The sequence below is a fragment of the Pseudomonas koreensis genome (genome assembly GCF_025447595.1).
GTDB lineage: Bacteria > Pseudomonadota > Gammaproteobacteria > Pseudomonadales > Pseudomonadaceae > Aquipseudomonas > Aquipseudomonas koreensis_H.
The window spans coordinates 56,123-113,793 of the sequence record NZ_JAOEJU010000018.1 but is presented as its reverse complement, the minus strand read 5'-3'; the positions used below and the strand labels follow the sequence as shown (position 1 = coordinate 113,793).

Below are 57,671 nucleotides of genomic sequence, written 5' to 3'. Positions count from 1 at the left end.
GCGGTTGAGCTGCAGGGTTTCTAGCCCGGGCATCTCGGCAATTCGCGGCGGCAGCAGTTTCAGTCCGCACTGACGGGCGCTGAGGTGGCGAAGGTTGGGGAAGTGCTTCAAAAGCCCCCCGGTCGCGGGCGAAAAGCGTGCCTGGTCCAGATCGAGGGTCGTAACCTGATCGAACCAGGGCTTGAGATCCGGCAGGGTTCTCCACCATTTCTCAAGCTCCGGTCCCATCAGCTCGGCGGAAAGGTCCAGTGTGTAACCTGCTTCGTAGCGGGTGCTACGTTCGTTGAACGCCACGGCTTCGCGCTTGAAGCAGGCAAGGATGCGATCTGCGATGGTTCGCGCAGCTGAAGGAATGATGCCGGGGCCCTCGGGGTCGAAGGCAGCCTGGGACTGTTTCCAGTCGTCAAGCAACTCACTCAACCTCCTCAAGTCCATCTCAAGACTCCTGACCGTTTCGAGCGGATCGCGCCCGATTGGCAACGAGCTGACAAAGGCTTCCACCTCCCGGTCATTCAGTTCCGGATAAAGCTCCTTGACCCGCTGCTCCAAAGACCTGGGCATTCTTGAAAACACCGGGCCACGCAACAGGTTTTCAACTGACGTTTGCACGACAGGCCGGATCGAAGGCTCCAGCAACTGCGTTCGACGTTCCCTGGGCGACTCGCTCATCGCCATCAACCATTGTTGGAAAGCGCGGCCCTGGCTCGGCCTGTATCCGGTTTGTTGTCTTGCCTGTTCGGGAATTGCTCGCAGGATCGACTCATACAGGTCGGCGGGGCCGAACAGCGGGCGCCGGGTGCCATCGAAGATTTCGTAGCGGGCATGCCCGTCATGCAGAAAGATCCGGATCTCGTGTGCGTGTGCTGATCCGACGCTGCAACGCAACGCCCCGTCAAACGAGCCGTCGCGAATCTCGATGCGCATATCACGGTAAGCGTCGCTGTGCAGGCGCAGCACGTTCAAGGCCAGACGTTCGGTCTCAGGAGTCAGCCGTTCATTGTCGATAAGTCCTTCCCAGGCGCGCGTCGTACGGGTTTCGAACGCGCATTCGCGCACGACGGACTTGAGGTCGAGAGACAGGCGCCGGCCGTCGTCGAGGGCCGCCACATCACGCTGACGAGCGTGTTCCAGCAGATTTTTGGCGATGACGGTCGGCAATTCCGGGTATTGGCGCTGAAGCTCGAGAACGCGGGGATCACCGCTGATCGTGCGGTATCCATAGGTGTATTGCGAAATATCCAGATGGCGTGCGTCAACCCGGTCGGCCAGCAGATTGCGCAGGGCTTGTACTTGCTGTGTCTTCGGCAGTCTTGCGCCGAGCAGGCGCTCCAGTTGCGCATCATTCAGGAAACCGGTCACGTGCTCCGGCAGTTTGCCGGCCATGACGTGCGCCAGACTGATGGTCAGCGTTCGTAAGGGCGGGGCATCGGCGTTGCCGTAAGTGTGAGACGGGCCATGCCCGCTGGCACTGTGATTGACCTTCAACGCACAGTCCCTCGGCCAGCCCGGTAGCTCGGTCACCATTTGTTCGAACCAGTAGGACGACGGATCCAGGGGCCTTCCGGCGCGAATATCGGCGCTGGTGGTTACGGTGTCCCGCGAAGCCCGAAAACGTTCAAGGGTGTCCTCCAGCAACAACGGGGGAGGCGCGTTATCGACATACATCTGGCGCAGTGCGTGATCCTCCGTGCCGCTGATCCGGCGGATATTCTCCAGTTGCCGGTCACTGAAGCCTTCCGCCGAAGGGCCGAGGCGGCGCATCAGTTTCGGGGCCGCCCAATCGCCCGGTTTTTCACCTTCATGAACCCAGGCTCCCCGACCGTTGTGGCGCAGTTTCGGTGCGTAGGCCTGAGGGCGCTCAGGGTGCTGAATGCGGTGCTGGCCGTCGTGGGAGTCCTGCCTGACTTCATAGGTCTTGCCATCGAGCAACAGCACATTTCTGCCCGCATGCTGAAAAAGGCCCTTGGCGTCACGGCGTGAGCCGGGCGGTGGCGGTGGCGGTGGTCCGGCGAGTTCGTAAGGAGCGAGATCGGGGTGCCACAAGCGGGTGTTGCCGTCAGATGAAATGACCGGTTTCATGCCGTCGATCAGGGACGACAACTTGAGGCGAAATTCGGCGCCGATGGCCACTCCCGCCGAGAAGGCCGCCAACTGGGCGATGTCTGTCACGATTGCGGTCAGATGCTCACCCATCTCGGCCCAGTTTTCCTGGGTCATGTCCAGAATCCCTTCGAAGACGTCGGTCGCTATCTGGTAAGCGGTGTAGGCCAGCATCAGTTCTCCCAGAAAAGGCACGAATGGCGTGATGACCAACAGCGCTGCGTTGAAGATATCCGAGAGGATTTTTTCGAAGTTGTCCCACCACGCCCGTCGCGAGTTCTGGTCGGCCATTTCTGTCGAGACGGCGATGTCCCGTGCGTCGTTGAAAATCTTGTCGATCTTGCGCTGGTACTGATGCTTCCACAGATTCTGCATGACCGGTCGCACGCGAAACGCCAGAGCGGGTTTCTCCACCGGAACGGGACGCCAGGTCGGCCCAGGATCCAGAGGGGGCCTTTGCTCCGACCATTTGATTTTGCTCAGGCGCTGTTCGAGCGTTGCGAAAAAATGCCCGCGCTGCTGCTGATCGATGAACTGACTGAAGAACTGCCAATAGTTGCCCCGGCCTTTGGAGAGTGGCTCGTTGGCACGTAGCTGGCGAGTCAGCTCCCTGACGAACTCCAGAGACGAGGCGTACTCCTTCAGCGGGTGCTCGGGGTCATGGGGAACGTAAGCGATCATCCGGTCCTCGCCAGCGCTTTGCTGCCGGACCGTGGTGAACAGGACAATCCCGGTCAGCGCGGCATCCATGATCGAGAGCTCACAGCACTGCATGACCTTGCCATCCAGCGTCAGCCCGGTTTGCCCTTCGACCATGCCCATGATCACGTCATGTGCATTGGTTCCGATGTCGCCGGTCAACAAGGCCAGATGTGCAGCAAATATCAACGTGGCTTTCTGGCTTTGCGTAGTCTGATGCTCTATGGCAGCTCTGGAGGCGGGATCGCGTGGCAGCAAATGGTGTCGCAGATAGCGGGTATAACGTTTCCCTATATCCAGTTCCCGACACAAGTTCTTGAACTGTTCGATGGATAGCGTTTGCTTGATACCCAGAACGTCGAAGTGTCCATTTTTATCGGGTTTACTGATGAAGTCGGAATCGGCAGTAAATGTCTCGTTACTTGCAAAGTTGTGCAGCGCTGCATCCAGAAGGGATACGGTTCGACTGGCAACGCCGGGCAGGACGTTGATGATGTACCAAGGTGTCTCCTTCGGGAAATACAATCTCAAGTAAGTTTGCTTGACATTGACAACAAGTCCGAACTTCTCCTTCAGTCCGTTTTCCAGCAAGTGCACGGCAAACGCTTCCAGACTTCTGACTTCGCCAAGGGCCTGATCAGTCTGGTGTTGGGCCTGCCAGACGGCGAGGTTGGCGGTTTTTGCTGGCGTCTGGTCAGGTTTCTCGTGCCATGGCTGTTTCTTCAGAGTGGCTGCGCTCAATGCCAGAGCCCGGTGCAGCGATGTATGTTTGAATGTGTCGTGGATATTGTTTTTGATGAAATCGTAGTGTCGGCCTTTTGGCTGGGCAAGCGTTGTTTTGAGGTAATGGCTGTTAGTTTGAAAGTTGGACATCTGAATTCCATTTCGTTTGTCAGAAGATAACTAGCGTATTCCTCTGCTGCTTAAATGAAACTCAAATTATCCTGTCGGAAGACCGGCTCATACCGTGATTCATGTTCTTGAATTTGAATATGAAAACCAAATAAATATGACCCGTTGGCAAAACCGGGCAAGGGACACGCCGCTTTTCAGCGGCGCGCAACCTCCACAGGCTGGCATTGGGTGTGGCTACCCGGTTGCAGGTAGTTGTTGAGGATCGGCGCCATGCCCTTGAGCACCTGCACCGGCAAGGCCGAGGTGAATTTGAAGTTTTCCGCCGAGCGGCCGGGGACATAAGCGGTGAGCGTGCCGAAGTGACTGTCGCCGATGTAGAACACGAACGTTGCCGTGCGGTTGATCGATTTGGAGCTCAAAATCCGTCCCCCTGATCCGATGGCTTCGATCCGGTTGTCGCCCGTACCGGTCTTGCCGCCCATGGTCAGCGGTTGGCCGTCGGCCATTTTGAAACTGCCGGACACACGTTTTGCCGTTCCCGAGTCCACCACCTGCGAAAGCGCCTCGCGCATGGCGGTAGCGACTTCGGATGGCATCACTCGTTTGCCGACGTGGGGATCGTTGACCAGTTGCGTTTCATACGGCGTGCCCGCAGCAAAGTGCAGGCTGTCGATACGCAGGGTCGGCATGCGCACACCGTCGTTGAGAATCGTGCCGATCAATTCGGCCAGCGCTGCGGGGCGGTCGCCCGAGCTGCCGATGGCAGTGGCCAGCGACGGCACCAGGTGATCGAACGGATAGCCGACTTTCTGCCAGCGCTGATGAATCTCGAGGAACGCCTCGATCTCCAGCATCGTGCGGATCCGACTGTCGCGAGCGCCCTTGTGTTTGCTCTTGAACAGCCAGCTGTAGACTTCCTGGCGCTCGAACTGGCTGGCCTTGACGATGTCCTTGAAGGTCGCGTCCGGGTGGTTGAGCAGATAGCCGATCATCCACAGATCCAGTGGATGCACCTTGGCGATGAAGCCCTGATCCGGCAGGTCGTAGGTGCCCGGGCCATAGGCGAGGTACAGCCGCTCGAGGCGCTCGTCGGTCAGTTTTTCGGTGAGCTTGGCGCCTTTGAGGTGCGAGCGCACGAACGTGTTGAAGTCTTTCTGGTCGGCATTGGGCAGCAGATAGCGATGTACTGCTGCCATGCGGATCGGCGTCGGGCGCATGCTGTCCAGAAACGTGTCGAGCCGGGCCTGAGTGTCTTTGTTCCTGTACTTCTTCCAGAACTTGAGCAGGAACGAGGTGCCTTCGCGGTCGGCAAAGGACGCCAGATATTCCTGACGCCGAGGATCGCGATCATCCTTGAGCAGTTCGGCACTGTTGTTCGGGCCGGAGTAGGTGGTATAGCGCACCAGGTCGCGCATCAGCCGAATGAACGGCAGGTTGATCGATTCACGCAGCGCATCGCGCAGGGTCGGCATGCGGCCGTTGTCTTCCTTGCGGAAATTGTGGAACACATGCAGGCCGCCACCGGTGAAAAACGCTTCCCCTGGGCTGGCCGAATATTTGCGGTCGAGGGCGGCGCCGAGCATTTTCGACAGGTCGTGATCCTTGTTCTGGATCAGGTAATCGATCACCCACTGGCTCAGGCGATCCTGATCCGGCACGTCGACTTTTTTCAGTTCCGGTACGGTCATGGCGCCGTACTTGTCATGCAGCTCCGCGATGATTTGCAGGTAAGTGGTCAGCACTCGCATCTTGGCGGTGGAGCCCAGTTCCAGTTTGCTGCCTTCGTTGATGTCGAACGGCTGATCGGTGCTGTCGGTCTGCACCCGCACGCGCGAACCGTCCGGGGTCAGCTCGAACAGGGTGAAGCTGTAGCGCACCTGAGTGGTGCTGGTGGGCGTCAGCAGGCGCTCACCCATCAGACCGACTTCGGTCGCATAGGCCGGGTCCGCCAGTCGTTTCAGGTAGGCGGTGGCCTGGGTTTGCAGTTCGCCTTGCAAGGTGCTGGTAGCGGACAGGTCGAGACGGTCAAGGTCGTACAGCGGACGGTTGAGCATCGACGCCAGCCGGCTGCGGGCGACGCTGATGCCCTTGTTGGTTTCGATCGGCTGTATCGTCGGCTGGGTCTGCCAGTCGCGATAGCTGATGGTGCTGGCCAGCGCCGCATCGGCCAGGGCGGCGTCGATCACGCCGTTCTGTTTCAGCAGGCGCAGGTGGCTGTTGGTCAGTTCGACCAGTTCTTCGCGACCCTTCGTCAGGTAATGCGAAGGGCGGCGCTGGGCGATCATCAGCGAAAGCATTTCGCGCAGGGCCAGGCCTTTGTCCGCCATGGTCTTCGGATCGGTTTCGGTACTCGCGAGTTTACGGTTGGCCTCATTGAAATCGGCGCCATACCAGACCCGCAGGCCCTCAGCCATGCCGTGCACTTCGCCATGCCCCGGCACCGCCGACAGCGGCACACTGTTGAGGTAGTCGCGAATGATGTTCTGCCGCGCCGGCAAGGTTTCCGGGCCGCCCTGATAGGCACGTACGCTGGCGGAAATCATCTGGCGGATCTTCTCTGCACCGGACACCGTCAGGCCGTCGGGCGAGTGGCGGTATTTCTCAAGTTGCGTGGCCAGGGTACTGCCACCGGCCGACTGCCCCGGCAAGTGCAGCAGCTTGGCGACTTGCGACCAGGCGGCCATGCCGAAGCGTGGCCAGTCCACCGCCGGATTTGCAAGCGGTTGCTTGGGGTCGAGCAGAAAACGGTTCTCGATGAACAGCAGGCTGTTGACCACCACCGGCGGAATCGACTCGAAACTCGAATACAGCTGCTGCGGATAGTTGTATTGATACAGGGGCGCGGCACGGCAATCGGTGATCGACAGCCCGGCCTGGATCTTTTCGGAGTAGGGCACGAACAGGCCCTTGTCGGTGTAGTTGAGCAGGGCCGGGGAGAAGCGCGTCTGCTCAGTGATCACATAGTTGCGCTTGATCAGCCGCGGCAGGAACTCGTCCAGCGAGCTGTAGCCCAGACGCAGATCGAATGGCCCGTTGCCCGGATAGCGAATCGCTTCGCTGGGCCCCGGTTGCAGTTCGTATTTGAGTTTGGCCGCGTACTGGCTGACCTCGCGGGACTGAAAACGCGAGGTGCGCATTTCCTTCATCGCAGCCAGGCCTACGACAATCGCGATGATCACAAACAGGAGCCAGAAAGCCTTCCACCCATGCCGGTTACGACGGGGTTTTTCAGGTACAGGCGCTTCATCCACACGTTCAGTCGGAACCACTTTTTCACTCGAATCGGTTTGCCACAAAGCGCCCATAGTCGATTGATCCATTCACGCAGATTGATCGGACTTGACTGAAGCTTAGTCGGTGGTTGGCGCGGGTGAAAAAATTGTGAAGGAGGGACCCTGAACAAATCTGCAAATCCGGCTGCAACCCGCAGGCAACTGATTGAAAGCCTGAAAGAGCCGGAACAGAGCGGTCTTGAGGCCGCTGCGACTTTGGTCGCGGCATGACGTTGCACCATTGCTGTGCAATACTCGGCGCCCATTTGCGCGGTGAATAATCCTCGAAATGCAGGATGGTTTGTCTCGTAAACCTTGTATTTGACGAGGTTTACGTCTGAATCAGATGCCTTATAGAGTGAAAAAACCTGTCGCAAGCTTTTTATACTGCACGCCCCGCTGATCCCGCAGGTTGCTTCTGCGGGACGGTCCTGCCCACGAAGCAGGCCGGTTTTTACCCTGGCGCAGGCTTATCGGCCGACGCTTGGACACTCGGTGGTCACATCCAATAACAAGACGAGGAAGTCCCCCATGCCAGTCGGCAATCACCCGCCCCATGGCGAAGCCGCTCAAGGCGGCCCGCTCAAACGCGAACTCGGTGAACGGCATATTCGCCTGATGGCGCTCGGCGCCTGCATCGGTGTCGGCCTGTTTCTCGGCTCGGCCAAGGCCATCGAAATGGCCGGCCCGGCGATCATGCTGTCTTACATCATCGGCGGTCTGGCGATCCTGGTGATCATGCGCGCCCTCGGAGAAATGGCCGTACACAACCCGGTCGCGGGCTCCTTCAGTCGTTATGCACAGGATTACCTCGGCCCGCTGGCGGGCTTTCTCACCGGCTGGAACTACTGGTTCCTGTGGCTGGTGACCTGCGTCGCCGAAATCACGGCGGTGGCGGTGTACATGGGCATCTGGTTCCCCGATGTCCCGCGCTGGATCTGGGCGCTGGCGGCGTTGATCAGCATGGGCTCGATCAATTTGATCGCGGTGAAGGCCTTTGGTGAGTTCGAATTCTGGTTCGCCCTGATCAAGATCGTCACCATCATCGCCATGGTGCTTGGCGGCATCGGCATCATTGCCTTCGGCTTCGGTAACGACGGCGTGGCGCTGGGGATTTCCAACCTGTGGGCCCATGGCGGCTTCATGCCCAACGGTGTGACGGGCGTGTTGATGTCCCTGCAAATGGTGATGTTCGCCTACCTCGGTGTGGAAATGATCGGCCTGACCGCCGGTGAAGCGAAGAACCCGCAGAAGACCATCCCGAATGCGATCGGCTCGGTGTTCTGGCGGATCCTGCTGTTCTACGTCGGCGCGCTGTTCGTGATCCTGTCGATCTACCCGTGGAATGAAATCGGCACTCAGGGCAGTCCGTTCGTGATGACCTTCGAACGTCTGGGCATCAAGACTGCCGCCGGCATCATCAACTTCGTGGTGATCACTGCGGCGCTGTCGTCGTGCAACGGCGGCATCTTCAGCACCGGGCGCATGCTCTACAGCCTGGCGCAGAACGGCCAGGCACCGGCCGGTTTCGCTCGCACTTCGAGCAACGGCGTACCGCGTCGCGCATTGCTGCTGTCGATCTTCGCGCTGCTGCTGGGCGTGCTGCTCAACTATCTGGTGCCGGAAAAAGTCTTTGTCTGGGTGACGTCCATCGCCACCTTCGGCGCGATCTGGACCTGGGTGATGATCTTGCTGGCCCAGCTGAAATTCCGCAAAGGCCTGAGTGCCAGCGAACGGGCCGGCCTGAAATACAAGATGTGGCTGTTCCCGATCAGCTCCTATCTGGCGCTGGCGTTCCTGGTGCTGGTGGTCGGCTTGATGGCGTACTTCCCGGACACTCGCGTGGCGCTGTATGTGGGGCCGGCGTTCCTGGTGCTGCTGACCGTGTTGTTCTACGTGTTCAAGCTGCAACCGAGCGATGCGTCCCAGGGCGCGGTGCGTTCGGCTTCGTAATTCGTTGTTGCTGAAACTCGAAAGCCCCGGTCGAAAGTCCGGGGCTTTTTCATGGGTGAGAGGTTGATGCCGCTGGTCTGAAAGGGCCGCAAAAATCGACTTCTGATTCAGAGTCATGTTCGAAGGTTTATCTACGTTGTTTCCAGCGCAGCCGTGAACAGAGGCGCAGGTATGAGGATCCGCGATTTTCTCGTACGAGAACTCGGCCGCCGTCAGGTCGTGCTGTTCTTCCTGCTCGCCACGCTGCTGTACATCCTGCCGCTGATCCTCGCCGACTTCCCCTACATCGACGACAACTGGCGCACTCTCGCTGCCGGCAATGCCTGGGCCGGGCAGGGGCGGTTGTTCATGGACTGGCTGTATCAGGCGCTGACGTTCACCGGCGCTGCGCCGAATATTTTTCCATTGCCGCTGTTACTCGCCACGGTGGCCATGTCCTTCGCGTTGACCCGGCTGACCTTCCACTATTTTCCCGAACCGACGCTGGCCTGTTGTCTGGTGGTGTTGCCGCTCTGGTACAACCCGTTTCTGCTGCAGAACCTGTCCTATCAATACGACGGGGCCGGCATGGCGCTGAGTCTGGTCGCGGTGATTTACGCAATCACTTTTTGCGGCGCTTCACGCATTCAGCGATGGCTGGTGCCGTCGGCGTTGCTGGCGCTGGCGATCGGGCTGTATCAGATCAGTCTCAATGTGTTTCTCGGGTTGTGCTGCCTGGAGTTGCTGCGCAATGTTCACCGGCGAGTTCCGTGGGATGAACTCTGGCGCCGGTCGGGCTGGCGGCTGGCGCAACTGCTGCTGGCGGTGCTGATTTACAGCATTACGGCCTATCCGTTCACTGACCACGGACGCACGCAATTGCTGAATGCAAGCGCTGATCCGTTACTGCAGATCGGCACCAATATCGGTCGGGTGATGGAGAAGGTTGCGCTGCTGTTTCACGGCGGCTACACGATGGTTTTTATTGTGTTGGTGCTGTGCGCCGTGTTCGGCGCCGTGCAATTGGGACGGCGGATTCGTGAGCGCAACATGTCACGCGCCAGGGGTTTGCTCCTGAGCCTCAGCTGCCTGCTGGCATTGCCGCTGATTGTGCTGCTGGTGCCGGGCATGACGCTGCTGTTTCGCGATTTCAACGAAGGCGCGCGCACCCTGATGGGGTTCGGCGTGCTGCTGATGTTGCTGTTCTATCTGGCCTGGCTGGGGTTGATGCCGCTGCATCAACGGTTGCCTCTGGTGTTGGCGATTCCACTGCTGGCCGCGCTGTCGCTGTCCTTTGCTTATGGCCGGGTGCTGACGATGGAGAAAACCTTCGCCAGCAGTGCGCTCTACAGTCTGAGCCACGACATTTCATCTCATCGCGAACTGCGCGAAGCCAAACGGATTTATATCTCGGTGACGTACTCCGACCGCTGGCTGGCGGGGGCGGTGGGTACGTTCAAGCAGTTGCCGGTGCTGCACTATCTGCTGAACGTCGACTATTTCATGCTCGCCGAAAACCTGCCCTCGGCCGGCATCACCAACGTGGTCGCCGAGCGCGAACGGCGCAACGCGACCCATGTCGGTCTGATGGGCTATCCACCCTTGGTGGACAGCCTCTATTACCGCCTCTACCTGGTCGGTGATTACGGATTCATCGTCATGAAAGAGCCGCCCCACGGCCGGCTGTTGCAATGGTAACCGTTGGTCGCAAACCGTCGCCGACCTGTAATTTCTGACAGTAGACCCCGCCCGCGCCTTGCCCTAGCGTGAAAGCCCCGCCCGTTGCCGCGACAGCAAGGATTGACGATGAGGATCTTGTGGAAAGGATTTCCCGCCCAAACGGCAATCGGCCTGGCCGCAACGCTGGTCCACTGGCAGGTTTTTTTCGTACTGACCAGTGCGGTTCAGTTCGACCAGGCGGCCAGTAACTTCGCCGCGTTTTGCATCGCCGCCTCCTTCGCGTTTTACATGAACGCGCTGTACACGTTCGAGACCGGAACGTCAGTGGCGGCGTACCTGATGTTTATCGGCGTGATGGGAGCGCTGAGTTATGGCGTCGGGCTATTCGCCGATGCTCGGAGTCTGCCGGGGCTGGTGACGGTGTCGGTGTTTTCACTGCTGGATCTGTTGCTGGGGTACTGCTTTTTCCGGTTTGTGTTGTTTCGCCGTTCCCGGACCTGAAAGCGCCAGCCGTTCCCGGCTGGCGCTGCAATATCGACTAGGCCGCCGCGATTTCCTGCGGCTCGAAACTGTCCGCCCGCGCCATCTGCCACATCCGCGAATAGAACTCGCCGTTCACCTCTCCGGTGAGTAATTCCCCCGGTTTCAGGAACACATGCAGCTGCGAGAACAGTTTGATCTCGGTGGCCGACATGCGCCGTACCAAGTGCTTGGCCGACAGTTGCGACGGGTGATCGAGGCCGGCGGCGGCAAGCATTTCCGCCAGGGCCTTGAGCGTATTGCGGTGGAAGTTGTAGACCCGCTGGGCCTTGTCCGGCACCACCAGTGCGCGCTGGCGCAGGGTGTCCTGGGTGGCGACGCCGGTCGGGCATTTGTTGGTGTGGCAGCTTTGCGACTGGATACAGCCAATGGCGAACATGAAGCCGCGCGCCGAGTTGGCCCAGTCGGCACCGATAGCCAGCACGCTGGCGATGTCGAAGGCACTGACGATCTTGCCGCTGGCGCCGAGCTTGATCTTGTCGCGCAGATTCAGACCGACCAGGGTGTTGTGCACAAACAGCAAGCCTTCGCGCATCGGCACGCCGATGTGGTCGGTGAACTCCACCGGCGCGGCGCCAGTCCCGCCTTCCTTGCCGTCGACCACGATGAAGTCCGGCAGGATGCCGGTTTCCAGCATGGCCTTGGCGATGCCCATGAACTCCCACGGATGGCCGAGGCAGAACTTGAAACCCACCGGTTTGCCGCCGGACAGTTCACGCAGTTGCTGGATGAAATGCATCATCTCGATCGGCGTGGAGAACGCGCTGTGGCGCGACGGCGAGATGCAGTCTTCGCCCATCAGGATGCCGCGGGTGTCGGCGATTTCCTGGGTGACCTTGTGCTTGGGCAGGATCCCGCCGTGGCCGGGTTTGGCGCCCTGGCTCATCTTGATTTCGATCATTCGCACTTGCGGGGTCTGCGCCTGGGCGGCGAAGCGTTCCGGGTCGAAGCGGCCGTCGCTGGTGCGACAGCCGAAATAGCCGCTGCCCAGTTCCCAGGTCAGGTCGCCGCCGTGTTCGCGGTGATAAGGGCTGATACTGCCTTCGCCGGTGTCGTGGGCGAAGTTGCCGAGTTTGGCGCCCTGATTCAGCGCGCGGATCGCGTTGGCGCTGAGCGAGCCAAAACTCATGGCCGAGATGTTGAATACGGACGCCGAGTACGGCTGGGTGCACTGCGGGCCACCGACGGTGACGCGGAAACTGCTCGGATCGCTCAGCGGCGCCGGGCGCATCGAGTGACCGATGAATTCGAAGCCGGATTGGTAGACGTCGATCAGGGTGCCGAACGGCTTGTCGGCGGTTTCATTCTTGGCCCGCGAGTACACCAGCGAACGCTGGGCGCGGGAAAACGGCAGGGCATCGCTGTCGGATTCCAGCAGGTACTGGCGGATTTCCGGGCGGATGCCCTCGACCAGATAACGGATGTTGCCCAGGATCGGGTAATTGCGGCGCACCGCGTGCGGGCTCTGCATCAGGTCGAACAGACCGATCAGGCTCAATACGCCGGTGACGGCGGTGATCGGCCACAGCCAGTCGTGTTCGAGAAAGGGCAGGCTGGCGAGGGTGAAAATCACGCAGACGGCAAAGAAGGCGTAGCGGCTCAGGAGTGACAGGCTCATACGGTTTCCTTGGTTCGGACTTGGATTGTTCAGCGCCGCAGATCCCTGTGGGAGCGAGCTTGCTCGCGATAGCGGTGGGCCAGTCAACGCATAAGTCGGTTATGGCGGCCCTTTCGCGAGCAAGCTCGCTCCCACAGAAAAGCTCACAGCGCTGTATCAGGCGTTCTGCGCCTGCAGAAAGATCGAAAACAGCTCCGACTGGGATTTGATCCCCAGCTTGCTGTACATGTGTTTCTTATGGACTTTCACGGTTTCAACAGAGATTTCCAGCTTACGGGCGATTTCTTTACTGGAGCAACCGCTGAGCATCAGGCGCCCGACGTCCAGTTCCCGGGCGGTCAGTTGCGCGCCCTTGAGTTGCTGCACCGACGCTTCGAGCTGCACCCGCCAGTCTGGTTGCGCAGGCGCCGGGGCCAGGGCCACGGTTTCGTTGATTTCATAGGGCAAACGCTGGCGCAAGAGGCCGAGCACCCACGGCTGGATCAGCGACAGCAGGGCAATCTGCTCGCCGGTGAAGCGTTGCTGGCTGCCCAGCGACAGGCACAGCGTGCGGTCGCCTTCGAGCTGGCAATTGAACTGGATTTCGTCGGCCACCACATTCAGACGAAAGTATCGCTGGTAATACTCGGTCAGTTCGAAGTGCTCCGGCGCGACCTCCGACAGGCGATACAACCCGGTGCGCGATTGCTCGCGGCAGGCGATGTAGAACGGGTCGAGCAGGTACAGACCACGCAGGTAATCCTGAAACAGCTGGTCGGGGCTGCCATCCGCGCCGGGGCATTCGGCGAACACCTGCGGGTGGCGGTCGGCGCTGAACAGCAGCGCCACCCAGCTATCGAACGGCACGTACTGATCGAGCAGACGCACCAGTTGCGCCCAGAAATTCGGCTTGTCGAGGGCGTCGATCAACTGCCCGACGGCGCGGTGCCAGGTGATGTCGTCAAACGAAAGAGTCATGCCTCTACCCCTATCGGGTTACCCCGGCCGCGTAATTCCCTGGCCGGTCGAATGCGAAGCATACTGGCCCACAGACAGCCGCCGGGCAATCTTTCGGCGCCCGGCGCTCATAACAAGGACTACCCATGAAAGTCGAACTCGCCCAACTGGCGGGCCGTGACAAAGACACGGCGTACAACCTCGAACGCGCCCTCGCGGCGATTGCGGCCTGCGCCGCCGACACGCAACTGATCGTGTTCCCCGAGACCCACCTGATGGGCTTCCCGACCGCCGACACCGTGGCGCAGATCGCCGAACCGCTGGACGGCCCGACCGTCAGCGCCGTGCAGGCTGCCGCCCGTGAACGCAACCTCGCCGTGGTGATCGGCATGGCCGAGAACGACAGCGGCCGCTTCTACAACACCACGCTGCTGATTACCCCCGAAGGCATCGCCCTGAAATATCGCAAGACCCACCTCTGGGCCTCGGATCGCGGTGTGTTCGAGGCGGGTGACCGTTACGCCACCTGCTTGTGGAACGGTGTGCGAGTGGGTCTTTTGATCTGCTACGACATTGAGTTCCCGGAATCGGCCCGCGCCCTGGCGCAACTGGGCGCCGAATTGTTGATCGTGACCAACGGCAACATGGACCCGTACGGCCCGACCCACCGCACCGCGATCATGGCCAGGGCCCAGGAAAACCAGGCGTTTGCGCTGATGGTCAACCGTGTGGACGCGGGGGATGACGGGTTGATGTTTGCCGGCGGCAGTGCGCTGGTCGATCCGCTGGGCACGGTGCTGTTCGAGGCCGGGCGTGAAGAAGGGCGGTTCAGTGTCGAGCTGGATTTCGGTCAGCTGGAGCTGGCGCGCAAGGATTATCGGTATCTGGATGATCAGCGGTTGAGATTGCCGGGGGAGGTGGTTGAACACGCCTGCGGAGTACGTGAGCTGCTGATCCCCTCGCGCTGACCCTGATCCTGTGGCGCCACGGCTGGCGCCATCGCGAGCAAGCTCGCTCCCACAGGGGAACGCGGTCACTGTGGGAGCGAGCTTGCTCGCGATGGGGCCCGTCCAGACAACACATCTGTTTGACCCAAGAAAAACAAAGCAACACCCGAAACATTCGCCGAACTCGGCCTCTGCCATAAATCCAATAAAATCCGGAGTAAGTCGCCCATGGCTCGTTTGCAACGCACCCTTTCGCTAGGGTCGGTGGTGCTGTTCGGCATCGCCTACATGACGCCGATCATTGTCCTCGGCACGTTCGGCATCCTCGCCCAGTCCACCGCCGGCATGGTGCCCGCCGCGTATCTGGCGGCGCTGGTGGCAATGTTTTTCACCGCCATGAGTTATGGGCGCATGGCCGCCGCGTTCCCGGTGGCCGGCTCTGCCTACAGCTACGTGCGCAAGGCCATCAGCCCGAAACTCGGTTTCATCGCCGGTTGGGCGGTGCTGCTCGATTATCTGTTTCTGCCGATGGCGATCTGGCTGATCGGCGCCGCGTACCTCGCTTCGGCCTTCCCGTCGATCCCGCAGTGGATCTGGGTGCTGGCGTTCATCGGCATCACCAGCGCGATCAACATCATCGGCCTGAAACTGGCCAACGGCATCAACGCCTTGCTGATGCTGGTGCAGTTCCTGGTGCTGGTCGCGTTCGTCGCCCTGTGCGTGCATTACGTTGGCGGCGATGCCAGCACGCCGCTGTGGTCGATCAAGCCGTTCTTCAACGGCGACATGCAGATGCCGCTGATCATGAGCGGTGCGGCCATTGCCTGCTACTCGTTCCTCGGTTTCGATGCGGTCAGTACGCTCACCGAAGAAACCCGCGATCCACGTCGCACCATCCCTCGGGCAATCATGTTGATCACCCTGTTCGGCGGGCTGATTTTTGTCGGCGTGTCGTACTTCGTGCAGATCGCCCATCCGTCGTTCCAGTTCGACAGCGTCGACTCGGCGGCCTACGAAATTGCACGCAACATCGGCGGTGATCTGTTCGTGTCGATCTTCCTGATCGGCCTGATCGTCGGTCAGTTCGCCTCGGGCCTGTCGGCGCAGGCCAGTGGTTCGCGGCTGTTGTTCGCGATGGGCCGTGACGGCGTCTTGCCCAAGTCGTTCTTCGGCACCTTGCACGAGCGCTTCGGTACGCCGGTCAACAGCATCCTGTTGTGTGCGGTAGTGGCTTTGCTGGCGCTGAAACTCGACGTGACCACCTCGACCTCGTTCATCAACTTCGGCGCGTTTCTGGCGTTCAGCCTGGTCAATCTGTCGGTGATTTTTCACTACTGGATCGGCGGCGAGAAAAAAGGCCTGCGCGAGTTGCTCCTGTTCCTGATCTTCCCGTTCATCGGCCTGGCGGCGGACTTGTGGCTGATGGTCAGCCTCGATCATCTGGCGGTGTATCTGGGCCTGAGCTGGCTGGCGATTGGCGTGGTGTACCTGGCGGTGCTCACCGGTGGGTTCCGTCGGCAGCCGCCGGAGATGGATTTCCAGGAAGCGACCTGAGGTTCCGGCAGAGTCTTTGCTCATGAACGGCGGGCGTGTGATGCTTGCCGTTTTTTGAGTCAAAGGCTTTCCGTTCATGTCGACCACAAATAACTCCATCATTCGCATTGCCGCCGCATTGCTGCTCAACCCCGACGGCCAGACCCTGCTGGTGCGCAAGCGCGGCACCACGGCGTTCATGCAACCGGGCGGCAAGATCGAGGCCCATGAACTGCCGGTGCATGCGCTGGCCCGTGAGCTGGAAGAAGAACTGGGACTGGCGATCGATCCGGCGCAGGCGAGCTTTCTCGGCCAGTTCTCGGCACCCGCCGCCAACGAGCCGGGATTCGTCGTGCAGGCCGAGATCTTTCAGTTGACCATCGACGCTCAAGTCTTGCCGGCTGCCGAGATCGAAGAGGTGATCTGGATCGACCCGGCCACCGACGGCGATGTGGTTCTCGCCCCATTGACACGTGACCTGATCCTGCCGTTTTATCGAGCCTCGCTGACCGCGATCGCCTGATCATTCGTGCAAAGGACTTCGTCATGATCCCGCTTCAAGACCTGCTGATTTTTGCCGCCGCTGCACTGCTGATGGTACTGACGCCGGGGCCGAACATGATCTACCTGATCTCGCGGTCGATCTGTCAGGGACGCCGCGCCGGGGTGACCTCGCTGCTTGGCGTGGTCGCGGGGTTCTTCGTGCATCTGTTCGCGGCGGCCGCCGGTTTGACCGCGGTGTTTCTTGCGGTGCCGATGGCCTATGAAGTGTTGAAGTGGGCCGGCGCGCTGTACCTGTTGTGGCTGGCCTGGCAGGCGGTGAAACCCGGCGCCCGTTCGCCGTTCGAGGCGCAGCAATTGCCGGCGGACTCCTCGCGCAAACTGGTCACCATGGGTTTTCTCACCAGCGCGCTGAACCCGAAAATCGCGGTGTTCTACCTCTCGGTATTTCCGCAATTCATTTCGCCAGAGCACGGCTCGGTGTTCACTCAAAGCATCATCCTCGGCCTGACTCAGATCAGCGTCAGTTTCTGCGTCAACCTGCTGATCGCGCTGTTTGCGGCGGGCATCGCATCGTGGTTCGTCAACAACCCGACCTGGCTGGCAGCGCAGCGTTATTTCATGGGCTTCGTGCTGGGCGGCCTGGCCGTGCGGCTGATGCTTGAACAACGCAAGGCCGCCTGACATGTGGATCGAACGGCTGGATGCCAGCCATGCGCTGGCTTATCGCGAATTGATGCTGGAAGCCTATGACCGGCATCCACAGGCGTTCACTTCCAGTGTGCGCGAGCGCGCAGTGATGCCGCTGAGCTGGTGGGAATCACGTCTGACCAGCAAGCTCGACGCAGTGTTCGGCGCGTTCGAAGACGGCCGGCTGGCGGGCATCGTCGGCCTGGCGTTCGAGCCTCGGGAAAAGGCCAGGCACAAGGCAACGGTATTCGGCATGTATGTGTCGGCTGAGTTTCGTCAGCGCGGGCTGGGCCTGAAATTGATGGAGGCGGTGCTGGGCGAAGCGCAACAACACCCGGCGCTGAAAGTCATTCAATTGACCGTCACCGCCGGCAATGACGCGGCGTTCCAGTTGTATCAACGCTGCGGCTTCATCCAGTTTGGTCTTGAACCGATGGCGGTACGGGTCGGCGAGGACTATTTCGACAAGATCCACATGTGGTGTGAACCCCAACCTCACACATAACCTGTGGGAGCGAGCTTGCTCGCGATGACTGACTGTCAGTCACCAGGAGGGTGACTGCTAGATTGCTATCGCGAGCAAGCTCGCTCCCACAGTTGATTCATATCACTCGTGCGATCAACGAACCGCGCTGACCCCGTCCAGCGTCGAAAACGAGGTGTCCTTGGCCGTCAGCAGGAAATCGCGCATGTAGGGTGCGTCCAGCATGTCGGCGCGGATCGCCGCGTACAGCGTTGCGAACAGACCTTTCTCGCCAAGCCGCTTGGCCTTCACATAACCGCGCGAGCTGTATTCATGCAGCGCCCAGTGCGGCATGCCGCACACGCCACGGCCGCTGGCCACCAGCTGCATCATCATCACTGTCAGTTCCGAGGTACGCACCTGCGCCGGTTCGATGTCGGCCGGTTCGAGGAAGCGGGTGAAGATATCGAGGCGGTCGCGTTCCACCGGATAAGTGATCAGGGTTTCGGTCAGCAGGTCTTCGGGCACGATGTACGGTTTGCTTGCCAATGCGTGCTGGTTGGCAACCGCCAACATCGCCTCGTAGGTGAACAGCGGTACATAAGTGATGCCGGCGATTTCCAGCGGGTCGGAGGTCACCACCAGATCCAGATCGCCCCGGGCCAGGGCCGGCAGCGGGGCGAAGGAGAAACCCGAAGCGAGGTCGAGTTCGACTTCCGGCCACGCATCGCGGAACTGGTCGATGGTCGGCATCAGCCACTGGAAGCAACTGTGGCATTCGATGGCCATGTGCAGACGCCCGGCGGTACCTCCGGCCAGACGTCCGATATCACGCTCGGCGGCGCGCAGCAGCGGCAGGGTCGCGTCGGCCAGTTGCAGCAGGCGCAGGCCGGCGCTGGTGAAGCGCACCGGTTTGGTCTTGCGCACGAACAATGGCATGCCCATGCGCTCTTCCAGTTCCTTGAACTGGTGGGACAGCGCCGACTGGGTCAGGTGCAGGCGGTCGGCTGCATCCACCAGGCTGTCGGCTTCGCGCAGGGCATGCAGGGTTTTCAGGTGACGGATCTCAAGCACCGCAGGCTCCATGAGGAAAATTTGTGATCAACACGAAAAGGTTGAGTTTGTCTCATGTTGCCATGACTGTCGACAATGGCGCCATCTTTTACGCAATGGAGAACACTCGACATGGCCGTGGCCCACACCCTTGGTTTCCCGCGCATCGGCGCCGACCGCGAACTGAAAAAAGCCCTCGAAGCCTGTTGGAAAGGTGATCTCGATCAGGCCGCTTTGAATCAGGTCGGTCGCGAGCTGCGCGCCAGACACTGGCAACTGCAGAAGGACGCCGGCATCGACTTGCTGCCGGTCGGCGACTTCGCCTGGTACGACCAGGTGCTGACCCACTCGCTGACCTTCGGTGTGATCCCCGAGCGCTTCGACGGTGTGCGTGACGAGCGCGGCCTGCCGACCCTCGACACGCTGTTTGCCATGGCCCGTGGCGCCACGTCGTCCTGCTGCGGTGGTGAGCACGGCAAAACTCAGTACGCACAAGAGCTGACTAAGTGGTTCGACACCAACTACCACTACCTGGTCCCGGAATTCAGCGCAGACCAGCAATTCAAGCTGAGCTGGGAACAGCTGTTCGATGAAGTCGAAGAAGCCAAAGCCCTCGGTCACAACGTCAAACCGGTGATCATCGGCCCGCTGACTTATCTGTGGCTGGGCAAGGCGAAAGGCAACGACTTCGACAAACTCGATCTGCTTGAGCGCCTGCTGCCGGTGTACAACGAAATCCTCGGTCGCCTCGCCGCACAGGGCGTGGAGTGGGTGCAGATCGACGAGCCGATCCTCACGCTCGACCTGCCGCAAGCCTGGAAAAACGCCTTCGAGCGCGCCTATCACATCCTTCAGTACTCGCCGCTGAAAAAACTGGTGGCTACTTATTTCAGCGGCCTGCAAGACAACCTCGGCCTGGCCGTCGGCCTGCCGGTGCAAGGCCTGCACATCGACGCCGTGCGTGCGCCGGATCAACTCGGTCAGGTGCTGGATCGTCTGCCGACCTACAAGATTCTTTCGGTCGGTCTGGTCAACGGGCGCAACGTCTGGCGCTGCGAACTGGAGCAGGCGCTGGCACAACTGCAACCGGCGCAGGAGCGCTTTGGCGATAACCTGTGGGTCAGCAGTTCCTGCTCGTTGCTGCACAGTCCGGTGGATGTCGAGCGTGAAGACAAGCTCGATCCGGAACTGAAAAGCTGGCTGGCATTTGCCGTGCAGAAGTGCAGCGAAATCTCGGTTTTGCGTGATGCGCTGAACGATCCGCAAACGCCGAAAGTGCAAAGCGCACTGGCTGAAAGCCGCGCGATTCAAGAGAGCCGCGCCCGCTCGCCGCGTATTCACAAAGCCGCCGTGCAGGCGCGGATCGAGGCGATCAACGCCAACGACAGCCAACGCCATTCTCCGTTCGCCAAGCGCATCGCCGCGCAACAGGCGCGTCTGAAATTGCCGACGTTCCCGACCACCACCATTGGTTCGTTCCCGCAGACCGGTTCGATTCGCCTGGCCCGTCAGGCGTTCAAGCAGGGCAAGCTGTCGGCCAACGATTATCACGATGCCATGCGCAGCGAAATCCGCCACGCGGTACAGGTGCAGGAACGTCTGGGCCTTGATGTATTGGTGCACGGTGAAGCTGAACGCAACGACATGGTCGAGTACTTCGCCGAGCAGCTCGACGGCTACCTGTTCACCCGCTTCGGCTGGGTTCAGAGCTACGGTTCCCGCTGTGTGAAACCGGCGGTGATTTATGGCGATCTGTCCCGTCCGGAGGCCATGACCTTGGACTGGATCACCTACGCCCAGAGTCTGACCGACAAGGTCATGAAAGGCATGCTGACCGGCCCTGTGACCATGCTGATGTGGTCGTTCCCCCGTGAAGACGTGTCGCGCAAAGTCCAGGCGCAACAACTGGCGCTGGCCCTGCGTGACGAAGTGGTCGATCTGGAAAACGCCGGAATCAAAATCGTGCAGATCGACGAAGCGGCGTTCCGCGAAGGCCTGCCGCTGCGCCGTGCGCAATGGCAGGAATACCTCGATTGGGCCGTGGAAGCGTTCCGCCTGACAGCGTCGGGCGTGAAGGACGAAACCCAGATTCACACCCACATGTGCTACAGCGAATTCAACGACGTGATCAAGGCGATCGCCGATATGGACGCCGACGTGATCACCATCGAAACCTCACGTTCGGACATGGAACTGCTGGAGGCTTTCGAAGCGTTCGACTACCCGAACGATATCGGTCCGGGCGTCTACGACATCCACTCGCCGCGCGTGCCGGACACCGCCGAGATGGTCAAGTTGATGAGCAAAGCCGTGAAGCGCATTCCGGCGCAGCGGCTGTGGGTCAACCCCGATTGCGGCCTAAAGACCCGCGCATGGCCGGAGACCGAAGCGGCGCTGGTCAACATGGTTGCGGCTGCAAGGCAATTGCGCAGTCAGTTGGCTTGAGCGTTGCCGTCGCGATTTGACGCAACAGCAGGGGGAGCGGTCTGGACCGCTCCCCCTTTTCGTTTTTACAGATTTTCGAAATGAGTCAGTACCGACGAGCGTTTGCCGATGTCGGCATGAGGCAGTGAGGGATCGTTTGCGTGGGTCAAGGATCGATGTTCGGGCAGTTTCAAATGGGCCTTTTCGAAATCGTGAAAACCGGGCGTTGCCCTCGTGTAGTGGAAGTGGGCATACCACAGCAATCGTGGCGGTGCCTGGGTCAGGTCGTGGATCTCGTATTCCTGCAGATAGTCGATGCGGCCGTCCTTGCGCTTTCCGAGGTTTTTCAGCGGCTGGACCTTGCGCAGATTCACGGCGTTTTGTCCGATCAGGTCATCGAGCATGCCATCGGTAGGGTTCTTGCTGATCAGTGACTGACGGGTGCGCATCTGTCGCCCGAGGATCCTGAGTTCGACGGCTTTGCCACGCAGCAGGGCGAGAATCGGGTTCTGTGCATCGATCTGCTCTATCCCCTGTGCCCGGCGAATCATTTCGTCTGCTTCGCTGACCATCATGTGCTCCAGATCGACAGGGAGCATGCCTTGTCTGGCATGGATGTCCACCTTGACCTGGTAAGCCGGCAGACGCTCCAGTCGTGTACTCGCATCTGCCACCAGGGATCGCAGATCCGTTTTCACGGGTGACGAAGGTCGGGCCCGGGAGTTCACCAGACGGTACTTGCCGTTGCCGGCCTGCTCCCAGATTTCTTCGGCGCCGCCCTTGCCGGTCAAATGATAGCGGCGTGTCTGAGTCGTCGATTCCCAATGTTCAACGCCAATCAACAACTGATTGTCTTCGGTGGTGAAGATCTTTTTGTTGGTTTGGCCGGTTGGCGAAGGGACATTCGGCAACTCAAGGGTTCTGCGTGCCCGCTCGGCCATTTTCTCGATACCCTCCATCAGGGAGGGCACATCATCCATGTGAAAGTGTTGGGAGTAGCTGGCTGTCCACGCGGTCATCGCTCGACGAAACTGTGCGTAAGTGTCGAGGCAGTCCTGCAATATCTGATTGCGTTGCGGGCGGGTAGCGCTCGTCTCGGGAAGGCAGAATTGCGTGTACAACGCGCGATCCATTCTGTCCCGCAGTTGTCGGGCCTGGTTGTGCAGAAAGTGCAGAGAGACTTCGTCGAGATGGTCGACACGCTGGACGATTTCCAGCTGGCTGCCGATTTTCAGATAGAGCAATTTCGGCTCGCTGAGACGTTTGTTCATAGCCTCGACCTCAACCCGGATATTGGCCTTGTCCTTGGGAAGGCTGATGCGTTCGTACCAATGGTTGAGGTCGCGCATCAACCCTTCGATCGCTTCGATTTGCTGCATCATTTCCACCCGTAATCCGCGGACCTGCCTATGGGCGGACACACGCTCGACCAGCCGGTCTGCAGGCAGTTCGTCCAGACGCTCGATAAGCGCATCTATACGGTCCAGCAAAGGACTTACCCGGGATGTGGCGTGGTGGACGCGCAGTTGAAGGCGGTCAGTGACTTTCCAGGCGTCCAGGCTCATGCATTCATTCAACTTTCGTCGTTTGTTGCCATGGGTCAGGGGGAGCAGTTCGACCAGTATCCGGTAACGCCTGCTGGCCATTTCGATGTCACCGATGCAGGCCGCTTCGGCGGCTGGTCTCAAGGCCGGTTGCTGGTCCACGGGAGCGTTGCTGTAGCGGTTGATGACGGCGCAACTTTCGGTGAAGCGGGCGTCTATTTGTCGAGCCAGATCATCGGCGGCGTCAGTCAACTGATGCTGACGGCGAAAGACCCGGTCCCCCCACCAGCGTGGCAACCGTTGACGAATTGACATGGGCCAGACGGGGTCCAGCACGTCGGCCAGATGTCCGAATACATTGCCGCCACCTGCGCCGCCGCCGTCGAATGTGGTTCCGTAAACCCCAAAGTGCGTATCCCAGTTGCCTGTTTCATCCAGGGCAACCGGCTGTTTGTAGGTTTTCTGTGAGTTGCCGCTCAGGCGCCATCCCCGTGAGTCCTTGCTCAGTTCAACCTGATAGATGCGTCCCTGACGAACGATGAAGTCGCCGTCCGCATGCCGGTAAACGTTGCGAAAAAGACCGGCGCTGGCGGGTTGCAGGCCGCTCAGGAAGATCGGTTGGGCGCACTCGTAGCCATCGAAGCGTTTTCCGATCTGGTTCAATCTTCTGGCGTCGGATGATTGCAATGCGCCGGAGCCCGTCATCGTCCGGCGCAACTGACGGCTATTCGTCAGGGACCGGACACGACCGGCTGCGCCGGCCCCGGCTCCCGCTCCGGCGGCGGGCAAGATGTCCATCAGCGCTTCGATCAGCGCCAACAGCAATGACTCGATTTCGGCCAGACCGTCGCCCACGTGCCCTCGCATAAAAGCGGTCACGGCCTGATTGGCGCTGGTCCAGGCGTCATACAGACCAATGGCGGTGCCGACAAAAGGTACAAGACCCAAGGCCATTTTGATGTAGTTCATCGTACGCGGTCCGCTGAGGGCGTAGCGCTCCAGATACAACGCATCGTTGGAGCGCGAGTTGCCGCGATGGGCTTCGATCAGTCGGCCCATATCGGCATCGAGCAAGTGAGCAGCCAGTGAAGTGGTTGCCGGCCAGCGCTCGCCGATGCCGATCATGGCGTCGAAGTGCCTGAGCACAGCCTGACTGATCCGGTATCGGTGGCTGCGCATGTTGCCCAGCAAAGCACGACCGGCCAGGTAGCTGACCCATTTGTCCTGGGCGCACAGGTTGAACAGCGCCTTGCGTGCCGCCTCCAGACTGTCATGGCGGCGCAGACACCGGTTGTCGGGGCTGTCGGGAAGGTACAGCAGGGTCGTGCCGCTGGCCTGTTCGTGGATCAAGCACACTCCGGACAGAGTCACCGGGCCTTCGTTTGGCGTGTCCTTGCCGCCTGCGCTGAGGAAGACCGGCAGCAGCGCGACACGTTTGTGCCCCGAGTGCCAGGCGTGTGGCGTGTCGGCATCAATGGCGATGTTGAAAATGTGCAGGTCTTGCGCGTTGATCTGTTTCTGCAGCCGGGCACATTCGCCTTGCAATCTGAGCATCACCCGCCAGGGTTCGAGCAGGCATTCGCGACGATGCTGGTTGACGTAAGGCAGGTCATCGTTCGAGCCCATGAACACTTGGCGAATAAGGGTTTCGTAGGCTTCGGGCAGGTCAAGATCCGGCAGGGTCTTGCTCAGATAACTTTTGGTGATGCCGGCGGTCAGGGCCTGGCGTTCTTTCTCGTCGGTGGCCGTCACCTCCAGTTTCATGAAACCCAGACGCAGCAACAGCGGCTCGAGGCTCATGGATGGGGTGTTGTCGATGTTGAGCTGGACAAGGTCTTCGAGAGACATCGTGCTGCGTGCTGCGCTCGGTACCAGTTGGAGCTTCTGTGGTGTGCCGGGCGCGCCGGGAGCGTTGACTGTGTGCTTTTGCATCGCCACCGAGTCAGGCAAATCGACTCTTACGGTGAAATTCCCGATGACCGAAAAATCCCTGCGTAGCCGTGCATACAAGTGCTTGCGGGTGAACTCGTCACGAGGCGGCAAGGCAATTTCCATCAGCCGGTGACTACGTTGCATGGCCTTGATGTAAAACCCGATCAACGATCCGAGCCCGTTACGATCGTTGTCGGACAGGCTGCTCAGCCAGTCCGGCAAGCCGGAAGCCAGGCGGGCGTTTGTATTTTGCTGCCTGAGTTCGGCGATCGCCCGATGCCGGGCGGCGCTGACGGGGACTTGCAGGGTCGAGCGATACTGTTGGTTCAGCGTTTCCAGGTGCTCGGCACGCTGCGCTGATTGCGCCTCCCCAGCGTACTGCCGGCGTATCGTGCCGGCTCGCTCTTCGAATTCGCGGGTTACCTGATTCAAGGCATATTGCAGAGGGTCGCCGCTGATTTTCTTCAGTTGCAAGGTCAGTAACGGATCCTGCTCCTGAATCTTGAACAGTTCACGTTCCAGCTCACGCCGGTTGTCGAACCGTCGCAGTCCGCCACCTGTGCCGGGCCAGTACAGCAACAGAGTGTCTGGCGCGTTCGGCTCAGAAAGAACCCGAGGATGGGTGATGACCAGCGGCCCGTTGAGTGTTTGTCGGTCGCGGGTGATCAGTGAGTCTTTTCGCTGATGCATCGACAGTTCTATTTCGGCCGCGCACAGCGTGGTGTCATGGGGGGCCGAGTAATCCAGTGCCGTCTTCAGGTCCTGGAACTGCTCCTCGCTCAGTTGCTTGAGTTCTTTTTGAAGTTCGGCTTCGGCGAGCAGGCCTGTTTTATGCGCACGATGAAGTTCGGTGAACGCACGGTTGAAGGTGACGGTATCCAGCGCCCGTTCACGGTATACCAGTGCTTGGGCGGCCATATCCGCGGCGTGCTCTGCATCCTCCATACGCTGGAAATGCTCATCGAGCATTTTCTGCCCTTCATCTCCGGTTTCATTCAACCTGCCATGCAGAGCGTTGCGCTGCCCCTCCATTGCCGACTGACGCACCGGCCAGGGTATGTCTGCGAACAGGGCACCGAACAGAGATGGCTCGTCATCCTCGTCTATTGCTGTCGATTCTGACGAGGCGGGTGGTGGAGCCGCCACTCCACACCTACTGTGCTGTCTATCCACAAGATCAGCCGGATCCAGTGCCTGCTCACCCCACCCGGCAAGCCCCGACCGATCGAACGAAGCGAGGCGCAAGGCGTCGATCCGGGCGTGTTGCATCCGGTTCAGCACTTCGGTCATGCCAGTCGAAAAAGGCAGGGCCCCGGCACTGTATTCGAAGGGTATCGCGCAGGTCGTCAATGCCTGTGGAACCAGCGCCTGGTCGCACAACCATGCCTCCATTTCACTGCGGTTGACGAAGGCCTGCAACGGCACTGGTTGATCGGGCAAATACAGCAATTGCCGTCCGGACTGTCGGTCGCCATCACTCATCACCCAGGTACCGGGAAAACCGGTCCGGCAGCTGTCGTCCGGCATCCGTTCCAGGCGCTCGCAATGTATCGGTTGGTCATCCGGACGCGGATCAGCAGATGAACTGTCCATGAGTCGCCACAATGGCCGTAGCTGGTCGGCGGTCAGCGTGCGCTGTGCCAGTGCTGCCTGAGCCGTCGCCTCCAGGTGCGAGTGGTACAACTGGCCGGCGTGTTCGCGGCGCGAAACCGGCGTGCCGGGCGAGCGGGCATCCCAATACGAGCTCCAGCGCCGGGTCAGTTCCTTTTCCGGATCAAGGGCCTTGATCCGGGCAAGCAGTTGCAGCGGTGTAAGACCGGCCAATGAGTGTCGACTGCCCAGGCCGGATACACGACAGGGGCGGTCGAGCGCTGTGTCCAGTCGGGATTGTCGATAGATGAACGCACAGACTGGCGCGAAGCCGACAAATTGCTCGGCGTGCTGATCCGAGGCAATAAACATCAGGCCTGACCCCGGCTCGCCCAGATCGAGTTCGCGCTCCAGCAAATCGGTCAGCGAAGCACGGGTGGACGGCACGCCGGCGAACAGTTCGCGCAAACCATCGCTTGCGCTTTGCCAACGCTCAAGAGCGCTGTGCAGCAGGGCACTGTCAACGTTCGCCGGCAAGGGCAGCGAAGCAGGCCAGACTTGCGGCGCAGGCACTGCATGATCGGTAAATATACTTTGGGGCATGGTCAAGAGGCTCCAGATGGGGAGCGGCAGATCCACTCCCTGTAACGAGCCATTGAAAGAAAGCGCCCCGTAGCTGTGGTGTTACAGGGTTATCGCCGACGGCAATGACCGCTCGGCACTCTTCATCAAACTGTCATCGAACTGTGGCAGCGCGCTTGAACAAACTTCATCAGACTCGCGCTCTACTGGGGTTCTGCGTTTCGGTGTTTTTCATGTTCAAGGGATTTTTTGCAATCGCGGCGTTGTTGGCCGCGGTTTTTTTCGGCCAGGCAACTCTGGCGGCATCGCGTTGCGATGTGAACGTGCCGACCGAACGGGTCGATCTGCAACAGGTGAGCCTCGCTTACCAGAGCATCGGCCGGGCGTCGGATCCGGCGTTGTTGCTGGTGATGGGGCTGGGTGGGCAGTTGATCCACTGGCCGGATGAAGTGGTGGTTGCGCTGTGTCAGCAGGGCTTTCGGGTGATCCGTTATGACAACCGCGATGTCGGCCTGTCGACCTGGCGTCAGGCGCCGGTGGAAGCCAACCTGACCTTTGAAGTGCTGCGCTACAAACTTGGCCTGCCGGTGGCGGCGCCTTACAGCTTGACCGACATGGCCGACGATGCGCTGGGCCTGATGGACGCATTGCACGTCGAGCGATTCCACGTACTTGGCGCGAGCATGGGCGGGATGATCGCCCAGCACATGGCGGCGATGGCGCCGCAGCGGGTCGAAAGTCTGACGCTGATCATGACCAGCTCCGGTGCCGAAGGGCTGCCGGCGCCGAGCGCGGCGCTGGTGCAATTGTTGTCACGGCGTGGCGCCCCCAATCGCCAGATCGCGTTGGAGCAACAGGCTGATCTGCTGGCGGCGCTGGGCAGTCCGACGGTCACTGATGATCGTCAGATGTTGCTGCATCAGGCGGCGCTGTCCTACGACCGTGCGTTCAATCCGGAAGGCGTGAAGCGCCAGATCATGGCAATCCTCGCCGAGCCAAGCCGGGTGGCGTTGCTCAATCAACTGCGTGTCCCGACGCTGGTGGTGCATGGCACGGCGGATCCGTTGCTGCCGGTAATGCACGGCGTGCACCTCGCGGCGCACATTCGTGGCAGTCAGCTGCGGTTGATTCCGGGGCTGGCGCACCGTTTTCAGGAAGCGTTCAAGGAGCCGTTGCTGGCGGCGGTGTTGCCGTATTTGCGCGAGCATCGCGAAGACACTTCGCACTGGGCGCAGATCGAACCGGTGGCGGAACACAACCTGCTTTGATTCAGGCGTGTAGCCGCACCCACACCGACACCAGCACCGTCGCTGCCATCAGCCACGCAACCGCCGCGACTGCCAGCGAAGCCTCCAGGCGCATGCGGTCGACCATCACGTAAAGCGTCGCCAGATAGACGAAGTACGGAATGATCGACCACATGCCGAAGACGATGGTGGTTTTCAGGTCGTCGATCGAGCGGCCCTTGCCGACGATGTAGTGGGCGATCAGGGCGAAGGTCGGGAACAGCGGCACAAGCCCTGCGATGTAGTAGTTTTTGGTCTTGGCCAGCATGGCGAGGATCACCACCACTGCCGCACCGAGCATTGCCTTGAAAATCAGATCCACATCGTTCTCGCTTAATGGCTCAGGCCGTATTTTTTCACTTTGTCGAACAGCGTGGTCTTGGCCATGCCCAGCTCCAGGCTGGCCTGGGTCAGGTTGCCGCCGCTGCGTTGCAGGGCATCGCTGAGCAGGTTGCGCTCGAACGCTTCCACCGCTTCGGCGAACGCCAGGCTCTGGCCTGCGTTACCCGCGCCGGTTTTCTTGAACGCCGGCAAACCGAGGGCAAAACGCTCGGCGACGTTGCGCAGTTCGCGCACGTTGCCCGGCCAGTCGTGGCTCATCAGGCTCGACAGGGTCTGGTTGTCGAGCTCCGGCAGCGCGCGGTCGAAGCGCAGGGCCGACTGCTGGGTGAAGTGTTCGAACAATTGCAGGATGTCTTCGCGGCGCTCGCGCAGGGGCGGCAGTTCCAGCGTCACCACGTTGAGGCGGTAGTACAAGTCGCTGCGGAATTCCCCGGCCTTGCTCGATTCGTCGAGGTCGGACTTGGTGGCCGCAATCACCCGGCAATCCACCGCCACGCTCTGGTTCGAGCCGAGGCGTTCGAGGGTGCGTTCCTGCAATACCCGCAGCAGTTTGATCTGCAACGGCAGGGGCATGCTTTCCACTTCGTCGAGGAACAGCGTGCCGCCGTCGGCGTGTTCGATCTTGCCGATCCGCCGTTTGCCAGCGCCGGTAAAGGCGTTGGCTTCGTGGCCGAAGATTTCGCTTTCGAACAGGTTTTCCGGCAGGCCACCGCAGTTCAGCGCGACGAACTGTTTGGTATGGCGGCGGCTGAAATCATGCAGGCACCGGGCGACCAGTTCCTTGCCGGTGCCGGTCTCGCCTTCGATCAGCACGTTGGCCGAGGTGTCGGCAACGTTGGCGATCAGTTCGCGCAGGTTCTGCATGGCCGGCGAGCGCCCGATGATCCGCCCTTCAAGGGAGTCGCGTTCGGCCAGTTGCCGGCGCAGGGAGGAGACTTCGCGATTCAGGCTGCGTTGCTCCAGCGCGCGGCGGGCCACGTCCACCAGACGCTCGGGGGAGAACGGTTTTTCCATGAAGTCGTAGGCGCCTTTCTGCATCGCGCCGACGGCCATGGAAATGTCGCCGTGACCGGTGATCAGCACCACCGGCAGACTACGGTCGCGTTGCTTGAGGCGGGTCAGCAGTTCCAGACCGTCGATGCCGGGCAGGCGAATGTCACTGATGACGATGCCGGCGAAGTTGTCGCCGACCTGCTCCAGCGCCTCTTCGGCACTGCCCACGCCGATGCAGGGGATATCTTCCAGGGTCAGCGCCTGCTGGCAACCGAGCAGCACATGGGGATCGTCTTCGACGATCAGCACACTAAGGTCGTTGTTCATATTGGCTCGGCAGGAATAGGGCTTACCAACGGTAAACTGAGGACGAAGGTGGTACCACCGCTGGCCGGGTGTTCGACACCCAGATGCCCGCCGGTGGCGGCGGCGAGGCTGGCCGACAGGGTCAGGCCGAGGCCCAGGCCCTGTTCGCCGGGCTTGGTGGTGAAGAACGGTTCGAACAGGTGCTTGCGCGCTTCGGCGTCGATGCCGTGACCGTTGTCGCGTACACGCAGGCGATATTTGCCGTTGAATTCCTCACCCTCCAGCCACAGTTCAGGCAGCGGTTGCGCCTGCATGGCGTCGAGGGCATTGCCGATCAGGTTGACCAGAATCTGTTCCAGTCGCGTCTGGTCGATTTGTACCTGCACATCCTCGAAATGACGATGCAGTTGCAGGGAGGCACTTTCCACACGGGTACCGAGCACCTGCAGGGCGGCATCTACGGCCTTGCCGAGGCTGGCGCGGCCCTTGTCGTCACCGCGCCGGGCAAAGGAGCGCAGGCTGGCGGTAATCCGGCCCATGCGGTCAATCAGGTCGTTGATGGTCTTGAGGTTGGTGCTGGCGACGTCGAGCTGGCCCCGTTCGAGGAAGCGCACCGTATTGCCCGATAACGTGCGCATCGCCGCCAGCGGCTGGTTCAATTCGTGGGCGATGCTGGTGGACATCTGGCCGATGGCCGCGAGTTTGCCGGCCTGCACCAGTTCGTCTTGGGCGCGGCGCAACGTCTCTTCGGCCTGACGCCGTTCGCGGATCTGGCTCTTGAGCCGGTCGTTGCTGGCGCGCAGGTCGGCGGTACGTTCGGTAATCCGACGCTCCAGCTGATTGTTGGCTTCCTGCAAGGCTTCCCGGGCCGCGAGGCGGGTGGCGATGACCTTGCGGCGTTCGTTCCAGGCAATCAGCAGGAACGCCACCAGTGCAAAGGCGATGGCTACCAGAATCCCCTGATTGATCGCTTCGCGCCGCAGATCCTGCAACGGCGTGAGCAGGGTGAAATTCCACGGGGTATCGCTCAGCGGCCGTGTTTGCGCCAGGTAGCTGATGTTTTCCTGATCGCCATCCTGTTGGCTCGGGACTTCGCTATTGGCCGGGAAAGTGAGTTTTTCCACGCCTTCGGACAGGGTTTCCCGGGCCAGCGGTTGCAGCTCATTGAGCGGGAACCAGTAGTACTGCAGGCTGCGGGCGAGTTTTTCCTTGATCTCGTCGCTCAACGGCACGACCGATTTCAGGCGTCGGGCCGGATCGCTGGAGAGAATGATGATGCCGTTTTCATCGCTGACGAACGCTTCGAGACGTGCCCGCTGCCAGCGTTCTTCCATGGCTTCCAGGCGTACCTTGACCACCGCGACGCCGATGATCTTGCCGTGTTCTTCGAGGCCGTGGGCCAGGTAATAGCCGGGCTCGCCGTTGGTACTGCCGATCCCGTAGAAACGGCCGGGCTGGCCGCGGATGGCGTTCTGGAAGTAGGCGCGGAATGAAAGGTCTTCACCGAGATAACTGTCGACGTCGCGCCAGTTGCTGGTGGCCATGACGCGGCCGGTGGTGTCCATGACGTAGATGGCCCGACTGCGGCTGCGCCGGTTCAGGCCTTCAAGGTAATCGTTGACCGTTTGCCGGTGTTCCGGGGTAGGGTCTTCCAGCAACTGCGAAACGCTCGATTCGAGTTCCAGCAGGCTGGGCAGGTAGGTGTATTTGCTGATTTCGCTTTCGACCGCGCGGGCGTGCAGTTCCAGCTGGCGCTGGCCGTTTTCGCCGAGGCTTCGGATGCCGAAATGTTCACTGGTCCAGAAGCCGATGTAACCCAGTCCGATCATCAGGGCGATGACCAGCGGCGGCAGGAGCAGGTGGCGGATCAGACGGGGTTTCACGGCAAGTGATGGCGTGGTTGCGCGATAGAGATTGGGGTCGCATTTCATCACAGTTGCCTTGGGTCAACCACAACACAAATCTACAGACGTCCATCAACCATTGTGGGAGCGAGCTTGCTCGCGAAAGCGGTAGATCAACCAACTTGAAGGTTGAATGTACTGGCCTCTTCGCGAGCAAGCTCGCTCCCACAGTGGGGGGCGGCGCCTGCTTGATCAGTGCTGCAGGATTTTCTCGAGGAAATGCTGCGCGCGTTCGGAGCGCTGGCTGATGTCGCCAAAGAACTCTTCTTTCTTGCAGTCTTCGATGATCTTGCCGGCGTCCATGAAGATCACGCGGTCGGCCACTTTGCGGGCGAAGCCCATTTCGTGGGTCACGCACATCATGGTCATGCCTTCGTGGGCCAGTTGCACCATCACGTCGAGCACTTCGTTGACCATTTCCGGGTCCAGCGCCGAGGTCGGTTCGTCGAACAGCATGACGATCGGGTCCATCGCCAGCGCACGGGCGATCGCCACACGCTGTTGCTGTCCGCCGGACAGTTGGCCCGGATGCTTGTGGGCGTGAGCCGAGAGGCCGACGCGCTCGAGTAGTTGCAGGCCTTTCTTGGTTGCTTCTTCCTTGCTGCGGCCCAGCACCTTGATCTGCGCGATGGTCAGGTTTTCGGTGATGGTCAGGTGCGGGAACAGTTCGAAATGCTGGAACACCATGCCGACGCGCGAGCGCAGTTTCGGCAGGTTGGTCTTCGGATCGGCAATCGATGTGCCGTCGACCACGATGTCGCCTTTCTGGAACGGCTCCAGCGCGTTGACGCACTTGATCAGGGTCGACTTGCCCGAACCCGACGGGCCGCAGACCACGATCACTTCACCCTTTTTGACCTCGGTGCTGCAATCGGTCAGCACCTGGAAGTCCCCATACCACTTGTTGATGTTCTTGATAGAGATCATACGGCGAACCTTTTTTGCAGACGCTTGACCAGCTGCGAGGCGGCAAAGCTGATGATGAAGTAGACGACACCGGCAAAGATCAGGAACTCATTGGAGCGTCCGATGATGTCGCCGCTGGAGCGGGCGGAGTTGAGGAAGTCCACCAGGCCCACGGTGTAGACCAGCGAGGTGTCCTGGAACAGGATTATGCTCTGCTGCAGCAGCAGCGGGGTCATCTTGCGGAACGCCTGAGGCAGGATGATCAGGCGCATCATCTGGCCGTAGGTCATGCCCAGTGCCTGCGCCGCGCCCATCTGGCCCTTCGGAATCGACTGCACGCCGGCCCGGACGATTTCGCAGAAGTACGCCGCTTCGAACATCATGAAGGCCACGATGCACGAGGTGAATGCGCCGATCGGGGTGTCTTCGCCGGTGATCCAGCGCAGCACGAACGGCACTGCCAGATAGAACCAGGTGATCACCAGCAGCAGCGGGATCGAACGGAAATAGTTGACGTAGGCGCCGGCGAGGTTCGACAGCAGTTTGTTGTGGGACAGACGGCACAACGCGAGGATGGTGCCGAGGATGATCCCGCCGACCACGCCCAGCGCCATCAGCTTGAGGGTCATCAGCATGCCGTTCCACAGACCGGGAATGGCCGGGACGATGCCACTGAAATCGAATTCCATCATTTACCCCCCACGGAGATCAGGCCGGGCACGGAGACTTTCTTCTCGACCATGCGCATCAGCAGCATCAGGCTCATGTTCAGGGTGAAATAGATCAGGGTCGCCAGGGTGAAGGCTTCAAACAGGTTGGCCGAGAATTCGGCGGTCTGTTTGGTTTGCGCCAGCAGCTCCATCAGACCGATCAGGGACGCCACGGAGGAGTTCTTGAACACGTTCAGGAATTCCGAGGTGAGCGGCGGAATGATGATCCGGTAGGCCTGGGGCAGCAGCACGTTCCAGTAGATCTGCGGCAGCTTGAAACCCATGGCGCGGGCGGCGGATTCCTGGCCGCGCGGCAGCGCCTGGATACCGGTGCGAACCTGTTCGCAGACCCGGGCGGCGGTGAACAGGCCCAGGCACACGACAACGCTCAGGTAGGCCGAGGTGGTCGGGTTCAGATCCTGCTTGTACCACTCTTGCAGATCCGGTGGCAGCAGGTCCGGCACCAGGAAGTACCAGATGAACAGCTGAACCAGCAGCGGCACGTTGCGGAACAGTTCGACGTAGCAGGTCGCGATGCCCGACACGATGCGGTTCGGCACGGTGCGCATGATGCCCAGCAGCGAGCCCAGCAGCAGGGCGATGATCCAGGCCACGACGGCGATGGCGATGGTCCAGCCCAGGCCGGAGATGAACCAGTCGAGATAAGTCTCGCTGCCCACGCCGGTGGACTTGAAGAACACGCCCCAGTCCCAGTTGTAATTCATTAGGGTCTCCCCTCGATTCGATCGATGTACAAGTGCCCGCCTGGGGAAGATCCTTTCCCGTCTGACGTTGAACGTCAGGCACACGCGATCGGCTCGAAAACCACCAGGTCGAGTGTTCCAGTTGAAGCCAGCAGGTATTAACTGTCGCCCGAGGGAGGATTGGCCCCCTCAGGTGACAAGGTTAGATCAGTGTCAGATTTTTACGTCTGGCGCAGGCTTGTCGCTCGGATTGGCGATCAGCTCTTTAACCTTTTCGCTCATCGGGAAGTTCAGGTTCAGACCCTTAGGCGGGATCGGGCTTTCGAACCACTTGCTGTAGATCTTGTTGATCTCGCCGGACTTGTAGAGCGCGACGATGGCGTCGTCTACAGCCTTCTTGAAGGCCGGGTCGTCTTTGCGAACCATGCACGCGTAGGCTTCAAAGGACTGTGGAGTACCGGTGATGACCCAGTCGTCCGGCTTTTTGGCCTTGGCTTCTTCGCCGGCCAGCAGGGCGTCGTCCATCATGAAGGCGACGGCGCGGCCGCTCTCCAGCATCTGGAAGGATTCGCCATGGTCCTTGGCAGAGATGACGTTCATGCCCATCTGCTTGTCGGCGTTCATCGCCTTGATGATGCGCTCGGAGGTGGTACCGGCGGTGGTCACGACGTTCTTGCCTTTCAGATCGGCAAAGTCGTTGTAGGACGGCTTGCCTTCCTTGTCTTTCTTGACCAGCAGGCGGGTGCCGATTTCGAAAATGTTGACGGTGAAGTCGACTTGCTGGGCGCGTTCGGCGTTATTGGTGGTGGAGCCACACTCGATATCCACGGTGCCGTTCTGCACCAGAGGAATACGGGTTTGCGAGGTGACCAGGTTGTACTTGGCGTTCAGGTCAGGCTTGTTCAGGTCTTTTTTCAGGGCTTCGACGATAGCGACCTGAATGTCGTGGGAGTAGCCCACGGGTTTGCCCGAAGCATCGGCGATGTAGGAGAAGGGAATGGAGCTGTCACGATGCCCGAGGGTGATGGTGCCCGAGTCGTTGATCTTCTTAAGGGTGCCGGTGAGTTCGGCAGCGAAAACTGGTGTGCTGATCAGAGCGGCAGCAATGGCTGCGCCCAGGATATGGGGAACGATGCGCATCAAATTTTCCTCGACATTGTTTTTTTTATGGAGCCGGTTGAGCGGGCCCTTTGTACTTCGAATGCCTGACGGCTCCTGTCGTGCTGGCGCAACAGGCATTCGTCGAAGGAGTGTAGAGCATGAGTCGTGCCAGACCAGTTGGAACAAGTTAACTGATTGATTTAATTGGTGATTAAAGTTTTGTGATGGTGTTTTTTTGCGTTTCTGATCCGGTTATCCGAATCGACTGACAGGTCGCGTTCGGGAAACCGAACGTTATGCGGCGCCCCCTTGTTTCGGCCTGAATGCAGAAAGCCCCTGAATCTCTCGATCCAGGGGCTTTCTGTTTTACGGGCGGATCGATCAGGCCGCTTCGATCTTGCTGCGGTTCTGCTCGACCTGGTTCAGGTAAGCCGCCAGTTTTTCCTGCTCGGCCGGGGTGGTGAACAGCCCCAGTTTGCTGCGGCGCCACAGGATGTCATGTGCCGTGGTGGCCCATTCTTCGGTGCACAGGTAGTCGACTTCACGGGTGTAGAGCCCGCCGCCGATGTGTTCGCCCATTTCGGCCAGGGTGTCGACGCCTTCGAGCATGCGCCAGGTGCGGCTGCCGTAGGTGGTGGCCCAGCGGCGGGCGATTTCGCTCGGTACCCAGTCGAACTTGTCGCGGATCAGCGCGCTCAGGGCCTGTGGCGTGGTCATGTCCTCGCCGCCGGGCAGGGTGGCGGTGGCCGTCCAGCTCGGGCGCATCTGGGTGAAGTACGGCATCAACTGCGCCATCGCCGACTCGGCGAGTTTGCGGTAGGTGGTCAGCTTGCCGCCGAATACCGACAGCAGTGGCGCTTCTTCGGTGCTGCCGGACAGCGCCAGGGTGTAGTCGCGGGTCACGGCCGAAGGGTTGTCGGATTCGTCGTTGCACAGCGGACGTACGCCCGAGTAGGTGTGCAGGATGTCGTCACGGCTGATCTGCTTCTTGAAGTGGGCGTTGACCACTTTGAGCAGGTAATCGGTTTCGCCGTCGGTGATCGCCACTTTGGCCGGGTCGCCGGTGTACTCGCGGTCGGTGGTGCCGATCAGGGTCAGGTTGTTCAGGTACGGAATGGTGAAAACGATGCGCTGATCTTCGTTTTGCAGGATATGCGCGTGATCGCCTTCGTACAGCTTCGGCACGATGATGTGGCTGCCCTGGATCAGACGGATGCCGTACGGCGACTCCATCTTCAGGTCGTCACGGATGAACTTGGCGACCCAAGGGCCGGCGGCGTTTACCAGCGCTTTGGCGGTGATCGAAAACGGGCTGCCGTCCGCACGCTCCAGATTCAGGTGCCACAGGCCCTTGGCGCGGCGGGCGCTGACGCAACGGGTCTGGGTGTGAATGTGTGCACCTTTTTCACGGGCGGCCATGGCGTTCAGAACCACGAGGCGGGCGTCGTCGACCCAGCAGTCGGAGTATTCGAAGCCTTTGCTGATTTCGCTTTTCAGTGCGCTGTCGGCGCCGAACTTCAGGCTTCTGGAACCTGCGAGTTTTTCGCGCTTGCCGAGGTGGTCATAAAGGAACAGGCCCGCACGGATCATCCACGCCGGACGCAGGTGCGGGCGGTGCGGCAGCACGAAACGCATTGGCTTGACGATGTGCGGGGCCTTGGCCAGCAGCACTTCGCGTTCGGCCAGAGCTTCGCGCACCAGACGGAACTCATAATGTTCGAGGTAGCGCAGGCCACCGTGGATCAGCTTGCTGCTGGCCGACGAGGTGTGGCTGGCCAGGTCGTCCTTTTCGCAAAGGAACACCGAAAGACCGCGACCGGCGGCATCCGTTGCGATCCCCACGCCATTGATCCCGCCGCCGATGACGGCGATGTCGTAGATCTCTGAGATAGGGGGCGTACGCAAGGTAGATGTGGACATCGGCTGGCCTCGGGCTCTTTTGATTTTCTGTCTTGGAAATCGAACATGAATGTTCATTTGCGAAAATGGTAGCCCATAAAGACGCGCACAGCCAGTCGACTTCGATTGAAAAAACTCATCAAAGGGCCGAGAAAGGAAAATATTCGAACATGAAATGCGCGTCAGCGCGGATCAGGGCGCCTATGAGATCGCCTTCGCGGGCAAGCCCGCTCCCACAGGACTTTCGTCGTTCACAGAACTGATGAACGCAACAGGCACTGTGGGAGCGGGCTTGCCCGCGAAGGCGCCAGTACAGGCGCTGAGGATGTAAGGAGGAGTTAAACGACTTCCAGGCGAATCTTGTGCTGGCTCAGCAGTTGCGCCAGGGCCGGCACCGGCTGCTGATCGGTGACCAGGCAATCGATCAGGCTGATCGGGCCGAGGCGGATCATCGCGTTTCGGCCGAACTTGCTGGAGTCCGCCGCCAGGATCACCTGCCGGGCATTGGCGATGATCGCCTGGGACACCCGCACTTCCTGGTAATCGAAGTCGAGCAGGCTGCCGTCTTCGTCGATGCCGCTGATGCCCACCAGCGCAAAGTCGACCTTGAACTGGTTGATGAAGTCCACGCTTGCCTGACCCACCACGCCGCCGTCGCGACGCACGTTGCCACCGGTCAGCAGCACATCGAAATCATCCTTGGCACTGAGCATCGAAGCGACGTGCAAGTTATTGGTGATGATCTTCAGATGGCTGTGATTGAGCAGGGCGCGGGCAATCGATTCGGTGGTGGTACCGATGTTGATGAACAGCGAGGCGTGATCGGGAATCTGCGCGGCGATAGCTTCACCGATGCGTTGCTTTTCATCGCGCATCTGATCGGCGCGCATCGCGTAGGCGGTGTTTTCGACGCTGGAATCATAGGCGGCGCCGCCGTGGTAGCGACGCAGCAGATTGGCTTCCGCCAGCTGATTGATATCGCGGCGGATGGTTTGCGGGGTAACAACGAACAGCGTGGCCATTTCCTCGATGCTCACATAGCCGCGTTCGCGGACCAGCTCGAGGATTTGCTGCTGACGGGGAGGCAGATTCATGGGGCTTCCTTTGGGCTGCCGTGCAAAATTTGCCCATGATGCCGCAGGAATCCGCTCCCTACCAGTTACATACGGATACGAGTCCGGTTCGTGGCTTATTCGGCGTCTTCACGTTCCCAGTCACGGGTACGGCTGACGGCTTTTTTCCAGCCTTTATAGAGCTTCTCTTTTGCCGCTTCGTCCAGGCTCGGTTCGAACTCGCGCTCGATCACGGCCTTGCCGCGCAACTCTTCCAGGCTGCCCCAGAAACCGCACGCCAGGCCGGCCAGATAAGCTGCACCGAGCGCTGTGGTTTCGCGCATTTTCGGACGCTCGACCTGGGTGCCGAGGATGTCGGCCTGGAACTGCATGAGGAAGTTGTTCGCGACTGCGCCGCCGTCCACGCGCAGGGCCTTGAGGCGTTCGCCGGAGTCCTGTTGCATGGCGTCGAGGACGTCGCGGGTCTGATAGGCGATCGATTCCAGCGCAGCGCGGATGATGTGATCCACACGTACGCCACGGGTCAGGCCGAACAGGGCGCCACGGGCATACGGGTCCCAGTAGGGAGCGCCGAGGCCGGTGAAGGCTGGCACCAGATAGACGCCGTTGCTGTCCTTCACTTTATTGGCGAAGTATTCGGTGTCGTGGGCGTCGTTGACGATTTTCAGTTCATCACGCAGCCACTGCACGGTCGAACCGCCGTTGAATACCGCGCCTTCCAGGGCGTAAGCCACTTCGCCGCGTGGGCCGCAAGCGATGGTGGTGAGCATGCCGTGCTGGGATTTCACCGCTTTGTCGCCGGTGTTCATGAGCAGGAAGCAGCCGGTGCCGTAAGTGTTTTTCGCCTGGCCCGGCTCGACGCACATCTGGCCGAACAGTGCAGCCTGCTGGTCGCCGGCGATACCGCCGATGGCGATGCCGCTTTTGGTACGACCGTAGATTTCCGAGGAGGCTTTGACTTCCGGCAGCATTTCGCGCGGGATGTCGAGGATCTCCAGCATCTTCGCGTCCCACTCCAGGGTGTGGATGTTGAAGAGCATGGTGCGCGAGGCGTTGGTGTAGTCGGTGACGTGCACCTTGCCGCCGGTGAATTTCCAGATCAGCCAGCTGTCGACGGTGCCGAACAGCAGTTCGCCATTGCGCGCGCGCTCACGGCTGCCTTCAACGTTGTCGAGGATCCACTTCAGTTTGGTGCCGGAGAAGTACGGGTCGGTGACCAGGCCCGTGGTATCGCGGATGTAGTCTTCATGACCGTCGCGCTTGAGCTGCTGGCAGATCTCGGTGCTGCGGCGGCATTGCCAGACGATCGCGTTGTACACCGGACGGCCGGTGGTCTTGTCCCAGACCACGGTGGTTTCACGCTGGTTGGTGATGCCGATGGCAGCGACCTGATCGTGATGCAGACCGGCCTGCGCCAGCGCTTCGACCATCACCGCGCTCTGGGTGGCGAAGATTTCCATCGGATCGTGTTCGACCCAACCGGCTTGCGGGTAATGCTGGGCGAATTCGCGTTGTGCGGTGCAGACCACGTTCGCGTCGCGGTCGAAAATGATCGCGCGGGAGCTGGTCGTACCCTGATCGAGGGCAATGATGTAGTTCTTATTCTGAATGTCGGTCATGTCGATTGCCTTGGACGAAATAAGGGAGAGTGGGCCGTGGCGCGGGCTCTAAAGGGCAGGAGCCCGCGCCGACTGTTTCAAGAAGTTCTTGGTTTGCCGTCAATGGCCGGTTCTGCATCCTTTGTAGCAGGTGTGGCGCCGGTCAGGTGGCGGGCAATCAGCCCGCGATACCCGGCGGCGCCGAGGCAGGCACCGACAATCGGTGCAAAAATCGGAATCAGGAAGTACGGGATTTCACGTGCGCCGGTGAAGGAAATTTCACCCCAGCCGGCGAAGAAAGTCATCAGTTTCGGACCGAAGTCCCGGGCCGGGTTCATCGCGAAACCGGTCAGCGGGCCCATCGAGCTGCCGATCACGGCAATCAGCAGGCCGATCAGCAGCGGCGCCAGCGGGCCTTTCGGCAGGCCGTTGTTGTCGTCGGTCAGGGACATGATCACGCCCATCAGGATCGCGGTGATGATCACCTCGACCAGGAACGCCTGTGCAGTCGACAGCGCAGGGTTCGGGAAAGTGGAGAACACTGACGCCAGTTCGAGGCTGGCTTCAGTGCCACGAACCATATGGTGAGTTTGTTCGAAATCGAAGAACAGATTGCTGTACAGCGTGTAAACCAACAGCGCGCCGCAAAAGGCACCGGCAATCTGGGAAAGAATGTAGAACGGCAATTTGCGCTTTTCGAAATCGGCAAAAATGCTCAGCGCGATACTGACGGCGGGGTTCAGATGCGCACCGGAAACGCCGGCGGTGAGGTAGATCGCCATGCTCACGCCGACGCCCCAGATGATGCTGATTTCCCACAGGCCGAAGCTGGCGCCCGCGACCTTGAGCGCGGCGACACAACCCGTACCGAAAAAGATCAGGAGTGCAGTACCCAGAAATTCGGCCAGGCACTGGCTCGAGAGCGAAGGTTGCTGTAACGCAGTTGTCATTGAAAACCTCGGTTTTTGTTGTTGTCTGGCGCATTGCCGACAGGGCAAGGCGCGATTTTCGCCGAGGCAGGATCCCCATCCTGTTCCCGGTTTACTGCTGGGTGCTGCGATGACGATAATTCTTACATTATTCAGATTCGAAAAAATATAGACAAGAAACAAACCTGTCAAAGGTCGAAAGTGAACCGTCAGTCACAAATAAACTATCAGTCACGTGAATGATCCTGCGGGTCACCCGTCTCGCACGATTGTTATCGGCCTGCAAACCCCGGGAAACGTGGCGCGTGGTAGAGCCTTTTGCACAGCGATGGCCTAAAATCCGCCGCAGGATTTTTTGCCACCGCCGATCCCGGAGCTACCATGACCCCAGCGTTGGACTTGTTGAAAAAGGTTCGTGCCGAACATCGCGTGCACAGTTACGAACATGATCCCAAAGCCGCGTCCTACGGGCTGGAGGCTGCGGAAAAACTGGGGCTCGATCCGGCGCAGGTGTTCAAGACGCTGCTGGCGGCCAGCGAGAAGGGTGAGTTGCTGGTGGCCGTGGTGCCGGTCGTCGGAAGTCTCGACCTGAAGGGGCTTGCCCACGCTGCCGGAGTGAAAAAAGTAGAAATGGCCGACCCGGCCGCCGCCCAACGTTCCACCGGTTACCTGTTGGGTGGTATCAGTCCGCTGGGGCAGAAAAAACGCCTGCGTACCTTCATCGATAGCTCGGCCCAGCCTTTTGCGACCATTTATGTCAGTGCCGGTCGGCGCGGGCTGGAAGTGGAACTGGCGCCGGCGGTATTGGCGGAACATACCCAGGCGAAATTTGCCGACATCGGTCGCGCTTGACATCTGTATGAAGAAAATTGGCCGGCACTGTCACTGGCGCTGATCCGGCCCACGCTGCATGCTCGTTCGACTGACACAGGGAGAAGGTTATGCAGCTCGAGTTTCATCAGGTCGACGCGTTCAGTGATCGGCCGTTCAGTGGCAATCCGGCGATGGTCTATCGGCTCGATGCGTGGCTCGCGGACGAGCTGATGCAGAAAATCGCCGCCGAGCACAATCTGGCGGAAACCGCGTTTCTGGTGCGCGAAGGGCAGGCGTGGCACATCCGCTGGTTCACGCCGACCACCGAGGTGCCGCTGTGTGGTCACGCGACCCTGGCCAGCGCCTATGTGCTGTTCGAGATCTATAAGGAAACGGCCGAGCGTCTGGACTTCACCTGCAAGTCCGGGCCGTTGAGCGTCAGCCGCGAAGGTGGCCGGTTGTGGCTCGATTTCCCGGCCATCGAAGCGGTGGAGAAGGGCGTCACCGTGGAGATCGAGCGGGCGCTGAATGTTCAAGCGGTGGACGTCCTGAGTTCCAACGAGTTGTTCGTGGTGCTGGAGTCGGAGCAGGCGGTGCTTGATTGCCAGCCGGACATGGTCGCCCTCGCCAAACTGCCGTGGTTGGGTGCGATCGTCACCGCCCGGGGCAATCAGCATGACTTCGTCTCACGCTATTTCGCTCCGGCTATCGGCATCAATGAAGACCCGGTGACCGGTTCGACCCATTGCAGCCTGATTCCCTACTGGTCGAAACGTCTGGGCAAGTCGAGCCTCACTGCATGCCAGCGTTCGGCGCGGGGCGGGGAGCTATTCTGTCGGCTGGAAGGTGAGCGGGTGAAGATCGGCGGCAATGCGACGCTGGTGGCCAGCGGCACATTGATGCTGGGCTGAAGCCAAAAAAATAAGGGAGCCATCAGGCTCCCTCATTGTTTGTCTGCAGATCAGTGCGCGGTGCTGTAACGGCGAACACCGTTCTCCACCGCCGGAATCTGCGCAGCGGTGCTGCCGGATGCCTGGAACAACACCAGATGTTCCGCCGCCACACGAATCCCGACATCAGCACCCACCTGATGGTCGGCATGGCTCGGGAAGATCGATTCCAGCTGGGCGCCGGTCGGCAGTTGCAGGCGGTACAGGGTCGAGGCGCCGAGGAATGTCTTGCCGACGATCCGCGCTTTCAACCCGCTGTCCGGCGCGTAAACGATATCGTCCGGACGCAGCAACACATCCACCGCACCACCGATCGGCCAAGTGTAGGCGCGATTGCCGCGCAGTTCGCCAAGTTCTGTTTGTACCGACTCCGGGCTGCCGAGCTGGCCGCGGATGAAATAACCCTGACCGATGAAGCTGGCCACAAACGGGGTCGCCGGCTCGTGATAGAGGTTGTAGGGCGTGTCCCACTGCTCCAGCCGGCCTTCCTTGAACACGCCGACGTGATCGCTGACGGCGAAGGCTTCTTCCTGATCGTGAGTCACCAGAATCGCGCTGGTGCCACGAGCCTTGAGAATGTCCCGCACTTCATGGCTGAGCTTGCGGCGCAATTCGCCATCGAGGTTGGAGAACGGCTCGTCAAGCAGCAACAACTGCGGCTCCGGCGCCAGGGCGCGGGCGAGGGCGACACGTTGTTGCTGGCCGCCGGACAACTCGTGGGGGAAGCGTTTACCGAGGTTCTTCAGGTTGACCAGTTCCAGCAGCTCTTCGGTGACGCGCTCCTTGTTCGGGTGCTTGCGGATGCCGAAGGCGATGTTGTCCGCGACACTCAGGTGCGGGAACAGCGCGTAGTCCTGGAACACCATGCCGATCCGGCGTTTTTCCGGGGCGAGGGTGAAGCCGGCGCTGGAGATCACTTCACCGCCGAGAGAGATTTCCCCTTCGTGCACCGGTTCGAAACCGGCAATCGCGCGCAGGGTGGTGGTCTTGCCGCAGCCCGAGGAGCCGAGCAGGCAACCGATGTCGCCGGCGTTGAGGTGCAGATTGAGGTTCTGCACCACACGTTGATCTTGATAGCCGCAAGCGAGGTTGCGCAGGTTCAGCAGTAATTCATGGCTCATGCGTGGTGATATGCCGGTTCAACGAGGAACTCGAGCAGGGCCTTCTGTGCGTGGAGACGGTTTTCTGCCTGATCCCAGGCGACGGAGCGCGGGTCATCGAGCAGGTCGAGGCTGATTTCTTCGCCGCGGTGGGCGGGCAGACAGTGCAGGAATAACACGTCCTCGGCCGCGAGGTCGAGCAGGGCACGGGTGACCTGGTACGGCGCGAACAGTTTGAGGCGCTTGGCGGTTTCCTCTTCCTGGCCCATGGAGGTCCAGACGTCGGTGCTCACCAGATGCGCGCCGCGCACGGCGTCTTTCGGGTCGCGGACGATGGTCACGCGATCACCGGCCTTGGCCACGAACACAGGGTTTGGCTCATAGCCTTCCGGGCAGGCCACGCGCAACTGGAAGTCGAACTGGATCGCGGCTTCTATATAGCTGTTGCACATGTTGTTGCCGTCGCCGATCCAGGCCACGGTCTTGCCCTGGATCGAGCCGCGGTGCTCGAGGAAGGTCTGCATGTCGGCCAGCAACTGGCACGGGTGCAGGTCGTCGGACAGACCGTTGATCACCGGAACGCGGGAGTTGGCAGCGAACTCGGTCAGGGTGCTGTGGGCAAAGGTACGGATCATCACCGCGTCGAGCATGCTCGACATGACGATGGCGCAGTCGCCGATCGGCTCGCCACGGCCCAGTTGGGTGTCGCGCGGCGACAGGAAGATCGCTTGGCCGCCGAGCTGGATCATGCCGGCCTCGAAGGAGATCCGGGTACGGGTCGAGGATTTCTCGAAGATCATCCCCAGGACGCGGTTTTTCAGAGGCTCGAACAGTACGCCGCGGTTACGCAGGTCCTTGAGCTCAACGCCTCGACGGATCACGCTGACCAGCTCTTCGGGCGTGCAATCCATCAGGGAGAGAAAGTGCCTTGCGCTCATCATTGACTACCTTTTTGCTACAAACCGCAGATGCTCAAAGCCTTGTTTATCGGAACAACGGGCGAGACCTGCGGCGTAAGCCGCACGGGGGCGACGAAATAGGGGAAGGCGCGATATTGACACTAAATGTCGCGTTTTTCCAATAGGCTACGGTTTTTGCAGAAATGCGCCGGGGTGATAACAGTGCGAACACTGTGATTTCCGGTCAGTTTTCGAGAGGGCAGCGAGGCATTTGTACACTGGCCCCACCGGGCTTGGCAATCAGGCGCGGCAGGGATGGTGCAGCTCTGGTCGGTTTGCGACCCGTGAGCCAGCGGTTCGCTTGGTCGGATGCGCAGGTTGAAACATTTGCTAAAGCAAAGTGCTGGGTTATAAATAAACCACGAGCGACGCAGGAAGCCTCCGCATGGAATCGAAAGAAAAACTGTTAATGGAATTGCTGGGCCACACGGCACGCTCATTGACCCACCTCACCGCCTCGATGACCTCGATGTCCTTCGAACTGCTGCGCAGCGAAGACGACGTGGTCAAGGCCGCCAGCCGGCAGATGATCGACCGCATGGCGACCATCAGCGCCGGGCTCGACGAGCACTGGCGACTGATCGGCGAACTCACCGGCGTCCACGTCGCCCACGAGCAGATCGAGACCATCCAGGAAATCCAGCTGGCCGCACCGCCTCAGCTTCCGGCGAACTGACGTGTCTATCGGCGGGCCTGATGGCCGCCGATTCACAAGACGAACGTCGCTGGCGCTGCACCGGGTCGCGGGCCATAGTTTTGTTCCCGCAGGCGTGATTGCCTGCCCAGAACAAGACAGAGACTGGCCATGACCAAGACTCTCCATCACCGTGCCTGCCACCTGTGTGAAGCCATCTGCGGCTTGTCCATCGAAACCACCGAAACCGACGGCCAGGTGCAGATCACCTCGATCAAGGGCGATGCCCTGGACACGTTCAGTCGTGGGCATATCTGCCCCAAGGCCGTGGCGCTGCAAGATATCCAGAATGACCCGGACCGACTGCGCCAGCCGATGCGCCGGGTCGGCAGCGAATGGCTGCCCATCGAGTGGGACGAAGCGTTCGAACTGGTGGCCGAAAAACTCTCGGCGATTCAGGAGCGTCATGGGCAGAACGCGGTCGCCGTGTATCAGGGCAACCCCAGCGTGCATAACTACGGGCTGATGACCCACAGCAATTACTTCCTCGGCCTGTTGAAAACCCGTAACCGCTATTCGGCGACGTCGGTCGATCAACTGCCCCATCACCTGACCAGCTACCTGATGTACGGCCACGGGTTGCTGCTGCCGATCCCGGATATCGATCACACCGATTTCATGTTGATCCTGGGCGGCAATCCGCTGGCGTCCAACGGCAGCATCATGACCGTGCCGGATGTGGAGAAGCGTCTGAAGGCGATCCAGGCCCGGGGCGGCAAAGTGGTGGTGGTCGATCCACGGCGCAGCGAGACGGCGGCGATGGCCGATCAGCATCTGTTCGTGCGCCCCGGTGGCGATGCGGCGTTGCTGTTTGGTGTGCTCAACACGCTGTTTAGCGAGGGACTGACGTCTGACAGTCATTTGCCGGTGGACGGTCTGGACGAAGTGCGCGCAGCGGTGGCGGGGTTCACTGCCGAAGCCATGAGTCCGTTGTGCGCGGTTCCTGCCGAACAGATCCGCCAGTTGGCCCGGGACTTCGCCGCCGCGCCAAGCGCCGTTTGTTATGGCCGGATGGGTGTTTCCACTCAGGCCTTCGGCACGCTGTGTCATTGGGTCGTGCAGTTGATCAATCTGGTCACCGGCAACCTGGACCGCATCGGCGGTGCCTTGTGCACCGAGCCGGCGGTGGATCTGGTGGCGTCGACTTCGGGCGGGCACTTCAATAAATGGCAGAGCCGCGTGTCCGGGCGTCCGGAATACGGCGGCGAGCTGCCAGTCTCGGCGCTGGCCGAAGAAATGCTCACCGAAGGCGAGGGCCAGATTCGCGCGCTGATTACCGTGGCCGGCAATCCGGTGCTGTCCACGCCCAACGGCCGGCAGCTGGAGCAGGCGCTGGACGGGCTGGAGTTCATGGTCAGCGTCGACCTGTACATCAACGAAACCACGCGCTATGCCGACCTGATCCTGCCGTCGACCTCGGCGCTGGAGAACGATCACTACGACACCACCTTCAACCTGTTTGCGGTGCGCAACGTCACCCGGTTCAACCGGGCGATCCTCGCCAAACCCGAAGGAGCGCTGCACGACTGGGAAATCTTCGTCGGGCTGGCCAAGGCCTTTGCCGCGAAGACCGGCAAGGAACTGAAGCCGACGATGCCGCCGGCGAAGATGATCGACATGGGGTTGCGCATGGGCTTGTATGGCGATGCATCCGAGCAAAAATTGTCGCTTGCGACGCTGTTCGATCATCCGCACGGTGTTGATCTGGGAGCGCTCAAACCCAACCTGACATCGCGATTGAAGACCGCCAATCAACGAGTTCAGGCAGCGCCACCGGAAATCCTGGCTGACCTGGCGCGCTTCGCCGCGTTGCAGGCGCCGGCCGCCGATGAGCTGTTGATGATCGGCCGCCGTCATGTGCGCAGCAACAATTCCTGGATGCACAATTACCATCGACTGGTGAAGGGCAAGCCGCGTCATCAGCTGTTGATGAACCCGGACGATCTCGCCAGTCGCGGGCTCAGTGATGGTCAGCTTGTGCGGGTCAGTTCGCGGGTCGGGCAGATCGAGGTCGAAGTGCTGGGCAGTGCGGACATGATGAAGGGCGTGGTCAGTCTGCCGCACGGATGGGGCCATGCCCGGCCGGGCGTGCAGATGGCGATTGCCAGTGGTCAGCCGGGTTCGAGCGCGAATGACCTGACCGATGAATGCCAGCTCGACGAGCTGTCAGGCAATGCGGCGCTCAATGGCGTGCCGGTGACGGTGGCGGCGGCTTGAGCAAGTCTGTCGGGGAGACCGAGCAGCGCGCTCGGGATTCCGTTACAATGCGCCACCGTGCCGACCCATGAGTCGGAAAGTTCAGCCGAGGTGCTCCATGGATATCATCGAAACGATTAAAGAGCAGATTGCCAACAACACCATTCTGCTTTACATGAAAGGCTCGCCGAATGCCCCGCAGTGTGGCTTCTCCGCGAAAGCTGCGCAGGCAGTGATGGGCTGTGGCGAGAAGTTCGCCTACGTCGACATCCTGCAGAACCCGGAAATCCGTGCCAACCTGCCGAAGTACGCCAACTGGCCGACTTTCCCGCAACTGTGGGTCGGCGGTGAACTGGTCGGCGGCAGCGACATCATGGCTGAAATGTTCGCCAACGGTGAGCTGCAGACTCTGGTCAAGGAAGCATCCGCCAAGGCTGCTGCGGCCAAGTCCGAAGCCTGATTGGCTTTTGTGGGAGCGAGCTTGCTCGCGAAGAACGATGACGCGGTGTAGCTGTTGAACCGCGGTCTCTACTTCGCTGGCAAGCCAGACTCCTGCAGACATGGCAATAAAAAGCCCCGCCTCTCGAAAGAGGGTGGGGCTTTTTAGTGTCTCGAGTTTAGCGCGAGCTAATTACTCGTCTTCGCCCATCTGCGATTGCAGATAGTTCTCAAGACCGACTTTATCGATCAGGCCCAGTTGGGTTTCCAGCCAGTCGATATGTTCTTCTTCGGATTCAAGGATGTCTTCGAGCAGTTCGCGGCTGCCGAAGTCACCGACGGATTCGCAATGGGCGATGGCAACCTTCAGGTCAGCATGGCCGGTCTTTTCGATACGCAGGTCGCACTCCAGCATTTCCTTGGTGTGCTCGCCGATGTGCAGCTTGCCCAGGTCCTGCACATTCGGCAGGCCTTCCAGGAACAGGATGCGCTTGATCAGCTTGTCCGCGTGTTTCATCTCGTCGATGGATTCGTGGTACTCGTGTTTGCCGAGCTTGTTCAGGCCCCAATCTTCATACATACGCGCATGCAGGAAGTACTGATTGATCGCGACCAGCTCATTGGCAAGGATCTTGTTGAGATGCTGGATGACTGTTACGTCGCCTTTCATGATGGGAGTCCTGCCCTAAGTAGCGGTATATAAGGCAGAGTTTGAGCTTGGTATTTATAAGTGTCAAACCTAAGTTATTGAATAATAAATGAAAATTAATCTGAATAAGAATGTTTTTGTTCCGCGTCTAGACGCTAAGCAATTGATTTTCAGGCATAAAAAAACCGGACATAAGTCCGGTTCTTCGAATTCGGGATAATTACGCGGCTGTAAATTCTGCCGGGTAGGGGATCGCAGCCTGGGCGGTTTGCAGCTTGGTCAGGGTTTCGCGAACCACTTCTTTCGCCAGGCACGCACATTTGCCGCATTGGCTCGCTACGCCGGTGGCCTGACGGACTTCTTTATAGCTGCAGCAACCTTCATAGATCGCTTCGCGGATCTGTCCGTCGGTGACGCCAGTGCAGAGGCAAACATACATAAGTGAGAACCGTCGCTGGTTGTGACTCAATTGCGATGGATCTTAATGTTAACGAGAATGATTGTCAAAGTGCTTTCCCAGTGGTTTTCATCGCCAGCGCCTGTGACTGACGAACGGTGGTGCATGGCTGAATGCCAGCCGGGATTTCGAGAAAAACCTTTAAGGACAGTCGAAAAACGCAGTGTATGATGGTCGGCCCTTGCGAAGGGGGTTCGTGTCACAGGGCTGTCGCCTGAGGGTGACAGGCTGGCCCGAACCCTGAACTTCAAGTTTTTACACCAGGAGATATCAATGAGCGTACTCGTAGGCAAACAAGCCCCTGACTTCACCGTCCCGGCCGTACTCGGCAATGGCGAGATCGTTGACAGCTTCACCCTGTCCTCGGCCATCAAAGGCAAATACGGCCTGGTGTTCTTCTACCCGCTGGACTTCACCTTCGTCTGCCCGTCCGAGCTGATCGCTCTGGACAACCGCATGGCCGACTTCAAGGCACGCAACGTTGAAGTGATCGCCGTGTCGATCGACTCGCACTTCACCCACAACGCCTGGCGCAACACTCCGGTCAACAATGGCGGCATCGGCCAGGTGAAGTACACCATGGCTGCCGACATGAAGCACGATATCGCCAAGGCCTACGACGTTGAGTCCGAAGGCGGCGTGGCTTTCCGTGGCGCGTTCCTGATCGACGACAAAGGTGTTGTCCGCTCGCAGATCGTCAACGACCTGCCGCTGGGCCGTAACATGGAAGAGCTGATCCGTCTGGTCGACGCTCTGCAATTCCACGAAGAGCACGGCGAAGTCTGCCCTGCCAACTGGAAAAAAGGCGACAAAGGCATGAACGCTTCGCCAGAAGGCGTTGCGGCTTACCTGACCGAGAACGCTGCTGCCCTGTAAGGCGCAACGTCGAGGTACAAAAAACCGGCCCATGTGGCCGGTTTTTTATTTGGACAGTCAGCGAATCCTGAGTGTGGGCATCATTTGTTTCAATTGGCTGGAAAAAATACTGGATGACTGAACAGTGCATGGATAGGGTTGTAGTGGAGCGAGAGAAGGGTGAGGTTGATTGACCTGGACCGAATCGCACCTCACTTAAGGTATGCAATGGATTGCATGACGCAAAAGGGGTTTCAAATGCCGAGTAGCTTGGACGTTGCAGATTATTTCCTCTGCCTGGAAGGGCATGAAGGCGAGATCTCCAATCTCAAAATTCAAAAAATGGTCTATTACGCTCAAGGGTTCAGTCTGGCCCTTCATGGCGTGGCGCTCTTCCCTGAACAATTGGAAGCATGGATGCACGGGCCAGTGGTTCCGGCTCTGTATCGAAAATTCAGCCAGTTTGGATCGGGTTCCATTCCTCCTCCAGATGATTTCAATCCCGATGTTTTCAGTGCAGAACAACAAAGTCTGCTCAACGAAGTGTTCGACGTTTATGGCCAATTTTCGGCGTGGAAGCTACGTCAGTTGACGCATGAAGAAGCACCTTGGCGGAGAAATTACAAGGAAGGAGAATTCAGTAGGGAAATCCCCGCCTGCGAGATGCAGGAGTATTTCCGGGAGCATTGGGTGAACTGAAAAATGGCAAAGCTAAAACGCTGGGAAAGCGATGCGGCGGCCAAGGTAACGGCACGAACCTCTACCACTGAGACAGATACATCGGAAGCGCGACCTCCGGTTTTCTCATTTGAGTATTTACAGAATGGCTGGTGCATTCAGGATTGTGAGACCGTCGAACGGTCGAAAATGCTGGAGCGTCTGAGAGTCCTGGGAAAAATGTCGTGGAGAGAATTACGCAAGGAGCACAGGCATCGTTACGGCTGTGAAACGATTGAGAGAAGCAGTCTGAAGGTGGGGATTCCTGCTTTTTTAACAGGTGATGTCAGATTGCTGGTGTTTCGGGCTTTTGAGCGTGTAGCGATGGTGGGATACAAGAACCAGCGTATTTTTTATGTCGTGTGGATTGATAGAGAATTCAAGCTCTATAAGCATTAAACAAAAAAACCGGCCCATGTGGCCGGTTTTTTCATGCGCGGAAGAAACCCGACGAGGATCAGTCGTCGAAGTCTTCCCAGCCGCCCATCTGTTTCCAGCGGTTGACGATGCCGCAGAACAGCTCGGCCGTCTTCTCGGTGTCGTAACGCGCGGAGTGCGCTTCACGGCCGTCGAAGTCGATGTCGGCTGCCTGGCACGCCTTGGCCAATACGGTTTGACCGTACGCGAGACCGGCGAGGGTCGCGGTGTCGAAGCTGGAGAACGGGTGAAACGGATTGCGCTTCATGTCCAGCCGCGCGACGGCGGCGTTGAGGAAGCCCAGGTCGAAGCTGCTGTTGTGGCCGACCAGAATCGCCCGCTTGCAACCGTTGGCCTTCAGGGCCTTGCGCACGCCACGGAAGATGTCGGTCAGGGCCGTTTCTTCGCTGACGGCCATGCGCAATGGGTGATCGAGCTTGATCCCGGTGAACTCCAGTGCCGCCGCTTCGATGTTGGCGCCTTCGAACGGCTCGACGCGGAAGAAGTAGGTGTGATCCGGGTAGACGAAACCCTTTTCATCCATGGCGATGGTGGTCGCGGCAATCTCCAGCAGAGCGTCGGTGGCCGAGTTGAAACCACCGGTTTCTACGTCGACGACAACCGGCAGGTAGCCGCGAAAGCGTGCTGCCATTGGATGGCGCGAACCGCCGCCACCTTGACCGTCCAGTTCGTCGTCGAAATGGTCTTCACTCACGCGTGTTCCTCCAGCAGGCGCCAGCGCAGTTTTTCACCGGCGCGCAGCGGGATAACGGTCAGCTCGCCGAAAGGCAGGCTCGTCGGGGCGGTCCATTCGTCACGAACCAGGGTGATGCGATCGGTATTTGCCGGCAGGCCGTAGAAACGCGGGCCGTTGAGGCTGGCGAACGCTTCGAGCTTGTCCAGCGCATTGCGCTGTTCAAAGGCTTCGGCATACAACTCGATGGCGGCGTACGCGGTGTAGCAGCCGGCGCAGCCGCAGGCGGCTTCCTTGGCGTGTTGGGCGTGCGGCGCCGAGTCGGTGCCGAGGAAAAACTTCGCGCTGCCACTGGTGGCGGCGTCGAGCAGGGCTTCCTGGTGCGTGTTGCGCTTGAGGATCGGCAGGCAGTAGAAGTGCGGCCGGATCCCGCCCACCAGCATGTGGTTGCGGTTGTAGAGCAGGTGATGCGCGGTGATGGTCGCGCCGACGTTGGCCGAAGCCTCGTTGACGAACTGCACGGCATCGCCGGTGGTGATGTGTTCGAACACCACTTTCAGCGTCGGGAAGCGCTCGACCACTCGGCGCATGTGCTCGTCGATGAAGATTTTTTCGCGGTCGAACACGTCGACGTCGCCACGGGTGACTTCACCGTGGATCAACAGCGGCATGCCGACTTCGGCCATGGCTTCCAGCGCCGGGAAAATCTTGTCGATGCTGGTGACCCCGGAATCGGAGTTGGTGGTGGCGCCGGCCGGGTACAGCTTGGCGGCATGCACGAAACCGCTGGCCTTGGCCTCACGGATTTCTTCGGGCTGGGTGCGGTCGGTGAGGTACAGCACCATCAGCGGCTCGAAACGACTGCCGGCCGGGCGGGCAGCGAGAATCCGCTGGCGATAGCCGTCGGCTTCAGCGGCGTTGCGCACCGGAGGTACCAGGTTGGGCATGATGATGGCGCGACCAAAGGTGCGCGCGACATCCGCAACGGTATTGGTCAACACGGCACCATCGCGAAGATGAATGTGCCAGTCGTCGGGACGCAGCAGGGTCAGGCGGTCGGACATGAGGGGATTCCAGGCGGGTCAAACTGAGGCGAATGCTACCGGAAAAGACTCTTGCAGGCACTCGCTATCAAGTTTTGCGACGAGCGTCCGATATCCCATAGGTATGCCGTAAAGATGTATGTCTCGGTCTTTTTTGTTGTAGAAGCCAATGGAGCCTCCCGTGCGCCAGCGATATTTAGCCTTGCTCAGTGTGTTTGCCAGCCTTCCCGCGATGGCACTGACCTACCAGACCCGTCTGGAGAACATTGAGTGGACGGTCGAGGGCGACAAGTTCGAGTGCCGTCTGACGCAGCCGATCACCGACTTCGGCTCGGGGCAATTCGTGCGCAAGGCTGGCGAGCAGGCGATCTTTCGCCTGAATGCTTACAACGCCATGCTCGGCGGTGGTTCGGCGACGCTGCTTGCAGCGGCAGCGCCATGGCAGCCGGGACGCAATGACATCAATCTGGGCAGCGTCAGAATCGGAACCGGCAATGTGCTGTTCAACAGTTCGCAAGCGCAGGCCGGAGGGTTGATCAGCGGTTTGCTGGAAGGTCGCAGCCCGGTGGTGCGCCGTGCTTCCGGCGATGGGCGGGTCTCCGAGGTGCGCCTGCTGCCGGTCAAGTTCAGCAAGGCTTTCAATGACTATCAGTCCTGTGTGGCGAAACTGCTCCCGCAGAATTTCGATCAGGTCAAACACTCGCAAGTCGGCTTTCCGGGCGAAGGCACCGATCTGGACGCCGCCGCGAAAGCCAGACTGCAAGTGATGCTCGAGTTCATGAAGGCCGATCCAACGGTCAATCACATTGAGCTCGATGGCTACTCGGACAACAGCGGCAATCGCCTGACCAATCGTGAGTTGTCGCGCCGCCGTGCGCTGGCGGTGGTTGATTTCTTCAAGGCCAACGGGATCGCCGAGTCGCAGATCACCGTGCGTTTCCACGGCGAACAATACCCGCTGGTGCCGAACACCAATGCTGCCAACCGCGCCAAGAACCGTCGGGTGAGTGTCAAGCTGGCCCGGGTGGCACCGGTCACCTCCCCAACGCCTCAGGCCAGCACACCTGCCAGCACTGCGGCGACTTCCTGACCTGTCGGTCATCGTCGCCCTCTCGACAGATTCTGTCGCTTTGTCGTCTTAAGCTGTCGCGCCTCTGTAAATTATCGCGTTTGAGCGGTAGACTCCTCGGCTTTCCGTAGAACCCCGTGGAGTGATGGCATGGCGGACGTAAACAAGGTCGTTCTGGCGTATTCCGGCGGCCTGGACACTTCGGTGATCCTCAAGTGGCTGCAGGATACTTATAACTGTGAAGTGGTGACCTTCACCGCTGACCTGGGTCAGGGCGAAGAGGTCGAGCCGGCACGCGCCAAGGCTCAGGCCATGGGCGTCAAAGAAATCTACATCGACGACCTGCGCGAAGAGTTCGTGCGTGACTTCGTGTTCCCGATGTTCCGCGCCAACACCGTTTACGAAGGCGAGTACCTGCTGGGTACTTCCATCGCGCGTCCGCTGATCGCCAAACGTCTGATCGAAATTGCCAACGAAACCGGCGCCGACGCCATTTCCCACGGCGCGACCGGCAAGGGCAACGACCAGGTCCGTTTCGAGCTGGGTGCCTACGCACTCAAGCCAGGCGTGAAAGTGATTGCCCCTTGGCGTGAGTGGGACCTGCTGTCCCGCGAGAAGCTGATGGACTACGCCGAGAAGCACGCGATCCCGATCGAACGCCACGGCAAGAAGAAGTCCCCGTATTCGATGGACGCCAACCTGCTGCACATCTCCTATGAGGGCGGCGTGCTGGAAGACACCTGGACCGAGCACGAAGAAGACATGTGGCGCTGGACCGTCTCCCCGGAGAAGGCTCCCGACACACCGCAGTATCTGGAACTGACCTACCGCAACGGCGACATCGTCGCACTGGACGGCGTTGAAATGACCCCGGCCACCGTGCTGGCGACGCTGAACAAGATCGGTGGCGAACACGGCATCGGCCGTCTGGACATCGTCGAGAACCGTTACGTCGGCATGAAGTCCCGTGGCTGCTACGAAACCCCAGGCGGCACCATCATGCTGCGCGCTCACCGCGCCATCGAATCGATCACCCTGGACCGCGAAGTCGCTCACCTCAAAGACGAGCTGATGCCGAAGTACGCCAGCCTGATCTACACCGGTTACTGGTGGAGCCCGGAGCGTCTGATGCTGCAACAGATGATCGACGCCTCGCAGGTCAACGTAAACGGCGTTGTGCGCCTGAAGCTGTACAAGGGCAACGTGATCGTGACCGGCCGCAAGTCCGACGATTCGCTGTTCGACGCCAACATCGCGACCTTCGAAGAAGACGGCGGCGCCTACAACCAGGCCGACGCGGCTGGCTTCATCAAGCTCAACGCGCTGCGTATGCGTATTGCTGCCAACAAAGGCCGCAAATTGTTCTGAGCGCTTCAGACCTGATGTGAAAGAGCGGCCTTGTTATCGTGACAAGGCCGTTTTTTTATCTGATCGATACCGGTCAGCATTCCCGCCATTTCAAATCTTTCCCGCCAAAGTCATCTTCATCGAACTGACATCGTAAAAGATACAGTAGGTCGTTCCTGCGACTTTTTTTCCGTATTTAAACGATTTTAAGATGTTCTCCGTTGGTGAAACGTCCGACGCCGAGTTGGTCAAAAGCAAGAATATTCTGAGCGACTGCTTGTTCGGGGGTGGGATTTTTTCCAATAGTCTATCCGTGGCTGGTTCGATATTTCCTCGTCGGGTGTCGATGATGTAGAGCGTGTTGAAAGGTTTTGGAAGCTTTACAGTATGCAGTGCTTCATTGAGTTTTTCGGATGACTTCGGCAAGTTATGGTCGGTGTTCTCGAATGCATTTAAAAAATTATTTTCGTTATTGAAATCAGAGGGTGCATACAGGGATCGGTAGTTGAAATTTAGCGTGATGAAAAAAAGAAACGTCAAAAAGAAGGGAAAGCAGATCAAGAGCCAGAGATAAATTTTTCGCTCGTTATCATCAAGGAATGGCAGAGATACCGCAGCGGAGGTCTCGGTTACGAACGCGAAGATGGCAATGACGCCAATAGGGTTGGTAATTTTTCTGTCGTTTTTTAGCATGTTCTTTACTCATGAAGTAGACCGTTCTCGTGAAAGTTTTTTGAGGTTTTTTGAAGTTTGGTTGTTGCTAGGGCGAAGTTTCGCAATCCTTGTCTGGTGTTTATATTAAATGGCGCGGAATGGACACGGGAATGTTGTTTCAGGTTTTTTATATGAGCTGTATCTATGTTTTCCGGAGTTCGTCAAATACGTGGTATGAGGTTGATGGGAGAGTGATCCGGATCTTTGTCTTTGCGTGTCGTCAGGTTTTTGCTCCAGTGAGTCTTTTCTGTAGGATTAATCTTCGTTGGCCGTAGGAAGCGTCTCTTGCTGCTGGTATGAAGGAACTTATCTATGCCATGGATGAAATGACTACGTTATTGTGCCGGTTCTAAAAATTCGAACAGCGAAACTGGACTTGCCCATGAATAAAGTGCTGATCGTGGATGATCACCCCGTCATTCGTCTTGCGGTACGTATGCTGATGGAGCGTCATGGCTACGAAGTCATTGCAGAAACCGACAATGGAGTAGATGCATTACAACTTGCGCGTGATCAAATGCCCGATATCGTGATTCTGGATATTGGCATACCGAAGCTGGACGGGCTGGAAGTCATCGCACGCCTCACGACAAGTGCCATGCCTTTGAAAGTACTTGTGCTGACATCCCAGTCGCCAGGTCATTTTTCCATGCGTTGCATGCAGTCGGGGGCTGCGGGTTATGTTTGCAAGCAACAGGATCTGACGGAGTTGCTGAGCGCCATCAAAGCCGTACTGTCCGGGTACAGTTATTTTCCCAATCAGGCGTTGCACACAGTGCGGACCAGCCTGGGAAATACCAGCGAGTCTGATATGGTCGATCGCCTGTCCGGGCGGGAAATGATGGTGTTACAGCAACTGGCGCGCGGCAAGACAAACAAGGAAATTGCCGATGGCATGTTCCTCAGCAACAAGACCGTAAGCACCTACAAGACCCGGTTGCTATTGAAACTCAACGCTCGTTCTCTGGTGGATCTGATTGAATTGGCGCAGCGAAACGGCCTTGTCTGACCGGTCGGTCGTTGACGAGGCAAGGGGAGACGGGAAATCAGCTTGCAGCAGAAAGTGAAAAGCCTCCGTTTCGGGAGGCTTTCAAATGTCAGAGATCAAAATCGTAATCGGCCAATTGCTTCTGCAATCGCCGTTCCTCAAGCAGATTGTCGATGGTGCGACGTTTGCTCAGGTTGGTCTTGGCAACTTCGACTACCGGTTCGTCGTCAGCTTCCGCGACGAAATCGTCTTCTACATCCACTTGCTCTTTGCTGGTGCTCATAAGGTCAACTCCAGGCTAAGACTGCCTTTGGCGCTCCTTATATCGATATTCCAGCAGATGGTAAAAAAGATTTTTTCAATCGATAAATCAATAAAACCAATAGCCGCTCAATCGTCAGAAGTTTTGTGCTTGAAATCGCACAGGTCTTCGATCCGACAGCTGCCACAACGAGGTTTGCGTGCCAGGCACACGTAACGTCCGTGAAGAATCAACCAATGGTGCGAGTCGAGCAGGTATTCTTTTGGCACAAACTTCATCAGCTTCTTTTCCACCTCGACCACATTTTTACCTGGTGCAATCCCGGTGCGGTTGCTGACCCGGAAGATGTGGGTGTCCACGGCCATGGTCAACTGTCGGAAAGCGGTGTTGAGCACGACGTTGGCGGTCTTGCGGCCAACGCCAGGCAAGGCTTCCAGTGCTTCGCGCGTCTGCGGGACCTCGCCATTGTGCAGTTCGACCAGTAATCGGCAGGTCTCGATCACGTTTTTGGCCTTGCTGTTATAGAGGCCGATGGTCTTGATGTATTCGGACAGTCCTTCGACGCCCAGGGCGTGAATGGCCGCGGGTGTGTTCGCTACGGGAAACAGCTTGGCTGTCGCCTTGTTCACTCCGACGTCAGTCGATTGCGCTGACAGAATCACCGCGA

Annotated in this window: 47 protein-coding genes (2 of these 47 running past the window's edge); 21 read left to right on the top strand and 26 right to left on the bottom strand. The window is 59.6% G+C overall.

From position 1 onward, the window contains the following. Together N8H71_RS20725 and N8H71_RS20720 are read right to left on the bottom strand one after the other, a co-directional pair. Positions 1-3,672 carry the 5' portion of an NEL-type E3 ubiquitin ligase domain-containing protein gene (locus N8H71_RS20725; protein WP_262195469.1) on the bottom strand. 1,293 nt of this gene lie to the left of the window's left edge, so only the first 3,672 of its 4,965 coding nucleotides appear in the window; its start codon is at positions 3,670-3,672; its stop codon lies beyond the left edge, outside the window. Between the two features lie 176 nt (positions 3,673-3,848). Beyond that, on the bottom strand, positions 3,849-6,959 hold the full coding sequence (locus tag N8H71_RS20720) for a transglycosylase domain-containing protein (protein WP_262195468.1): 3,111 nt from the start codon (positions 6,957-6,959) through the stop codon (positions 3,849-3,851). Between the two features lie 498 nt (positions 6,960-7,457). On the opposite strand from N8H71_RS20720, the gene N8H71_RS20715 reads away from it, so the two are divergent. The 3 genes from N8H71_RS20715 to N8H71_RS20705 all read left to right on the top strand — a co-directional run bounded on the left by N8H71_RS20715 (position 7,458) and on the right by N8H71_RS20705 (position 11,039). Further along, positions 7,458-8,879, top strand: coding sequence for an amino acid permease (locus N8H71_RS20715; RefSeq protein WP_262195466.1), 1,422 nt, complete (start codon positions 7,458-7,460; stop codon positions 8,877-8,879). A gap of 171 nt (positions 8,880-9,050) precedes the next feature. Continuing rightward, a complete protein-coding gene (locus N8H71_RS20710; RefSeq protein ID WP_262195465.1) occupies positions 9,051-10,556 on the top strand; it encodes a glucosyltransferase domain-containing protein in 1,506 nt (501 codons plus the stop codon). Between the two features lie 108 nt (positions 10,557-10,664). Then, positions 10,665-11,039, top strand: a complete 375-nt coding sequence (locus N8H71_RS20705) for a GtrA family protein (protein ID WP_262195490.1) — start codon at positions 10,665-10,667, stop codon at positions 11,037-11,039. 37 nt (positions 11,040-11,076) lie between these two features. Here the strand turns inward: N8H71_RS20705 and N8H71_RS20700 are convergent, their stop codons facing one another. Further along, positions 11,077-12,696, bottom strand: coding sequence for an FMN-binding glutamate synthase family protein (locus tag N8H71_RS20700; RefSeq protein WP_064383868.1), 1,620 nt, complete (start codon positions 12,694-12,696; stop codon positions 11,077-11,079). A 156-nt stretch (positions 12,697-12,852) separates the two neighbouring features. Then, positions 12,853-13,653: a helix-turn-helix transcriptional regulator gene (locus tag N8H71_RS20695; protein ID WP_011335770.1), complete on the bottom strand. Its 801-nt coding sequence runs from the start codon at positions 13,651-13,653 to the stop codon at positions 12,853-12,855. A gap of 125 nt (positions 13,654-13,778) precedes the next feature. Between N8H71_RS20695 and N8H71_RS20690 the strand changes: the two genes are divergently transcribed. The 5 genes from N8H71_RS20690 (at position 13,779) to N8H71_RS20670 (ending at position 17,808) form a co-directional block, all read left to right on the top strand. Beyond that, complete coding sequence (locus N8H71_RS20690; RefSeq protein WP_262195462.1) at positions 13,779-14,600, top strand: carbon-nitrogen hydrolase family protein; 822 nt, start codon at positions 13,779-13,781, stop codon at positions 14,598-14,600. 207 nt (positions 14,601-14,807) lie between these two features. Then, positions 14,808-16,133, top strand: coding sequence for an APC family permease (locus tag N8H71_RS20685; protein ID WP_262195461.1), 1,326 nt, complete (start codon positions 14,808-14,810; stop codon positions 16,131-16,133). Positions 16,134-16,209: 76 nt separating this feature from the next. Continuing rightward, on the top strand, positions 16,210-16,635 hold the full coding sequence (locus N8H71_RS20680; protein WP_262195459.1) for an NUDIX hydrolase: 426 nt from the start codon (positions 16,210-16,212) through the stop codon (positions 16,633-16,635). A gap of 23 nt (positions 16,636-16,658) precedes the next feature. Further along, positions 16,659-17,297 carry a LysE family translocator gene (locus tag N8H71_RS20675; protein ID WP_179693875.1) on the top strand — a complete coding sequence of 213 codons (639 nt, stop codon included), beginning with the start codon at positions 16,659-16,661 and terminating at the stop codon, positions 17,295-17,297. A 1-nt stretch (position 17,298) separates the two neighbouring features. Further along, entirely contained in the window at positions 17,299-17,808 is a 510-nt protein-coding gene (locus tag N8H71_RS20670) for a GNAT family N-acetyltransferase (RefSeq protein WP_262195457.1), read from the top strand. Between the two features lie 114 nt (positions 17,809-17,922). Here N8H71_RS20670 and metR read toward each other — a convergent pair whose 3' ends face one another. Then, positions 17,923-18,840: a transcriptional regulator MetR gene (gene metR, locus N8H71_RS20665; RefSeq protein ID WP_085709456.1), complete on the bottom strand. Its 918-nt coding sequence runs from the start codon at positions 18,838-18,840 to the stop codon at positions 17,923-17,925. 111 nt (positions 18,841-18,951) lie between these two features. Here metR and metE point away from each other — a divergent pair, with 111 nt between their 5' ends. After that, positions 18,952-21,264, top strand: a complete 2,313-nt coding sequence (gene metE / locus N8H71_RS20660; RefSeq protein ID WP_262195454.1) for a 5-methyltetrahydropteroyltriglutamate--homocysteine S-methyltransferase — start codon at positions 18,952-18,954, stop codon at positions 21,262-21,264. A 65-nt stretch (positions 21,265-21,329) separates the two neighbouring features. Here the strand turns inward: metE and N8H71_RS20655 are convergent, their stop codons facing one another. Next, complete coding sequence (locus N8H71_RS20655) at positions 21,330-26,912, bottom strand: dermonecrotic toxin domain-containing protein (RefSeq protein WP_347710524.1); 5,583 nt, start codon at positions 26,910-26,912, stop codon at positions 21,330-21,332. Between the two features lie 212 nt (positions 26,913-27,124). On the opposite strand from N8H71_RS20655, the gene N8H71_RS20650 reads away from it, so the two are divergent. Beyond that, positions 27,125-28,159 carry an alpha/beta fold hydrolase gene (locus tag N8H71_RS20650; protein WP_262195452.1) on the top strand — a complete coding sequence of 345 codons (1,035 nt, stop codon included), beginning with the start codon at positions 27,125-27,127 and terminating at the stop codon, positions 28,157-28,159. 1 nt (position 28,160) lies between these two features. Here N8H71_RS20650 and N8H71_RS20645 read toward each other — a convergent pair whose 3' ends face one another. The 11 genes from N8H71_RS20645 to N8H71_RS20595 form a co-directional block, all read right to left on the bottom strand. Beyond that, complete coding sequence (locus N8H71_RS20645) at positions 28,161-28,490, bottom strand: GlpM family protein (RefSeq protein WP_162831789.1); 330 nt, start codon at positions 28,488-28,490, stop codon at positions 28,161-28,163. Positions 28,491-28,510: 20 nt separating this feature from the next. Beyond that, positions 28,511-29,839, bottom strand: a complete 1,329-nt coding sequence (locus tag N8H71_RS20640; protein WP_262195450.1) for a sigma-54-dependent transcriptional regulator — start codon at positions 29,837-29,839, stop codon at positions 28,511-28,513. After that, positions 29,836-31,749, bottom strand: a complete 1,914-nt coding sequence (locus N8H71_RS20635) for a sensor histidine kinase (RefSeq protein WP_262195449.1) — start codon at positions 31,747-31,749, stop codon at positions 29,836-29,838. Before N8H71_RS20635 ends, N8H71_RS20640 begins: the two co-directional genes overlap by 4 nt. Before the next feature lie 165 nt (positions 31,750-31,914). Continuing rightward, on the bottom strand, positions 31,915-32,649 hold the full coding sequence (locus N8H71_RS20630; RefSeq protein ID WP_007953170.1) for an amino acid ABC transporter ATP-binding protein: 735 nt from the start codon (positions 32,647-32,649) through the stop codon (positions 31,915-31,917). Next, positions 32,646-33,317: an amino acid ABC transporter permease gene (locus N8H71_RS20625; protein ID WP_248742757.1), complete on the bottom strand. Its 672-nt coding sequence runs from the start codon at positions 33,315-33,317 to the stop codon at positions 32,646-32,648. The genes N8H71_RS20630 and N8H71_RS20625 overlap by 4 nt, the downstream gene beginning before the upstream one ends. Then, positions 33,317-34,063, bottom strand: a complete 747-nt coding sequence (locus N8H71_RS20620; RefSeq protein ID WP_262195447.1) for an amino acid ABC transporter permease — start codon at positions 34,061-34,063, stop codon at positions 33,317-33,319. The genes N8H71_RS20625 and N8H71_RS20620 overlap by 1 nt, the downstream gene beginning before the upstream one ends. A gap of 192 nt (positions 34,064-34,255) precedes the next feature. After that, positions 34,256-35,182, bottom strand: a complete 927-nt coding sequence (locus N8H71_RS20615; RefSeq protein ID WP_085684520.1) for a glutamate/aspartate ABC transporter substrate-binding protein — start codon at positions 35,180-35,182, stop codon at positions 34,256-34,258. A 342-nt stretch (positions 35,183-35,524) separates the two neighbouring features. Continuing rightward, positions 35,525-37,063 carry a glycerol-3-phosphate dehydrogenase gene (gene glpD, locus N8H71_RS20610; RefSeq protein WP_262195446.1) on the bottom strand — a complete coding sequence of 513 codons (1,539 nt, stop codon included), beginning with the start codon at positions 37,061-37,063 and terminating at the stop codon, positions 35,525-35,527. Positions 37,064-37,380: 317 nt separating this feature from the next. Beyond that, on the bottom strand, positions 37,381-38,136 hold the full coding sequence (locus N8H71_RS20605) for a DeoR/GlpR family transcriptional regulator (RefSeq protein ID WP_007953179.1): 756 nt from the start codon (positions 38,134-38,136) through the stop codon (positions 37,381-37,383). Positions 38,137-38,231: 95 nt separating this feature from the next. Further along, complete coding sequence (glpK, locus tag N8H71_RS20600) at positions 38,232-39,734, bottom strand: glycerol kinase GlpK (RefSeq protein ID WP_039765827.1); 1,503 nt, start codon at positions 39,732-39,734, stop codon at positions 38,232-38,234. 77 nt (positions 39,735-39,811) lie between these two features. Next, complete coding sequence (locus N8H71_RS20595) at positions 39,812-40,663, bottom strand: MIP/aquaporin family protein (RefSeq protein WP_085684514.1); 852 nt, start codon at positions 40,661-40,663, stop codon at positions 39,812-39,814. A 360-nt stretch (positions 40,664-41,023) separates the two neighbouring features. On the opposite strand from N8H71_RS20595, the gene ybaK reads away from it, so the two are divergent. Next, positions 41,024-41,494, top strand: coding sequence for a Cys-tRNA(Pro) deacylase (gene ybaK / locus N8H71_RS20590; protein WP_262195442.1), 471 nt, complete (start codon positions 41,024-41,026; stop codon positions 41,492-41,494). An 89-nt stretch (positions 41,495-41,583) separates the two neighbouring features. Beyond that, positions 41,584-42,366, top strand: coding sequence for a PhzF family phenazine biosynthesis protein (locus tag N8H71_RS20585; protein WP_007953185.1), 783 nt, complete (start codon positions 41,584-41,586; stop codon positions 42,364-42,366). Between the two features lie 50 nt (positions 42,367-42,416). On the opposite strand, the gene N8H71_RS20580 is transcribed toward N8H71_RS20585, so the two are convergent. Both N8H71_RS20580 and argF read right to left on the bottom strand, forming a co-directional pair. After that, positions 42,417-43,526: an ABC transporter ATP-binding protein gene (locus N8H71_RS20580; RefSeq protein ID WP_179693896.1), complete on the bottom strand. Its 1,110-nt coding sequence runs from the start codon at positions 43,524-43,526 to the stop codon at positions 42,417-42,419. Further along, entirely contained in the window at positions 43,523-44,443 is a 921-nt protein-coding gene (gene argF / locus N8H71_RS20575) for an ornithine carbamoyltransferase (protein WP_262195440.1), read from the bottom strand. The genes N8H71_RS20580 and argF overlap by 4 nt, the downstream gene beginning before the upstream one ends. A gap of 406 nt (positions 44,444-44,849) precedes the next feature. On the opposite strand from argF, the gene N8H71_RS20570 reads away from it, so the two are divergent. From N8H71_RS20570 to grxD, 3 genes are all read left to right on the top strand, one after another. Continuing rightward, positions 44,850-45,140, top strand: a complete 291-nt coding sequence (locus tag N8H71_RS20570; protein WP_007963969.1) for a hypothetical protein — start codon at positions 44,850-44,852, stop codon at positions 45,138-45,140. Positions 45,141-45,269: 129 nt separating this feature from the next. Then, positions 45,270-47,375, top strand: a complete 2,106-nt coding sequence (locus tag N8H71_RS20565) for a molybdopterin oxidoreductase family protein (RefSeq protein ID WP_262195437.1) — start codon at positions 45,270-45,272, stop codon at positions 47,373-47,375. Positions 47,376-47,472: 97 nt separating this feature from the next. Next, complete coding sequence (grxD, locus tag N8H71_RS20560) at positions 47,473-47,814, top strand: Grx4 family monothiol glutaredoxin (protein ID WP_003227729.1); 342 nt, start codon at positions 47,473-47,475, stop codon at positions 47,812-47,814. 171 nt (positions 47,815-47,985) lie between these two features. On the opposite strand, the gene bfr is transcribed toward grxD, so the two are convergent. Together bfr and N8H71_RS20550 are read right to left on the bottom strand one after the other, a co-directional pair. Then, on the bottom strand, positions 47,986-48,462 hold the full coding sequence (gene bfr / locus N8H71_RS20555) for a bacterioferritin (RefSeq protein WP_085684506.1): 477 nt from the start codon (positions 48,460-48,462) through the stop codon (positions 47,986-47,988). A gap of 199 nt (positions 48,463-48,661) precedes the next feature. Beyond that, positions 48,662-48,880: a bacterioferritin-associated ferredoxin gene (locus N8H71_RS20550; RefSeq protein WP_007953193.1), complete on the bottom strand. Its 219-nt coding sequence runs from the start codon at positions 48,878-48,880 to the stop codon at positions 48,662-48,664. A 291-nt stretch (positions 48,881-49,171) separates the two neighbouring features. On the opposite strand from N8H71_RS20550, the gene N8H71_RS20545 reads away from it, so the two are divergent. From N8H71_RS20545 to N8H71_RS20535, 3 genes are all read left to right on the top strand, one after another. Next, positions 49,172-49,774, top strand: a complete 603-nt coding sequence (locus tag N8H71_RS20545) for a peroxiredoxin (protein WP_007953195.1) — start codon at positions 49,172-49,174, stop codon at positions 49,772-49,774. A 237-nt stretch (positions 49,775-50,011) separates the two neighbouring features. Further along, positions 50,012-50,452, top strand: coding sequence for a Panacea domain-containing protein (locus tag N8H71_RS20540; RefSeq protein WP_262195436.1), 441 nt, complete (start codon positions 50,012-50,014; stop codon positions 50,450-50,452). A gap of 3 nt (positions 50,453-50,455) precedes the next feature. After that, positions 50,456-50,869 carry a hypothetical protein gene (locus N8H71_RS20535; protein ID WP_262195435.1) on the top strand — a complete coding sequence of 138 codons (414 nt, stop codon included), beginning with the start codon at positions 50,456-50,458 and terminating at the stop codon, positions 50,867-50,869. Positions 50,870-50,927: 58 nt separating this feature from the next. Here the strand turns inward: N8H71_RS20535 and rnt are convergent, their stop codons facing one another. Together rnt and pyrC are read right to left on the bottom strand one after the other, a co-directional pair. Further along, positions 50,928-51,602 carry a ribonuclease T gene (gene rnt / locus N8H71_RS20530; protein WP_085709496.1) on the bottom strand — a complete coding sequence of 225 codons (675 nt, stop codon included), beginning with the start codon at positions 51,600-51,602 and terminating at the stop codon, positions 50,928-50,930. Further along, on the bottom strand, positions 51,599-52,645 hold the full coding sequence (pyrC, locus tag N8H71_RS20525; protein WP_039765844.1) for a dihydroorotase: 1,047 nt from the start codon (positions 52,643-52,645) through the stop codon (positions 51,599-51,601). The genes rnt and pyrC overlap by 4 nt, the downstream gene beginning before the upstream one ends. 160 nt (positions 52,646-52,805) lie before the next feature. Between pyrC and N8H71_RS20520 the strand changes: the two genes are divergently transcribed. Both N8H71_RS20520 and N8H71_RS20515 read left to right on the top strand, forming a co-directional pair. Beyond that, the gene (locus tag N8H71_RS20520; protein WP_262195434.1) at positions 52,806-53,714 is read left to right on the top strand and encodes a flagellar protein MotY; all 909 of its coding nucleotides are present in this window, start codon (positions 52,806-52,808) and stop codon (positions 53,712-53,714) included. Between the two features lie 129 nt (positions 53,715-53,843). Continuing rightward, positions 53,844-55,061 (top strand): argininosuccinate synthase, encoded by a 1,218-nt coding sequence (locus N8H71_RS20515; RefSeq protein WP_007953201.1) that lies wholly within the window; start codon positions 53,844-53,846, stop codon positions 55,059-55,061. 90 nt (positions 55,062-55,151) lie between these two features. Here N8H71_RS20515 and N8H71_RS20510 read toward each other — a convergent pair whose 3' ends face one another. Continuing rightward, positions 55,152-55,733, bottom strand: a complete 582-nt coding sequence (locus tag N8H71_RS20510) for a hypothetical protein (protein ID WP_262195432.1) — start codon at positions 55,731-55,733, stop codon at positions 55,152-55,154. A gap of 403 nt (positions 55,734-56,136) precedes the next feature. Between N8H71_RS20510 and N8H71_RS20505 the strand changes: the two genes are divergently transcribed. Further along, positions 56,137-56,763, top strand: coding sequence for a response regulator transcription factor (locus N8H71_RS20505; RefSeq protein WP_262195430.1), 627 nt, complete (start codon positions 56,137-56,139; stop codon positions 56,761-56,763). A gap of 88 nt (positions 56,764-56,851) precedes the next feature. Here N8H71_RS20505 and N8H71_RS20500 read toward each other — a convergent pair whose 3' ends face one another. Both N8H71_RS20500 and nth read right to left on the bottom strand, forming a co-directional pair. Continuing rightward, complete coding sequence (locus N8H71_RS20500; RefSeq protein WP_178081279.1) at positions 56,852-57,025, bottom strand: PA3496 family putative envelope integrity protein; 174 nt, start codon at positions 57,023-57,025, stop codon at positions 56,852-56,854. A 107-nt stretch (positions 57,026-57,132) separates the two neighbouring features. After that, a protein-coding gene (gene nth, locus N8H71_RS20495) for an endonuclease III (RefSeq protein ID WP_262195427.1) crosses the window boundary here: on the bottom strand, positions 57,133-57,671 show its 3' portion. 100 nt of this gene lie beyond the right edge of the window; 539 of the gene's 639 nt are visible here — the last part of the coding sequence; its start codon lies beyond the right edge, outside the window — the gene reads right to left on this strand; its stop codon occupies positions 57,133-57,135.

Bases quoted from the DNA above. Each gene is read 5' to 3' on its own strand.
- N8H71_RS20720 (WP_262195468.1), bottom strand. From the start codon at position 6,959: ATGGGCGCTTTGTGGCAAACCGATTCGAGTGAAAAAGTGGTTCCGACT.
- N8H71_RS20715 (WP_262195466.1), top strand. From the start codon at position 7,458: ATGCCAGTCGGCAATCACCCGCCCCATGGCGAAGCCGCTCAAGGCGGC.
- N8H71_RS20710 (WP_262195465.1), top strand. From the start codon at position 9,051: ATGAGGATCCGCGATTTTCTCGTACGAGAACTCGGCCGCCGTCAGGTC.
- N8H71_RS20705 (WP_262195490.1), top strand. From the start codon at position 10,665: ATGAGGATCTTGTGGAAAGGATTTCCCGCCCAAACGGCAATCGGCCTG.
- N8H71_RS20700 (WP_064383868.1), bottom strand. From the start codon at position 12,696: ATGAGCCTGTCACTCCTGAGCCGCTACGCCTTCTTTGCCGTCTGCGTG.
- N8H71_RS20695 (WP_011335770.1), bottom strand. From the start codon at position 13,653: ATGACTCTTTCGTTTGACGACATCACCTGGCACCGCGCCGTCGGGCAG.
- N8H71_RS20690 (WP_262195462.1), top strand. From the start codon at position 13,779: ATGAAAGTCGAACTCGCCCAACTGGCGGGCCGTGACAAAGACACGGCG.
- N8H71_RS20685 (WP_262195461.1), top strand. From the start codon at position 14,808: ATGGCTCGTTTGCAACGCACCCTTTCGCTAGGGTCGGTGGTGCTGTTC.
- N8H71_RS20680 (WP_262195459.1), top strand. From the start codon at position 16,210: ATGTCGACCACAAATAACTCCATCATTCGCATTGCCGCCGCATTGCTG.
- N8H71_RS20675 (WP_179693875.1), top strand. From the start codon at position 16,659: ATGATCCCGCTTCAAGACCTGCTGATTTTTGCCGCCGCTGCACTGCTG.
- N8H71_RS20670 (WP_262195457.1), top strand. From the start codon at position 17,299: ATGTGGATCGAACGGCTGGATGCCAGCCATGCGCTGGCTTATCGCGAA.
- metE (WP_262195454.1), top strand. From the start codon at position 18,952: ATGGCCGTGGCCCACACCCTTGGTTTCCCGCGCATCGGCGCCGACCGC.
- N8H71_RS20655 (WP_347710524.1), bottom strand. From the start codon at position 26,912: ATGCCCCAAAGTATATTTACCGATCATGCAGTGCCTGCGCCGCAAGTC.
- N8H71_RS20650 (WP_262195452.1), top strand. From the start codon at position 27,125: ATGTTCAAGGGATTTTTTGCAATCGCGGCGTTGTTGGCCGCGGTTTTT.
- N8H71_RS20640 (WP_262195450.1), bottom strand. From the start codon at position 29,839: ATGAACAACGACCTTAGTGTGCTGATCGTCGAAGACGATCCCCATGTG.
- N8H71_RS20635 (WP_262195449.1), bottom strand. From the start codon at position 31,749: ATGAAATGCGACCCCAATCTCTATCGCGCAACCACGCCATCACTTGCC.
- N8H71_RS20630 (WP_007953170.1), bottom strand. From the start codon at position 32,649: ATGATCTCTATCAAGAACATCAACAAGTGGTATGGGGACTTCCAGGTG.
- N8H71_RS20625 (WP_248742757.1), bottom strand. From the start codon at position 33,317: ATGGAATTCGATTTCAGTGGCATCGTCCCGGCCATTCCCGGTCTGTGG.
- N8H71_RS20620 (WP_262195447.1), bottom strand. From the start codon at position 34,063: ATGAATTACAACTGGGACTGGGGCGTGTTCTTCAAGTCCACCGGCGTG.
- N8H71_RS20615 (WP_085684520.1), bottom strand. From the start codon at position 35,182: ATGCGCATCGTTCCCCATATCCTGGGCGCAGCCATTGCTGCCGCTCTG.
- glpD (WP_262195446.1), bottom strand. From the start codon at position 37,063: ATGTCCACATCTACCTTGCGTACGCCCCCTATCTCAGAGATCTACGAC.
- N8H71_RS20605 (WP_007953179.1), bottom strand. From the start codon at position 38,136: ATGAATCTGCCTCCCCGTCAGCAGCAAATCCTCGAGCTGGTCCGCGAA.
- glpK (WP_039765827.1), bottom strand. From the start codon at position 39,734: ATGACCGACATTCAGAATAAGAACTACATCATTGCCCTCGATCAGGGT.
- N8H71_RS20595 (WP_085684514.1), bottom strand. From the start codon at position 40,663: ATGACAACTGCGTTACAGCAACCTTCGCTCTCGAGCCAGTGCCTGGCC.
- ybaK (WP_262195442.1), top strand. From the start codon at position 41,024: ATGACCCCAGCGTTGGACTTGTTGAAAAAGGTTCGTGCCGAACATCGC.
- N8H71_RS20585 (WP_007953185.1), top strand. From the start codon at position 41,584: ATGCAGCTCGAGTTTCATCAGGTCGACGCGTTCAGTGATCGGCCGTTC.
- N8H71_RS20580 (WP_179693896.1), bottom strand. From the start codon at position 43,526: ATGAGCCATGAATTACTGCTGAACCTGCGCAACCTCGCTTGCGGCTAT.
- argF (WP_262195440.1), bottom strand. From the start codon at position 44,443: ATGAGCGCAAGGCACTTTCTCTCCCTGATGGATTGCACGCCCGAAGAG.
- N8H71_RS20570 (WP_007963969.1), top strand. From the start codon at position 44,850: ATGGAATCGAAAGAAAAACTGTTAATGGAATTGCTGGGCCACACGGCA.
- N8H71_RS20565 (WP_262195437.1), top strand. From the start codon at position 45,270: ATGACCAAGACTCTCCATCACCGTGCCTGCCACCTGTGTGAAGCCATC.
- grxD (WP_003227729.1), top strand. From the start codon at position 47,473: ATGGATATCATCGAAACGATTAAAGAGCAGATTGCCAACAACACCATT.
- bfr (WP_085684506.1), bottom strand. From the start codon at position 48,462: ATGAAAGGCGACGTAACAGTCATCCAGCATCTCAACAAGATCCTTGCC.
- N8H71_RS20550 (WP_007953193.1), bottom strand. From the start codon at position 48,880: ATGTATGTTTGCCTCTGCACTGGCGTCACCGACGGACAGATCCGCGAA.
- N8H71_RS20545 (WP_007953195.1), top strand. From the start codon at position 49,172: ATGAGCGTACTCGTAGGCAAACAAGCCCCTGACTTCACCGTCCCGGCC.
- N8H71_RS20540 (WP_262195436.1), top strand. From the start codon at position 50,012: ATGCCGAGTAGCTTGGACGTTGCAGATTATTTCCTCTGCCTGGAAGGG.
- N8H71_RS20535 (WP_262195435.1), top strand. From the start codon at position 50,456: ATGGCAAAGCTAAAACGCTGGGAAAGCGATGCGGCGGCCAAGGTAACG.
- pyrC (WP_039765844.1), bottom strand. From the start codon at position 52,645: ATGTCCGACCGCCTGACCCTGCTGCGTCCCGACGACTGGCACATTCAT.
- N8H71_RS20515 (WP_007953201.1), top strand. From the start codon at position 53,844: ATGGCGGACGTAAACAAGGTCGTTCTGGCGTATTCCGGCGGCCTGGAC.
- N8H71_RS20510 (WP_262195432.1), bottom strand. From the start codon at position 55,733: ATGCTAAAAAACGACAGAAAAATTACCAACCCTATTGGCGTCATTGCC.
- N8H71_RS20505 (WP_262195430.1), top strand. From the start codon at position 56,137: ATGAATAAAGTGCTGATCGTGGATGATCACCCCGTCATTCGTCTTGCG.
- N8H71_RS20500 (WP_178081279.1), bottom strand. From the start codon at position 57,025: ATGAGCACCAGCAAAGAGCAAGTGGATGTAGAAGACGATTTCGTCGCG.